The 57,671-nt window shown below is 60.2% G+C and carries 50 protein-coding genes (1 of these 50 running past the window's edge); 33 read left to right on the forward strand and 17 right to left on the reverse strand.

Going from position 1 to position 57,671, the window contains the following annotated elements; all coding sequences use genetic code 11:
* Window positions 1-293: 293 nt before the first annotated feature.
* The gene (clpA, locus tag M5G18_RS05870; protein WP_007951436.1) at window positions 294-2,564 is read right to left on the reverse strand and encodes an ATP-dependent Clp protease ATP-binding subunit ClpA; all 2,271 of its coding nucleotides are present in this window, start codon (window positions 2,562-2,564) and stop codon (window positions 294-296) included.
* A 30-nt stretch (window positions 2,565-2,594) separates the two neighbouring features.
* The gene (gene clpS / locus M5G18_RS05875) at window positions 2,595-2,978 is read right to left on the reverse strand and encodes an ATP-dependent Clp protease adapter ClpS (protein WP_011334948.1); all 384 of its coding nucleotides are present in this window, start codon (window positions 2,976-2,978) and stop codon (window positions 2,595-2,597) included.
* 224 nt (window positions 2,979-3,202) lie between these two features.
* Between clpS and M5G18_RS05880 the strand changes: the two genes are divergently transcribed.
* Window positions 3,203-3,484 (forward strand): cold shock domain-containing protein, encoded by a 282-nt coding sequence (locus M5G18_RS05880; protein ID WP_179694433.1) that lies wholly within the window; start codon window positions 3,203-3,205, stop codon window positions 3,482-3,484.
* Between the two features lie 79 nt (window positions 3,485-3,563).
* Here the strand turns inward: M5G18_RS05880 and icd are convergent, their stop codons facing one another.
* Entirely contained in the window at window positions 3,564-4,820 is a 1,257-nt protein-coding gene (gene icd, locus M5G18_RS05885) for an NADP-dependent isocitrate dehydrogenase (RefSeq protein ID WP_007951441.1), read from the reverse strand.
* A 481-nt stretch (window positions 4,821-5,301) separates the two neighbouring features.
* Between icd and M5G18_RS05890 the strand changes: the two genes are divergently transcribed.
* The 22 genes from M5G18_RS05890 (at window position 5,302) to nuoN (ending at window position 31,203) form a co-directional block, all read left to right on the forward strand.
* Window positions 5,302-7,527 (forward strand): NADP-dependent isocitrate dehydrogenase, encoded by a 2,226-nt coding sequence (locus M5G18_RS05890; protein WP_273899076.1) that lies wholly within the window; start codon window positions 5,302-5,304, stop codon window positions 7,525-7,527.
* Between the two features lie 78 nt (window positions 7,528-7,605).
* Window positions 7,606-8,052 carry an NUDIX hydrolase gene (locus M5G18_RS05895; protein ID WP_273899075.1) on the forward strand — a complete coding sequence of 149 codons (447 nt, stop codon included), beginning with the start codon at window positions 7,606-7,608 and terminating at the stop codon, window positions 8,050-8,052.
* Window positions 8,053-8,111: 59 nt separating this feature from the next.
* Window positions 8,112-9,236 carry a tRNA 2-thiouridine(34) synthase MnmA gene (mnmA, locus tag M5G18_RS05900; protein ID WP_074688946.1) on the forward strand — a complete coding sequence of 375 codons (1,125 nt, stop codon included), beginning with the start codon at window positions 8,112-8,114 and terminating at the stop codon, window positions 9,234-9,236.
* Window positions 9,233-9,856 carry a high frequency lysogenization protein HflD gene (gene hflD / locus M5G18_RS05905; protein WP_273899072.1) on the forward strand — a complete coding sequence of 208 codons (624 nt, stop codon included), beginning with the start codon at window positions 9,233-9,235 and terminating at the stop codon, window positions 9,854-9,856. The genes mnmA and hflD overlap by 4 nt, the downstream gene beginning before the upstream one ends.
* Window positions 9,857-9,983: 127 nt before the next feature.
* On the forward strand, window positions 9,984-11,354 hold the full coding sequence (purB, locus tag M5G18_RS05910) for an adenylosuccinate lyase (protein WP_039767413.1): 1,371 nt from the start codon (window positions 9,984-9,986) through the stop codon (window positions 11,352-11,354).
* Between the two features lie 86 nt (window positions 11,355-11,440).
* Window positions 11,441-12,616 (forward strand): ribosomal protein uL16 3-hydroxylase, encoded by a 1,176-nt coding sequence (locus tag M5G18_RS05915; protein ID WP_007951451.1) that lies wholly within the window; start codon window positions 11,441-11,443, stop codon window positions 12,614-12,616.
* A complete protein-coding gene (locus M5G18_RS05920) occupies window positions 12,609-13,034 on the forward strand; it encodes a GNAT family N-acetyltransferase (RefSeq protein WP_007951452.1) in 426 nt (141 codons plus the stop codon). Before M5G18_RS05915 ends, M5G18_RS05920 begins: the two co-directional genes overlap by 8 nt.
* Window positions 13,035-13,166: 132 nt before the next feature.
* Window positions 13,167-13,919 carry a secretin N-terminal domain-containing protein gene (locus M5G18_RS05925; RefSeq protein ID WP_273899071.1) on the forward strand — a complete coding sequence of 251 codons (753 nt, stop codon included), beginning with the start codon at window positions 13,167-13,169 and terminating at the stop codon, window positions 13,917-13,919.
* 476 nt (window positions 13,920-14,395) lie between these two features.
* A complete protein-coding gene (gene aceA / locus M5G18_RS05930) occupies window positions 14,396-15,721 on the forward strand; it encodes an isocitrate lyase (protein WP_127798722.1) in 1,326 nt (441 codons plus the stop codon).
* Between the two features lie 546 nt (window positions 15,722-16,267).
* On the forward strand, window positions 16,268-16,681 hold the full coding sequence (locus tag M5G18_RS05935) for an NADH-quinone oxidoreductase subunit A (RefSeq protein ID WP_003223812.1): 414 nt from the start codon (window positions 16,268-16,270) through the stop codon (window positions 16,679-16,681).
* Window positions 16,682-16,691: 10 nt separating this feature from the next.
* Window positions 16,692-17,366 (forward strand): NuoB/complex I 20 kDa subunit family protein, encoded by a 675-nt coding sequence (locus M5G18_RS05940; RefSeq protein ID WP_007951456.1) that lies wholly within the window; start codon window positions 16,692-16,694, stop codon window positions 17,364-17,366.
* Between the two features lie 69 nt (window positions 17,367-17,435).
* A complete protein-coding gene (nuoC, locus tag M5G18_RS05945; protein ID WP_179694430.1) occupies window positions 17,436-19,220 on the forward strand; it encodes an NADH-quinone oxidoreductase subunit C/D in 1,785 nt (594 codons plus the stop codon).
* 2 nt (window positions 19,221-19,222) lie between these two features.
* Window positions 19,223-19,720, forward strand: coding sequence for an NADH-quinone oxidoreductase subunit NuoE (gene nuoE, locus M5G18_RS05950; RefSeq protein WP_003223804.1), 498 nt, complete (start codon window positions 19,223-19,225; stop codon window positions 19,718-19,720).
* Window positions 19,717-21,072, forward strand: a complete 1,356-nt coding sequence (gene nuoF, locus M5G18_RS05955; RefSeq protein WP_007951458.1) for an NADH-quinone oxidoreductase subunit NuoF — start codon at window positions 19,717-19,719, stop codon at window positions 21,070-21,072. Before nuoE ends, nuoF begins: the two co-directional genes overlap by 4 nt.
* A gap of 137 nt (window positions 21,073-21,209) precedes the next feature.
* Window positions 21,210-23,924, forward strand: coding sequence for an NADH-quinone oxidoreductase subunit NuoG (nuoG, locus tag M5G18_RS05960; protein ID WP_273899070.1), 2,715 nt, complete (start codon window positions 21,210-21,212; stop codon window positions 23,922-23,924).
* Window positions 23,921-24,928: an NADH-quinone oxidoreductase subunit NuoH gene (gene nuoH / locus M5G18_RS05965; RefSeq protein ID WP_007951460.1), complete on the forward strand. Its 1,008-nt coding sequence runs from the start codon at window positions 23,921-23,923 to the stop codon at window positions 24,926-24,928. The genes nuoG and nuoH overlap by 4 nt, the downstream gene beginning before the upstream one ends.
* 11 nt (window positions 24,929-24,939) lie before the next feature.
* Window positions 24,940-25,488, forward strand: a complete 549-nt coding sequence (gene nuoI, locus M5G18_RS05970; protein WP_007951461.1) for an NADH-quinone oxidoreductase subunit NuoI — start codon at window positions 24,940-24,942, stop codon at window positions 25,486-25,488.
* A 9-nt stretch (window positions 25,489-25,497) separates the two neighbouring features.
* Entirely contained in the window at window positions 25,498-25,998 is a 501-nt protein-coding gene (nuoJ, locus tag M5G18_RS05975) for an NADH-quinone oxidoreductase subunit J (protein ID WP_007951462.1), read from the forward strand.
* Window positions 25,999-26,001: 3 nt separating this feature from the next.
* The gene (gene nuoK / locus M5G18_RS05980) at window positions 26,002-26,310 is read left to right on the forward strand and encodes an NADH-quinone oxidoreductase subunit NuoK (protein ID WP_003180046.1); all 309 of its coding nucleotides are present in this window, start codon (window positions 26,002-26,004) and stop codon (window positions 26,308-26,310) included.
* Window positions 26,307-28,160, forward strand: coding sequence for an NADH-quinone oxidoreductase subunit L (nuoL, locus tag M5G18_RS05985; protein ID WP_007951463.1), 1,854 nt, complete (start codon window positions 26,307-26,309; stop codon window positions 28,158-28,160). Before nuoK ends, nuoL begins: the two co-directional genes overlap by 4 nt.
* Before the next feature lie 39 nt (window positions 28,161-28,199).
* Complete coding sequence (gene nuoM, locus M5G18_RS05990) at window positions 28,200-29,732, forward strand: NADH-quinone oxidoreductase subunit M (RefSeq protein WP_007951464.1); 1,533 nt, start codon at window positions 28,200-28,202, stop codon at window positions 29,730-29,732.
* Window positions 29,733-29,739: 7 nt separating this feature from the next.
* Window positions 29,740-31,203 carry an NADH-quinone oxidoreductase subunit NuoN gene (nuoN, locus tag M5G18_RS05995; RefSeq protein WP_007951465.1) on the forward strand — a complete coding sequence of 488 codons (1,464 nt, stop codon included), beginning with the start codon at window positions 29,740-29,742 and terminating at the stop codon, window positions 31,201-31,203.
* Between the two features lie 58 nt (window positions 31,204-31,261).
* Here the strand turns inward: nuoN and M5G18_RS06000 are convergent, their stop codons facing one another.
* Complete coding sequence (locus M5G18_RS06000) at window positions 31,262-31,735, reverse strand: GNAT family N-acetyltransferase (protein WP_273899063.1); 474 nt, start codon at window positions 31,733-31,735, stop codon at window positions 31,262-31,264.
* Between the two features lie 369 nt (window positions 31,736-32,104).
* On the opposite strand from M5G18_RS06000, the gene M5G18_RS06005 reads away from it, so the two are divergent.
* The 3 genes from M5G18_RS06005 to M5G18_RS06015 all read left to right on the forward strand — a co-directional run bounded on the left by M5G18_RS06005 (window position 32,105) and on the right by M5G18_RS06015 (window position 34,246).
* On the forward strand, window positions 32,105-32,449 hold the full coding sequence (locus M5G18_RS06005; protein ID WP_096822369.1) for a toxin: 345 nt from the start codon (window positions 32,105-32,107) through the stop codon (window positions 32,447-32,449).
* The gene (locus M5G18_RS06010) at window positions 32,446-32,760 is read left to right on the forward strand and encodes a helix-turn-helix domain-containing protein (RefSeq protein WP_007951468.1); all 315 of its coding nucleotides are present in this window, start codon (window positions 32,446-32,448) and stop codon (window positions 32,758-32,760) included. The genes M5G18_RS06005 and M5G18_RS06010 overlap by 4 nt, the downstream gene beginning before the upstream one ends.
* A 160-nt stretch (window positions 32,761-32,920) precedes the next feature.
* Window positions 32,921-34,246 (forward strand): OprD family porin, encoded by a 1,326-nt coding sequence (locus M5G18_RS06015; RefSeq protein WP_273899062.1) that lies wholly within the window; start codon window positions 32,921-32,923, stop codon window positions 34,244-34,246.
* A gap of 149 nt (window positions 34,247-34,395) precedes the next feature.
* Here the strand turns inward: M5G18_RS06015 and M5G18_RS06020 are convergent, their stop codons facing one another.
* The 5 genes from M5G18_RS06020 to M5G18_RS06040 all read right to left on the reverse strand — a co-directional run bounded on the left by M5G18_RS06020 (window position 34,396) and on the right by M5G18_RS06040 (window position 40,801).
* Window positions 34,396-34,728, reverse strand: coding sequence for a DUF2790 domain-containing protein (locus tag M5G18_RS06020; protein ID WP_273899061.1), 333 nt, complete (start codon window positions 34,726-34,728; stop codon window positions 34,396-34,398).
* Between the two features lie 79 nt (window positions 34,729-34,807).
* The gene (locus M5G18_RS06025; protein ID WP_273899060.1) at window positions 34,808-35,008 is read right to left on the reverse strand and encodes a co-regulatory protein PtrA N-terminal domain-containing protein; all 201 of its coding nucleotides are present in this window, start codon (window positions 35,006-35,008) and stop codon (window positions 34,808-34,810) included.
* A 134-nt stretch (window positions 35,009-35,142) separates the two neighbouring features.
* Window positions 35,143-38,295 carry a CusA/CzcA family heavy metal efflux RND transporter gene (locus M5G18_RS06030; protein ID WP_273899059.1) on the reverse strand — a complete coding sequence of 1,051 codons (3,153 nt, stop codon included), beginning with the start codon at window positions 38,293-38,295 and terminating at the stop codon, window positions 35,143-35,145.
* Window positions 38,296-38,310: 15 nt separating this feature from the next.
* Window positions 38,311-39,504 (reverse strand): efflux RND transporter periplasmic adaptor subunit, encoded by a 1,194-nt coding sequence (locus tag M5G18_RS06035; protein ID WP_273899058.1) that lies wholly within the window; start codon window positions 39,502-39,504, stop codon window positions 38,311-38,313.
* A gap of 49 nt (window positions 39,505-39,553) precedes the next feature.
* A complete protein-coding gene (locus M5G18_RS06040; RefSeq protein WP_273899057.1) occupies window positions 39,554-40,801 on the reverse strand; it encodes a TolC family protein in 1,248 nt (415 codons plus the stop codon).
* A gap of 408 nt (window positions 40,802-41,209) precedes the next feature.
* Here M5G18_RS06040 and M5G18_RS06045 point away from each other — a divergent pair, with 408 nt between their 5' ends.
* The 6 genes from M5G18_RS06045 (at window position 41,210) to M5G18_RS06070 (ending at window position 46,888) form a co-directional block, all read left to right on the forward strand.
* The gene (locus M5G18_RS06045) at window positions 41,210-41,884 is read left to right on the forward strand and encodes a heavy metal response regulator transcription factor (protein WP_007951475.1); all 675 of its coding nucleotides are present in this window, start codon (window positions 41,210-41,212) and stop codon (window positions 41,882-41,884) included.
* Window positions 41,881-43,290: a heavy metal sensor histidine kinase gene (locus M5G18_RS06050; protein ID WP_273899056.1), complete on the forward strand. Its 1,410-nt coding sequence runs from the start codon at window positions 41,881-41,883 to the stop codon at window positions 43,288-43,290. Before M5G18_RS06045 ends, M5G18_RS06050 begins: the two co-directional genes overlap by 4 nt.
* 373 nt (window positions 43,291-43,663) lie before the next feature.
* Window positions 43,664-43,792, forward strand: a complete 129-nt coding sequence (locus M5G18_RS06055; protein ID WP_007951477.1) for a hypothetical protein — start codon at window positions 43,664-43,666, stop codon at window positions 43,790-43,792.
* A gap of 50 nt (window positions 43,793-43,842) precedes the next feature.
* Window positions 43,843-45,066 carry a YcaO-like family protein gene (locus tag M5G18_RS06060; RefSeq protein WP_273899055.1) on the forward strand — a complete coding sequence of 408 codons (1,224 nt, stop codon included), beginning with the start codon at window positions 43,843-43,845 and terminating at the stop codon, window positions 45,064-45,066.
* Window positions 45,063-46,013, forward strand: coding sequence for a class I SAM-dependent methyltransferase (locus tag M5G18_RS06065; RefSeq protein ID WP_273899054.1), 951 nt, complete (start codon window positions 45,063-45,065; stop codon window positions 46,011-46,013). The genes M5G18_RS06060 and M5G18_RS06065 overlap by 4 nt, the downstream gene beginning before the upstream one ends.
* A complete protein-coding gene (locus M5G18_RS06070; protein WP_273899052.1) occupies window positions 46,010-46,888 on the forward strand; it encodes an alpha/beta fold hydrolase in 879 nt (292 codons plus the stop codon). Before M5G18_RS06065 ends, M5G18_RS06070 begins: the two co-directional genes overlap by 4 nt.
* A 43-nt stretch (window positions 46,889-46,931) precedes the next feature.
* On the opposite strand, the gene M5G18_RS06075 is transcribed toward M5G18_RS06070, so the two are convergent.
* Genes M5G18_RS06075 through M5G18_RS06100 form a run of 6 tightly spaced genes read right to left on the reverse strand, consistent with a single transcriptional unit; the run spans window position 46,932 to window position 52,884 of the window.
* Window positions 46,932-48,674 (reverse strand): ABC transporter substrate-binding protein, encoded by a 1,743-nt coding sequence (locus M5G18_RS06075; protein ID WP_007951484.1) that lies wholly within the window; start codon window positions 48,672-48,674, stop codon window positions 46,932-46,934.
* A gap of 47 nt (window positions 48,675-48,721) precedes the next feature.
* Window positions 48,722-48,994 carry a DUF2160 domain-containing protein gene (locus M5G18_RS06080; protein ID WP_039767461.1) on the reverse strand — a complete coding sequence of 91 codons (273 nt, stop codon included), beginning with the start codon at window positions 48,992-48,994 and terminating at the stop codon, window positions 48,722-48,724.
* 10 nt (window positions 48,995-49,004) lie between these two features.
* Entirely contained in the window at window positions 49,005-49,805 is an 801-nt protein-coding gene (locus M5G18_RS06085) for a carbohydrate ABC transporter permease (RefSeq protein ID WP_064380730.1), read from the reverse strand.
* Between the two features lie 9 nt (window positions 49,806-49,814).
* Window positions 49,815-50,681, reverse strand: a complete 867-nt coding sequence (locus M5G18_RS06090) for a carbohydrate ABC transporter permease (protein WP_007951487.1) — start codon at window positions 50,679-50,681, stop codon at window positions 49,815-49,817.
* Window positions 50,678-51,790 (reverse strand): ABC transporter ATP-binding protein, encoded by a 1,113-nt coding sequence (locus M5G18_RS06095; RefSeq protein ID WP_085699085.1) that lies wholly within the window; start codon window positions 51,788-51,790, stop codon window positions 50,678-50,680. The genes M5G18_RS06090 and M5G18_RS06095 overlap by 4 nt, the downstream gene beginning before the upstream one ends.
* Window positions 51,790-52,884, reverse strand: a complete 1,095-nt coding sequence (locus tag M5G18_RS06100) for an ABC transporter ATP-binding protein (protein ID WP_273899046.1) — start codon at window positions 52,882-52,884, stop codon at window positions 51,790-51,792. Before M5G18_RS06100 ends, M5G18_RS06095 begins: the two co-directional genes overlap by 1 nt.
* A 270-nt stretch (window positions 52,885-53,154) precedes the next feature.
* On the opposite strand from M5G18_RS06100, the gene M5G18_RS06105 reads away from it, so the two are divergent.
* Complete coding sequence (locus M5G18_RS06105) at window positions 53,155-55,005, forward strand: sigma-54-dependent Fis family transcriptional regulator (RefSeq protein WP_273899044.1); 1,851 nt, start codon at window positions 53,155-53,157, stop codon at window positions 55,003-55,005.
* A gap of 173 nt (window positions 55,006-55,178) precedes the next feature.
* Here the strand turns inward: M5G18_RS06105 and M5G18_RS06110 are convergent, their stop codons facing one another.
* Together M5G18_RS06110 and cysS are read right to left on the reverse strand one after the other, a co-directional pair.
* Window positions 55,179-56,396, reverse strand: a complete 1,218-nt coding sequence (locus tag M5G18_RS06110; protein ID WP_273899042.1) for an MFS transporter — start codon at window positions 56,394-56,396, stop codon at window positions 55,179-55,181.
* A 343-nt stretch (window positions 56,397-56,739) separates the two neighbouring features.
* Window positions 56,740-57,671, reverse strand: partial view of a cysteine--tRNA ligase gene (gene cysS / locus M5G18_RS06115; RefSeq protein ID WP_085690018.1) — the 3' portion only. 451 nt of this gene lie beyond the right edge of the window; only the last 932 of its 1,383 coding nucleotides appear in the window; the start codon falls outside the window, past its right edge; it ends in the stop codon at window positions 56,740-56,742.

Raw genomic sequence — 57,671 nt, forward strand, 5'->3', positions numbered from 1 at the left:
ATCCGGGGGTGGGAGCGCAGCGACCGTGCGGCGCAGCCGCATGCATCGAGAGGAGGTGCAGCGAAGCAAACCGTAGGCGATGCCCCCGGATCAATCCCGGAGCGAAGGAACCCGAGCCACAGCGAGGGCCGTACGTCAGGGCACAGACCTTTTGGTTACTTTTGGGGCGTTTGCCAAAAGTGACCCGCCGTAAGGGCGGAACCCTAAGAAGCCGTTACCGCAACAACGGATATTCACACCAAACAAACAGACAATGAAAAGGCGCCCGAAGGCGCCTTTTCACTTACCAGCCATCAAGCCATTTCTGCAGTGGTCTCGAAGTCAAACGTCAACTCACCATCCTTGATGTCGATGTGAACCACACCGCCATGCTCGGCCAGCTCGCCAAACAGAATCTCCTCCGCCAGCGGACGCTTGATCTTGTCCTGGATCAGACGCGCCATCGGACGAGCGCCCATGGCCGAATCGTAACCACCGGCCGCCAGCCAGCTGCGCGCCGCATCGGTAACTTCCAGCAGCACACGCTTGTCTTCCAGCTGCGCCTGAAGTTCGGTGAGGAACTTGTCCACCACGCTTTTGATGACCTCATGACTGAGGCGACCAAACTGAATGATGGTATCCAGACGGTTGCGGAATTCCGGCGTGAAGCTCTTCTTGATCACTTCCATCGCATCGGACGAGTGGTCCTGATGGGTGAAACCGATCGAAGCACGCGCCGCCGTTTCAGCACCGGCGTTGGTGGTCATGATCACGATCACGTTGCGGAAGTCCGCCTTGCGCCCGTTGTTGTCGGTCAGCGTGCCGTGGTCCATCACCTGCAGCAGCAGGTTGAAGACTTCCGGATGCGCCTTCTCGATTTCATCGAGCAGCAATACGCAATGCGGTTGCTTGGTGATCGCTTCGGTCAGCAGACCGCCCTGGTCGAAACCGACATAACCCGGAGGCGCACCGATCAGACGCGATACGGTGTGGCGCTCCATGTACTCGGACATGTCGAAGCGCACCAGTTCGATCCCCAACGCCTTGGCCAATTGACGCGCGGCTTCGGTTTTACCGACACCAGTTGGCCCTGCGAACAGGAACGAACCGACAGGCTTGTCAGGCGACTTGAGACCGGCACGGGACAGTTTGATCGCAGTCGACAGCGAGTCGATCGCCGCATCCTGACCGAACACCGTCAGCTTCAGGTCACGCTCGAGGTTGCGCAGCAGTTCCTTGTCGGAGCTGGTGACGTGCTTCGGCGGAATCCGCGCGATTTTCGCAACGATGTCCTCGACCTCAGGCACTTCGATGCGTTTCACACGTTTCTCGACCGGTTGCAGACGCTGGTAGGCGCCCGCCTCGTCGATCACATCGATGGCCTTGTCCGGCATGTGCCGGTCATTGATGTAGCGCGAAGCCAGTTCCGCAGCGGCGCGCAGCGACTCATCGCTGTATTCGATGTTGTGGTGCTGTTCGAAGCGCCCTTTCAGGCCACGCAGGATACCGATGGTGTCTTCCACCGACGGCTCGACGACATCGACCTTCTGGAAGCGGCGCGCCAGGGCACGGTCTTTTTCGAAGATGCCACGGAATTCCTGGAACGTGGTCGAGCCGATGCAGCGAATGTCGCCAGACGACAGCAGCGGTTTGAGCAGGTTCGAAGCATCCATCACGCCACCAGACGCAGCACCCGCACCGATGATGGTGTGGATCTCGTCGATGAACAGGATCGCCTGCGGACGTTTTTTCAGTTCGTTGAGCAGCGCCTTGAAGCGCTTCTCGAAATCACCACGATACTTGGTGCCCGCAAGCAGAGCGCCCAGATCGAGGGAGTAAACGACGCTGTTGGCCAGCAGGTCCGGCACCTGGTTGTCGACAATACGCTTGGCCAGGCCTTCGGCAATCGCGGTTTTACCCACGCCCGCCTCGCCTACCAGCAGCGGGTTGTTTTTGCGACGGCGCGCGAGAATCTGCGCGACACGCTCGACTTCCGTTTCACGCCCGACCAGCGGATCGATCCGGCCCTGGCGTGCGAGTTCGTTGAGGTTGCTGGCATAAGCGTCCAGCGGATTGCCTGAAGAAGAAGACTCACCGCCCTCGTCGTCCTGCATATCTTGTTCACCTTCAGAGTGATCGCCATGCCCCGGCACTTTGGAAATGCCGTGGGCGATATAGTTGACGACATCAATGCGTGCAACGCTCTGCTGTTTCAGCAGGAACACCGCCTGACTCTCTTGCTCACTGAAGATTGCAACCAGCACGTTGGCGCCGGTCACTTCGCGTTTGCCCGAGCTCTGCACATGAAAGACAGCACGTTGCAGCACACGCTGGAAGCCCAGGGTTGGCTGGGTTTCGCGATCCTCGTCATGGACAGGGATCAGCGGCGTGGTGGAGTCGATGAACTCCTGCAGGTCGTGCTTGAGTTTGTCGAGGTTTGCGCCGCAGGCACGCAATACGGTGGCGGCAGCCTCATTGTCCAATAGGGCCAGCAGCAGGTGTTCGACGGTCATGAATTCATGACGTTTCGAACGTGCCTCCTTGAAGGCAAGATTGAGGGTGACTTCGAGCTCGCGGTTTAACATAGCTTCACCTCATACCCAAGTGGTCGGCGATTAACCGTCCTTCTCGATTTCACAGAGTAGCGGATGCTGGCTTTCCCTGGCGTACTGGTTGACCTGCATGGCCTTTGTCTCGGCGATGTCGCGGGTAAACACTCCACATACTGCCCGCCCTTCTGTATGGACGGCCAGCATGACCTTGGTCGCCAGCTCGCGATTCAGGTTAAAAAACACCTCGAGCACTTCGACGACGAAATCCATCGGTGTGTAGTCATCATTGAACAAAACCACCTTGTACATCGGCGGCGCCTGTAACGCAGGCTTTGCTTCCTGAACAGCAACGCCTGCCGAATCGTCGTCGTGCTCCTGTGGAAGATCCTTTTGGAGAAGCGGGCGATCCTGATTGAATGTTAGTCGAATCTGGCTGATTGCATGCATGGAAAGAAAGGTTCGTCAGTTGTGCAAATACAGTGGTGGGGGCGGCTTGACACGTTTTCAACTCCGACTGCCCGGTCACCTTGACTATCGGGAAAACGGTGTTACAACCAATAGAACCCACAGTGGGGAAAAAAGATCCGCGGAGTCAATCTTTTTAACGGATTCGACTGCGGATGAATTGGATGATACTCCAGCGATGGAGACTGTTGCAGAGGGATTTGAGCATGGCTGTCGGCAAGGTGAAATGGTTCAACAATGCCAAGGGGTTCGGTTTCATAAACACCGACTCCCGCGAGGGGAAGGACGAGGACGGCAAGGAGATCGATTTCTTTGCCCACTATTCCGCCATTGAAATGGACGGATACAAAACCCTCAAAGCCGGGCAAATCGTCAAATTCGAGATCGTGCAAGGGCCCAAAGGCCTGCATGCCACAAAAATTCAGAATGTCGAAGCCGCAAAAGATGCCGCCTCGGCAGCCGCTCAGCACCAGTCGGTGACCAGCTGAAGCAACCCGAACACCTGCCAGAAAACAAACCGCCCGGCTCGATCACTCGAGCCGGGCGGTTTTATTGCAGCTGCCGTTCTTACATGTGCTTGATCAACGCTTCACCGAAGCCCGAAGAAGACACCAGCGTAGCGCCCTCCATCAGACGTTCGAAGTCGTAGGTCACGGTCTTGGCCTTGATGGCGCCATTGGTGCCCTTGATGATCAGGTCGGCCGCCTCGGTCCAGCCCAGGTGGCGCAGCATCATTTCCGCCGACAGGATCACCGAACCCGGGTTGACCTGGTCCTTGCCGGCATATTTCGGCGCAGTACCGTGGGTCGCCTCGAACATGGCCACGGTGTCGGACAGGTTGGCACCCGGCGCGATACCGATACCGCCCACTTCCGCCGCCAGGGCGTCGGACAGGTAGTCACCGTTGAGGTTGAGGGTGGCGATCACATCGTATTCGGCCGGACGCAGCAGGATCTGCTGGAGCATGGCGTCGGCGATGGCGTCCTTGACGACGACTTCGCGGCCGGTTTTCGGGTTCTTGAATTTCATCCACGGGCCGCCATCGAGCAGCTCGGCGCCGAACTCTTCCTTCGCCACCTCGTAGCCCCAGTCCTTGAAGGCACCTTCGGTGAATTTCATGATGTTGCCCTTGTGCACGATGGTCAGCGACTTGCGGTCGTTGTCCACCACGTATTGCAGGGCCTTGCGCACCAGACGCTTGGTGCCTTCTTTCGAAACCGGCTTGATGCCGATGCCGCAGTCCTGGTCGAAACGGATCTTGGTGACGCCCATTTCTTCTTTCAGGAATTTGATGACCTTGGTGGCCTCAGGGGAGCCGGCCTTCCATTCGATACCGGCATAGATGTCTTCGGAGTTCTCGCGGAAGATCACCATGTCGACGTCGCCAGGCTTTTTCACCGGGCTCGGCACGCCTTCGAACCACACCACAGGGCGCAGGCAGACATAGAGATCGAGCTGTTGACGCAGGGCAACGTTGAGGGAACGGATGCCGCCACCGACCGGGGTGGTCAGCGGGCCTTTGATGGAAACCACGTAATCCTTGACCGCGTCCAGGGTTTCCTGGGGCAGCCAGGTGTCCTGGTCATAAACCTGAGTTGCTTTTTCGCCAGCATAAACCTCCATCCAGGAAATCTTGCGCTTGCCCCCGTAGGCTTTTTCTACGGCAGCATCAACCACTTTGATCATCACAGGGCTGACGTCGACGCCAATGCCGTCACCTTCGATGAAGGGAATGATCGGGTTATCAGGGACATTGAGAGAATGGTCTGCATTGACGGTGATTTTGTCGCCGACGGCTGGAACCTGAATCTTCTTGTAACCCATGCTGAACTCCATTGTTTGGATTGAACATCTGGCTTGGTTCGAGCGTAACCCAGTTGAATCAACACGCAAACCCTCTGTTCCGGGCGCGACCACATCTCGTTTCGTACAAGCCTGAAAGCAAAGGGAAAAGCGCCAATCTCAAGCATTCACGGCGACTCTACGCCCCACCCCGCCCTGCGACCTTTAGACCAATGGACGAGAATCGTTGCATATGAACCATCGGCAGATTGCCAGCTACCTATGTATAATGCCGCCCGCTGACCAAAGGGTCACGACGGCTGGCCTCTCTAGCACGAGACTTTCCGCCTGATTGGTCGGGTTGTTACCGCAGTCCGACTGCTTGACGCTCTACTGATGCACCCAACATCACCGCGAAGATTCTCGACATTCGGTTCATGGATGACTTTGAACGAACGCGCTTACCCGGCGCCCCTCGAGTTTCTGCGCACGCTTTAGCAAAGAAGAGAGAGTTAATCCGAATATGCCCACCCGCTCGAAGATCATCTATACCTTCACCGACGAAGCTCCAGCCCTCGCCACCTATTCCCTGCTGCCGATCATCGAGGCTTACACCGCCTCGGCCGATATCGCCGTGGAAACCCGCGATATCTCTCTTGCAGCACGTATTCTGGCCAGCTTCCCCGAGCAACTGGGCGACAAAGCCGTAGCCGACCACCTCGCCGAACTGGGCGACCTGGCCGTTACGCCTGAAGCCAACATCATCAAGCTGCCGAACATCAGCGCCTCGGTTCCGCAACTGCAAGCCGCGATCAAAGAACTGCAAGCCCAGGGCTACAACCTGCCGGACTACCCGGAAACCGTGACCAGCGACGCCGACAAAGATGCCAAGGCGCGCTACGACAAGGTCAAGGGCAGCGCCGTGAACCCGGTTCTGCGTGAAGGCAACTCCGACCGTCGCGCTCCGCTGTCGGTCAAGAACTACGCTCGCAAGCACCCGCACAAAATGGGCGCCTGGGCCAAGGACTCCAAGTCCCACGTCGCTCACATGAGCACCGGCGATTTCTACGGCAGCGAAAAAGCTGCCCTGATCGACGCCGCTGACGCCGTGAAGATCGAGCTGATCGCCAAAGACGGCACCGCTACCGTCCTGAAAGAAAAAACCACTGTTCAGGCGGGCGAGATTCTCGACTGCTCCGTGATGAGCAAAAAGGCCCTGCGCGCGTTCATCGCCGCTGAAATCGACAGCGCCAAGCAACAAGGCGTGCTGCTGTCGGTTCACCTGAAAGCCACCATGATGAAGGTCTCCGACCCGATCATGTTCGGCCAGATCGTTGCCGAGTTCTATAAAGACGCCCTGACCAAGCACGCCGACGTGCTGGCCGAGATCGGCTTCAACCTGAACAACGGCATCGGCGACCTGTACGCCCGCATCAAAGCCCTGCCGGCCGAACAGCAAGCCCAGATCGAAGCTGACGTGCAGGCGGTCTACGCCGTTCGTCCGTCGCTGGCGATGGTCAACTCCGACAAAGGCATCACCAACCTGCACGTGCCGAGCGACGTCATCGTCGACGCCTCGATGCCGGCCATGATCCGTGACTCCGGCAAGATGTGGGGCACCGACGGCCAGTTGCACGACACCAAGGCTGTGATCCCGGACCGCTGCTACGCCACCATCTACCAGGCCGTGATCGAAGATTGCAAAGCCAATGGCGCTTTCGATCCGACCACCATGGGCAGCGTGCCAAACGTTGGCCTGATGGCTAAAAAGGCTGAAGAATACGGCTCCCACGACAAGACCTTCCAGATCAAGGCCGACGGCGTGGTTCGCGTGACCGACAGCAAAGGCATCCTGCTGATGGAACAGGCTGTTGAAGCCGGCGACATCTTCCGCATGTGCCAGACCAAAGACGCGCCGATCCAGGACTGGGTCAAACTGGCTGTCAACCGTGCTCGTGCAAGCGCAACTCCAGCCATTTTCTGGCTGGACCCGATGCGCGCCCACGACGGCGTGGTGATCGAGAAGGTTCAGGCTTACCTGAAGGATCACGACACCGCCGGTCTGGACATCCAGATCATGGCGCCGGTCGACGCAATGAAGTACACCCTGCAGCGCACCCGCGAAGGCAAGGACACCATTTCGGTGACCGGCAACGTATTGCGCGACTACCTGACCGACCTGTTCCCGATCATGGAACTGGGCACCAGCGCCAAGATGCTGTCGATCGTGCCGCTGATGAACGGCGGTGGCCTGTTCGAAACCGGCGCCGGCGGTTCGGCTCCGAAGCACGTGCAGCAACTGGTCGAAGAGAACTTCCTGCGCTGGGATTCGCTGGGTGAATTCCTGGCCCTGGCCGCTTCTCTCGAGCACCTGGGTGTGAACTACAACAACCCGAAAGCGCTGGTTCTGTCCAAGACCCTGGATCAGGCCACCGGCCAGTTCCTCGACAACAACAAGTCGCCATCGCGCAAAGTCGGCAACATCGACAACCGCGGCAGCCACTTCTACCTGGCGATGTACTGGGCACAAGCCCTGGCCGCCCAGACTGAAGACGCTGCACTGCAAGCGCAGTTCGCAACTCTGGCCAAGACCCTGACCGAGAACGAAGCGACCATCGTCGCCGAGCTCAACGCCGTTCAAGGCAAGCCAGTGGACATCGGCGGTTACTACCACGCCAATGCCGAGCTGATCAGCAAGGCCATGCGCCCAAGCGCAACCCTCAACGCGGCCATCGCTGCGCTGGTATAAGGTTGTAAAGGGAACATCACAAACCCCGGCCATGCGCCGGGGTTTGTGTTTCTGCCTTTCGCCCAGGAGATTCAATCAATGCAATGGCTCCCCCACATCACCGTCGCCACCATCGTCGAGGACAACGGTCGTTTCCTGATGGTCGAGGAACACAAGGCCGGGCGTAACGTGCTCAATCAGCCCGCCGGTCATCTGGAACCCGACGAAACCCTGATCGAAGCCGCCGTGCGCGAAACCCTCGAAGAAACCGGCTGGGACGTCGAGCCCACTGCCGTGGTCGGCATTTATCTGTACACCGCCCCGAGCAACGGCGTGACTTACCAGCGCGTGTGCTTCAGCGCCAAAGCCGTGAAACATCACCCGGATTACCAACTGGACGACGGCATCGTCGGCGCCAAGTGGCTGACCCGCGAGGAATTAATCGAGCAGCGCGAGCACTGGCGCAGCGAGCTGATCATCCGTTGCATCGATGATTATCTGGCCGGCAATCGCTTCGGCCTCGAACTGATCCGCCCTTCCCTTTAGCCTTGAGGCCGTGAGCCTGATAGAATCGCGTCCTTTTTCAAGACACTCATTGAATCCCTATGCGTGATCCAGCCCCTTCTGACACATCCAAGAAGCGCGTCATTGTCGGCATGTCCGGCGGCGTGGACTCTTCCGTTTCCGCTCTCCTGCTGATCGAGCAGGGCTATGAAGTGGAAGGCCTGTTCATGAAGAACTGGGAAGAAGACGACGGAACGGAATACTGCACCGCCATGGACGACCTGGCGGATGCTCAGGCCGTGTGCGACAAGATCGGTATCAAGCTGCACACCGCCAACTTCGCCGCCGAGTACTGGGATAACGTGTTCGAGCACTTCCTGGCCGAATACAAGGCCGGCCGCACGCCGAACCCGGACATCCTGTGCAACCGCGAGATCAAGTTCAAGGCGTTCCTCGACTACGCCATGATGCTCGGCGCCGACCTGATCGCAACCGGTCACTATGTGCGTCGCCGCGACATCGATGGCCGCACCGAGCTGCTCAAGGGCCTGGATCCGAACAAGGATCAGAGCTACTTCCTGCACGCCGTCGGCGGCGAACAGATCGCCAAGACCCTGTTCCCGGTCGGCGAACTGGAAAAGCCGGAAGTCCGCGCAATTGCCGAGAAATACGAGCTGGCCACCGCCAAGAAGAAGGATTCCACCGGGATCTGCTTCATCGGCGAGCGTCGTTTCAGCGATTTCCTCAAGCAATACCTGCCAGCCCAACCGGGCGAGATCAAGACCACCGAAGGTGAAGTCATCGGCCGTCACCACGGCTTGATGTACCACACCATCGGCCAGCGTCAGGGCCTGGGCATCGGCGGTCTGAAAGACGCCGGCGATGAGCCGTGGTACGTGCTGCGCAAGGATCTGGACACCAACGAGCTGATCGTCGGCCAGGGCAATAACCATCCGTGGCTGTTCTCCAGCGCCCTGCTCGCTTCGGAAATCTATTGGGTCAACCCGATCGATCTGAGCCAGCCGCTGCGCCTGACTGCCAAGGTTCGTTATCGCCAGAGCGACCAGGCCTGCACCCTGGAAAAAACCGAGACCGGCTATCGCGCCGTGTTCGACGAGCCGCAACGCGCGGTCACGCCGGGCCAGTCGGTGGTGTTCTATGACGGTGAAATCTGCCTCGGCGGCGGCGTGATCGAAGTCGCCGAGCCGTGGAGCGGCCAGGCATGAGCCCGACTCAGGAGCAATTGACCGCTCTGGGCGGCGTGTTTCTCGCCGCCGTGCTGGTCGACCGGATCGCCAAGACCGGCCAGACCAACGAGGCCGGCCTGAGCTGCATGCTCGGCAGCCTGCTGGTTCGCGACCCGAAAGACACCCTGGATGTGTACGGCGGCGACGATATCAACCTGCGCGAGGGCTACCGCGCGCTGATCGGCGCCCTCGAGCGCGACCCGAGCACCTTGCAGCGCGAGCCGTTGCGCTACGCATTGTCGATGCTTGGCCTTGAGCGGCAACTGGCCAAACGCAACGACATGCTCGACGTGATCGGCAAACGCTTGCCGCAGATCCAGTCGCAGGTCGAGCATTTCGGCCCGGCTCACGAAAACGTGATTGCGGCTTGCGGCGCGCTGTATCAGGACACCCTGAGCACGCTGCGCCAACGCATTCAGGTGCATGGCGACATGCGCAATCTGCAGCAGCCGAGCAATGCCTCGAAGATCCGCGCCCTGCTGCTCGCCGGCATTCGTTCGGCACGCCTGTGGCGCCAGCTCGGCGGTCATCGCTGGCAGTTGGTCGTGAGCCGACGCAGATTGCTCAAAGAGCTGTATCCGTTGATGCGCAGCGAGTAAATCGTCGCGCAATAAAAGCTTTGTAGTCTGTAACGCGTAATACGCCGGTCAGTTGGCGACGGACCGGCGGATTTTTTCATGTATGATACGCGCCCCATTTCGTTGCCCGACTGTCCGAGAACACCCCATGCAGCTCTCTTCGCTCACTGCGGTTTCCCCTGTTGACGGCCGCTACGCCGGCAAAACCCAGGCCCTGCGCCCAATTTTCAGCGAGTACGGTCTGATCCGTGCCCGCGTTCTGGTTGAAGTGCGCTGGCTCCAGCGACTGGCCGCTCACGCCGGCATCCCGGAAGTGCCAGCCTTCTCCGCCGAAGCCAACGCCGTTCTGAACGAACTGGCCGAAAACTTCTCGCTGGAGCACGCCGAGCGCGTGAAAGAGATCGAGCGCACCACCAACCACGACGTAAAAGCGATCGAATACCTGCTCAAAGAGCAAGCGGCCAAGCTGCCGGAGCTGGCCAAGGTCAGCGAATTCATCCACTTCGCCTGCACCAGCGAGGACATCAACAACCTGTCCCACGCCCTGATGCTGCGCGAAGGCCGTGACGACGTGATGCTGCCGCTGATGCGCCAGACTGCCAACGCCATCCGCGAACTGGCCATCCGCTTCGCCGACGTGCCGATGCTGTCGCGCACCCACGGTCAGCCGGCTTCGCCGACCACTCTGGGTAAAGAGCTGGCGAACGTGGTTTACCGTCTCGAGCGTCAGATCGCTCAGGTCGCTGCCGTTCCGCTGCTGGGCAAGATCAACGGCGCTGTCGGCAACTACAACGCTCACCTGTCGGCCTACCCGCAGATCGACTGGGAAGCCAACGCCCGCGCCTTCATCGAAGACGAGCTGGGCCTGGGCTTCAACCCGTACACCACGCAGATCGAGCCGCACGACTACATCGCCGAGCTGTTCGACGCCATTGCGCGCTTCAACACCATCCTGATCGACTTCGACCGTGACATCTGGGGCTACATCTCCCTGGGTTACTTCAAGCAGCGCACCATCGCCGGCGAAATCGGTTCGTCGACCATGCCGCACAAGGTCAACCCGATCGACTTCGAAAACTCCGAAGGCAACCTGGGCATCGCCAACGCGCTGTTCCAGCACCTGGCGAGCAAACTGCCAATCTCCCGCTGGCAGCGCGACCTGACCGACTCCACCGTTCTGCGTAACCTCGGTGTCGGCTTCGCCCACAGCGTGATCGCGTACGAAGCGAGCCTCAAAGGCATCAGCAAGCTCGAGCTGAACGCTGACAAGATCGCTGCCGATCTGGACGCTTGCTGGGAAGTCCTGGCCGAGCCGATCCAGACCGTGATGCGCCGCTACAACATCGAAAACCCGTACGAGAAGCTGAAAGAACTGACTCGCGGCAAGGGCATCAGCCCTGAAGCGCTGCAGACTTTCATCGATGGCCTGGACATGCCGGCCGCTGCGAAAGCCGAGCTCAAGCAACTGACCCCGGCCAACTACATCGGCAACGCTGTAGCGCAAGCCAAACGCATCTGATCGACTGCTTGACCCGTTTGAGACGCCCGGCCGCGCCGGGCGTTTTTATTCCCGTCTGAAAAATGCTTTTTTTCAATAGGTTACATATGAATCCCGATATTCCTCTTCAACTTCTGGGTGGTCTTACGGCGCGCGAATTCATGCGCGATTACTGGCAGAAAAAACCACTGCTGATCCGTCAGGCGATTCCTGATTTCGAAAGCCCGATCGACGCCGACGAACTCGCCGGCCTGGCCCTGGAAGAAGAAGTTGAATCGCGCCTGGTGATCGAGCACGGCGAGCGCCCATGGGAACTGCGTCGCGGCCCGTTCGCCGAAGACGAATTCAGCAAGCTGCCGGAACGCGAGTGGACCCTGCTGGTGCAGGCGGTCGATCAGTTCGTGCCGGAAGTCAGCGAGCTGCTGGAAAACTTCCGCTTTCTGCCGAGCTGGCGCGTCGACGACGTGATGATCAGCTTCGCCGCCCCAGGTGGCAGCGTCGGCCCGCACTTCGACAACTACGACGTGTTCCTGCTGCAAGGCCACGGCAAGCGCAACTGGAAAATCGGCCAGATGTGCGACTCCGAAAGCCCGCTGCTGCAACACGCGGACCTGCGCATCCTCGCCGAATTCCACGAGACCGAAGAGTGGGTTCTGGAACCGGGCGACATGCTTTACCTGCCGCCACGCCTGGCTCACTGCGGCGTTGCCGTCGATGACTGCATGACCTACTCGGTCGGCTTCCGCGCACCAAGCGCCGCTGAAGTGCTGACCCACTTCACCGACTTCCTCAGCCAGTTCCTGACTGACGAAGAGCGCTACACCGACGCCGACGCCAAACCGGTCAGCGATGATCCACATCAGATCCAGCACGACGCCCTCGGCCGCCTGAAAGCGCTGCTCGCCGAGCACATGAGCGACGAACGCCTGCTGCTGACCTGGTTCGGCCAGTACATGACTGAGCCGCGTTACCCGGAACTGGTGGTCGGCCCGGAAGAAGTCGAGGAAGAAGACCTCCTCGGCGCGCTCGAAGACGGCGCCATCCTGATCCGCAACCCGAGCGCGCGCCTGGCGTGGTCGGACGTCGATGACGATCTGCTGCTGTTCGCCAGCGGCCAGAGCCGTTACCTGCCGGGCAAGCTGCGCGAACTGCTGAAGCTGATCTGCTCCGCCGACGCCCTGCACACCGACAACCTCGGTGACTGGCTGAGCGACGAAGACGGTCGCGGCCTGCTGTGCGAACTGGTCAAACAGGGAAGCCTGGGGTTCGCCGACGATGAATAAGATTCGCGTACGTGTTGCAGACTGGCAAAAGGACAACGCCGAGATCCGCCGCATTCGCGAAACGGTGTTCATTGCCGAACAATCGGTTCCACCCGAGCTTGAGTGGGACGCCGATGACGCCACGGCGGTGCATTTCCTGGCTTTCGAAGGCGACTTTCCGATCGGTACCGCCCGCCTCTTGCCCGACGGGCATGTCGGCCGGGTTTCGGTGCTGAAGGACTGGCGCGGCCTGAAAGTCGGCGATGCGCTGATGCAAGCGGTGATTGCCGAAGCGGAAGCACGCGGCCTGAAGCAGCAGATGCTCAGCGCCCAGGTACAGGCCACGGCGTTCTATGAGCGCCTAGGTTTCAACCTGGTCAGCGAGGAATTTCTGGAAGCAGGGATTCCGCATGTGGACATGGTTCGTCATTCGGCATAACGCTTGATGTGCACCTCAAAACGCCCCGCCATCTCATGATGCCGGGGCGTTTTGCTGTCTACGATTCAACTTGCCCCACCCCGGGCCGACAAACTGGCAATATCAAGCCTTTCGAAAGCGGAGATAACGGACATGTCCCTACGCACCCTGCTCACCACCCTGCTGCTCGGCTGCAGTTTTTCGGTGATGGCAGCCACAGAAATCGTGCCCCTCAAGTACCACACCAGCGCCGATATGCTGCCGGTGGCTCAAGACTTCATCGGCAAGGACGGCCAGGTCAGCGCCTATGGCAATCAACTGATCGTCAAGGCCGAGCCCGGCAAGATCGAAGAACTCAAGGACCTGCTCTCGCAGCTCGACATCGCGCCCAAGCGCCTGCTGATCACGGTCGACACCAACGAAAACAACGGTCGCGGCGATGAAGGCTATTCGGTCAACGGCGCGCAAACCCGCATTATCAGTCGCAGCACCGCCAGCCGCGACGGCGGGATTCAGCAGATCCAGGCCAGCGAAGGCGCACCGGCGCTGATCCAGGTCGGCCAAAGCGTTCCGATCACCAGCAGCCAGACCAACTCCTACGGCGATTACAGCAGCCAGACTCAATATCGCAACGTCACCCAAGGGTTTTACGTCACCGCCAGCGTCACCGGCGAAACCGTTCACCTGGCCATCAGTACCAACCGTGACCGCATGAGCCAGGAACGTCCCGATGTAGTGAACGTGCAAAGCACCGACACAACTGTCACCGGGCGACTGGGCGAGTGGATCACCCTCGCCGGCGTGAATCGCCAGACCCAGGCCGACAAACAGGGCCTGGCCCGCAGCTACTCGACTCAAGGCCGGGATGACATGACGTTGCGGGTGAAAGTCGACACGCTGGACTAAAGCACCAAAAACTGACTGATTAGTCGTATTAGACGAAAGATGTAGTGCTTGAAAAAAAGCACTACAAAACGTTTGACGAGCCAAAAAAGCGAAGGCATGATGGCCTCGCTCCCGCTAATCAGAGGCCCTGGCAAGGGCCTTCGAAGCGATGCTCGCAACCATCCCCGCGAGCCGTTTCGTGTCTGTACCGCCCACAAGGTGTGTTTGACGAGGTTGCCGACTGGAACGAAGTTGTCCCGAGGGACGGAAGCGTAATTAGGTAACCCGGCTTTACACTGTAGTTCGTATAAAGGCCCACGACGCCCGAATGCGCCCGCCAGTTCGCCTTTACCTGCTCACTTCCCCTCGAGCCCATCGTTCATCCCGTCGCCTGCCCCGCCGAACCCGACCTGACCACCTAAGCTTCTGGTCAGCGAGCGCAAGGAATTTTCCACCGCAGAACAACTTTTCATAAAGACGCGACGAGGTTTATCTCCATGGCACTGACACGCGAACAGCAAATTGCAGCCCTTGAAAAAGACTGGGCTGAAAACCCGCGCTGGAAAGGCGTGACTCGCAATTACTCCGCTGCTGACGTCGTCCGTCTGCGTGGCTCGGTTCAACCAGAGCACACCTTTGCAAAAATGGGCGCCGAAAAACTGTGGAACCTGGTCACCCAGGGTGCCAAGCCGTCCTTCCGCCCAGAGAAAGATTTCGTCAACTGCATGGGCGCCCTGACCGGCGGCCAGGCTGTGCAGCAGGTCAAAGCCGGTATCCAGGCGATCTACCTGTCGGGCTGGCAAGTCGCTGCGGACAACAACTCCGCCGAATCGATGTACCCGGACCAGTCGCTGTACCCGGTGGACTCGGTTCCAACCGTGGTCAAGCGCATCAACAACTCGTTCCGTCGTGCCGACCAGATCCAGTGGAAAGCCGGCAAGAACCCGGGCGACGATGGCTACATCGACTACTTCGCGCCAATCGTGGCTGACGCCGAAGCCGGTTTCGGCGGCGTACTGAACGCCTACGAGCTGATGAAGAGCATGATCGAAGCAGGCGCCGCCGGCGTTCACTTCGAAGACCAGCTGGCTTCCGTGAAGAAATGCGGCCACATGGGCGGCAAGGTTCTGGTTCCAACCCAGGAAGCCGTACAGAAGCTGACCGCTGCTCGTCTGGCTGCCGACGTTGCCGGTGTACCGACCATCATTCTGGCCCGTACCGACGCCAACGCTGCCGACCTGCTGACTTCCGACTGCGACCCGTATGACAAGCCGTTCGTAACCGGCGATCGCACTCAGGAAGGTTTCTACAAGGTTCGTGCAGGTCTGGACCAGGCAATCGCCCGTGGCCTGGCCTACGCGCCGTACGCCGACCTGATCTGGTGCGAAACCGCTAAACCAGACCTGGACGAGGCCCGTCGTTTCGCCGAAGCGATCAAGAAGGAATACCCGGACCAGATCCTGTCGTACAACTGCTCGCCTTCCTTCAACTGGAAGAAAAACCTGGACGACGCGACCATCGCCAAGTTCCAGCGCGAACTGTCCGCCATGGGTTACAAACACCAGTTCATCACCCTGGCCGGCATTCACAACATGTGGCACAGCATGTTCAACCTGGCGCACGACTACGCCCGCAACGACATGACTGCCTACGTGAAACTGCAAGAGCAGGAATTCGCTGACGCCGCCAAGGGCTACACCTTCGTGGCTCACCAGCAGGAAGTGGGCACTGGCTACTTCGACGACATGACCACCGTGATCCAGGGCGGCACGTCCTCGGTGACCGCGCTGACCGGTTCGACCGAAGAAGAACAGTTCCACTGATCGACTTCGCCTGAGCGAACGGCCTTTGCGGACCGTATAGAAAGCTAACCGCACTGCCGAAAAACTGACGCCCCGACTGGTTCGGGGCGTTTTTTTGCCTGCGCTTTTCCGGGCGCCTCAGAAAATGGCACAGCCTGTCAGGCAAAACATTGATCCAGAGCGGTATCCGCATCGCGAAAATCGGCTAAAACGGGCGCCGCCGCTACTTGCAGTAACGCGCATATAAGACAACTTCCCAACTACTGACCCGATAAACAGTTACGAAACCACTCCAAACGATATTAATTATCATTTAGCGGCAACTATGTTCGTTACATTTCCTACAAAACATAATTCGTGAAATCCCGGCTAATGCCCGCAACGCATGGGCTGCGGGCCCTTCGAGGTGCGCTATGTCCTTATTCCAATAAATAATTTCGCTATAGGAATTTTACTTGCCGGGTGTTTAGCCATAAAATCAGCGCGATTGATTGCTGCGACATATCGTCACTGCCTTATTTCTTTATCAAGCTCAGAGACCTTTGCTCTCTGTTAAGGATTTCCAGCATGCCCGAAGCGACAGGACTCATGGCCCACAACTGGGGCTTTGCCATTTTCCTTCTGGGTGTAGTCGGCCTGTGTGCCTTCATGCTCGGCGTCTCCAGCCTCCTCGGGTCAAAAGCCTGGGGCCGCAGCAAAAACGAACCGTTCGAGTCCGGCATGCTACCTACCGGTGGCGCCCGCTTGCGGCTCTCAGCCAAATTCTATCTGGTCGCGATGCTGTTCGTGATCTTCGATATCGAAGCCCTCTTTCTCTTTGCATGGTCTGTGTCCGTCCGCGAAAGCGGCTGGACCGGATTCGTCGAAGCTCTCGTTTTCATAGCAATTCTGTTGGCAGGTCTTGTCTACCTGTTCCGAGTGGGCGCCCTTGACTGGGCTCCGGAAGCTCGTCGCAAGCGGCAGGCGAAGCTGAAACAATGAGGCTTTGGCAATGCAATACAATCTCACCAGAATCGACCCCGATGCTCCTAACGAGCAGTATCCGATCGGCCAGCGGGAAACCGTTTCCGATCCGTTAGAAGATCAAGTCCACAAAAACATTTTCATGGGCAAGCTGGAAGACGTGCTGAGTGGCGCGGTCAACTGGGGACGTAAGAACTCCCTGTGGCCGTACAACTTCGGTCTTTCGTGCTGCTACGTGGAAATGACCACCGCCTTCACGGCGCCCCACGACATCGCGCGCTTCGGCGCCGAAGTTATCCGGGCATCACCGCGTCAGGCCGACTTCATGGTTATCGCCGGGACCTGCTTCATCAAGATGGCGCCGATCATTCAGCGCCTGTACGAGCAGATGCTCGAGCCCAAGTGGGTGATCTCGATGGGTTCGTGCGCCAACTCCGGCGGCATGTACGACATCTACTCCGTGGTTCAGGGGGTGGACAAGTTCCTGCCCGTTGACGTCTACGTACCTGGCTGCCCGCCCCGTCCAGAAGCATTTCTGCAAGGCTTGATGCTGTTGCAGGAATCCATTGGCCAGGAGCGTCGCCCACTTTCCTGGGTCGTTGGCGATCAAGGCGTTTATCGCGCCGACATGCCTTCGCAGAAGGAACAGCGCCGCGAACAGCGAATCGCAGTCACCAACCTGCGCAGCCCTGACGAAGTCTGATCCAGTCTGTTTCAAAGAAACGAGAAGCTGGCTTCATTCTTTACGTTGACCGAAAGCGAAAAAATAACCATGACTACAGGCAGTGCTCTGTACATCCCGCCTTATAAGGCAGACGACCAGGATGTGGTCGTCGAACTGAACAACCGTTTTGGCGCCGAAGCGTTCACCGCTCAGCCGACCCGCACCGGCATGCCGGTGCTGTGGGTGGCTCGCGCCAGACTCGTCGAAGTCCTGACCTTCCTGCGCAACCTGCCCAAGCCGTACGTCATGCTCTATGACCTGCACGGCGTGGACGAGCGTCTGCGCACCAAGCGTCAAGGGCTGCCGAGCGGTGCCGATTTCACCGTGTTCTATCACCTCATGTCGCTGGAACGTAATAGTGACGTGATGATCAAGGTCGCCTTGTCCGAGAGCGACCTCAGCTTGCCGACCGTCACCAGCATCTGGCCCAACGCCAACTGGTACGAGCGTGAAGTCTGGGACATGTACGGCATCGACTTCAAAGGTCACCCGCACCTGTCGCGCATCATGATGCCGCCGACCTGGGAAGGTCACCCGCTGCGCAAGGACTTCCCGGCGCGCGCCACCGAATTCGATCCGTTCAGCCTGAACCTGGCCAAGCAACAGCTTGAGGAAGAAGCCGCGCGCTTCCGTCCTGAAGACTGGGGCATGAAGCGTTCCGGGGCGAATGAGGACTACATGTTCCTCAACCTGGGTCCGAACCACCCTTCGGCTCACGGTGCGTTCCGCATCATCCTGCAACTGGACGGTGAAGAGATCGTCGACTGCGTTCCGGACATCGGTTACCACCACCGTGGCGCCGAGAAGATGGCGGAGCGTCAGTCCTGGCACAGCTTCATTCCGTACACCGACCGTATCGACTACCTCGGCGGCGTGATGAACAACCTGCCGTACGTGCTCTCGGTCGAGAAGCTGGCCGGCATCAAGGTGCCAGAGAAGGTCGACGTCATCCGCATCATGATGGCCGAGTTCTTCCGGATCACCAGCCACCTGCTGTTCCTGGGTACTTACATCCAGGACGTCGGCGCCATGACTCCGGTGTTCTTCACATTCACCGACCGTCAGAAGGCGTACACGGTGATCGAAGCCATCACCGGTTTCCGTCTGCACCCGGCCTGGTACCGCATCGGTGGCGTCGCCCACGACCTGCCGCGCGGCTGGGAAAAACTGGTGAAAGACTTCGTTGAATGGCTGCCAAAGCGCCTCGACGAATACACCAAGGCCGCCCTGCAGAACAGCATCCTCAAGGGTCGTACCATCGGCGTTGCCCAGTACAACACCAAAGAAGCCCTGGAATGGGGCGTCACCGGTGCCGGCCTGCGTTCCACCGGTTGCGACTTCGACCTGCGTAAAGCGCGTCCGTACTCCGGCTACGAGAACTTCGAGTTCGAAGTGCCGCTGGCCGCCAACGGCGATGCCTACGACCGCTGCATGGTTCGCGTCGAAGAGATGCGCCAGAGCGTCAAGATCATCGACCAGTGCCTGCGCAACATGCCGGAAGGCCCGTACAAGGCGGATCACCCGCTGACCACGCCGCCGCCGAAAGAGCGCACGCTGCAGCACATCGAAACCTTGATCACGCACTTCCTGCAGGTTTCGTGGGGCCCGGTCATGCCGGCCAACGAATCCTTCCAGATGATCGAAGCGACCAAGGGCATCAACAGTTATTACCTGACGAGCGACGGCGGCACCATGAGCTACCGTACCCGGATCCGCACTCCGAGCTTCCCGCACCTGCAACAGATCCCTTCGGTGATCAAAGGCAGCATGGTCGCGGACCTGATTGCGTACCTGGGTAGTATCGATTTCGTTATGGCCGACGTGGACCGCTAAGCATGAACAGCACGCTTATCCAGACAGACCGTTTCACCCTGAGTGAAACCGAGCGCTCGGCCATCGAGCACGAGCTGCATCACTACGAAGACCCGCGCGCGGCGTCGATCGAAGCCCTGAAGATCGTTCAGAAGGAACGCGGCTGGGTGCCGGACGGCGCTCTGTACGCCATCGGCGAGATCCTCGGCATCCCGGCCAGCGACGTTGAAGGCGTGGCCACGTTCTACAGCCAGATCTTCCGTCAGCCGGTCGGCCGTCACATCATTCGCGTCTGCGACAGCATGGTCTGCTACATCGGCGGCCACGAGTCGGTAGTCAGCGAAATTCAGAACAACCTGGGTATCGGCCTGGGTCAGACCACTGCCGACGGTCGTTTCACCCTGCTGCCGGTCTGCTGCCTCGGCAACTGCGACAAGGCACCGGCGCTGATGATCGATGACGACACCTTTGGCGATGTCCAGCCTGCCGGCGTCGCCAAACTGCTCGAGGGCTACGTATGACCCTGACCTCTTTCGGTCCTGCCAACCGCATCCAGCGTTCGGCCGAGACTCACCCGCTGACCTGGCGCCTGCGTGACGACGGCGAAGCCGTATGGCTCGACGAGTACCAGGCCAAGAACGGTTACGCCGCTGCGCGCAAAGCCTTCGCCGACATGGATCAGGACGCCATCGTCCAGACCGTGAAAGACGCCGGCCTCAAAGGTCGCGGCGGTGCAGGCTTCCCCACTGGCGTGAAGTGGGGCCTGATGCCAAAGGACGAATCCATCAACATCCGCTACCTGCTGTGCAACGCGGATGAGATGGAGCCGAACACCTGGAAAGACCGCATGCTGATGGAGCAACTGCCCCATCTGCTGATCGAAGGCATGCTGATCAGTGCCCGCGCGCTGAAAACCTACCGTGGCTACATCTTCCTGCGTGGCGAGTACACCACCGCCGCCAAGCACCTGAACCGTGCCGTGGAAGAAGCCAAGGCAGCGGGCCTGCTGGGCAAGAACATCCTGGGCAGCGGCTTCGATTTCGAGCTGTTCGTCCACACCGGCGCCGGGCGTTACATCTGCGGTGAAGAAACCGCACTGATCAACTCCCTCGAAGGCCGCCGCGCCAACCCGCGCTCCAAGCCGCCCTTCCCTGCCGCCGTTGGCGTGTGGGGCAAGCCGACCTGCGTGAACAACGTTGAAACCCTGTGCAACGTGCCGGCGATCATCGCCGACGGCGTGGACTGGTACAAATCGTTGGCCCGCGACGGCAGCGAAGACATGGGCACCAAGCTCATGGGCTTCTCCGGCAAGGTCAAGAACCCTGGCCTGTGGGAACTGCCATTCGGCGTGACCGGTCGCGAGCTGTTCGAAGACTACGCCGGCGGCATGCGCGACGGCTTCAAGCTTAAAGCCTGGCAGCCAGGCGGCGCTGGTACCGGTTTCCTGTTGCCTGAACACCTCGACGCACAAATGTACGCCGGCGGCATCGCCAAAGTGGGCACCCGTATGGGTACCGGCCTGGCCATGGCGGTGGACGACAGCGTCAACATGGTGTCCCTGCTGCGCAACATGGAGCAGTTCTTCGCCCGCGAATCCTGCGGTTTCTGCACCCCTTGCCGTGATGGTTTGCCATGGAGCGTCAAGCTGCTGATGGCCATCGAACAAGGCCGCGGCCAGCCAGGCGACATCGAGACCCTGCTGGGTCTGGTCAACTTCCTCGGCCCGGGCAAGACCTTCTGTGCTCACGCACCGGGTGCCGTGGAGCCGTTGGGCAGTGCCATCAAATACTTCCGCCCAGAGTTCGAAGCCGGTATCGCGCCTGCAAGCGCCGCCGTCCCGCCTCTGGCGAAGCCGATCGTAGTCGGCGCGTAAACGCTTAAAAAAGGCGAAGGGTCCGTGCCCTTCGCCTTTCGTCCGATGACGCCTTTCGGGGCTGACTGGATTCGGACGGATAACAAGATTCCATTAGCCACGCCCGCTGACACCGGGCCAACGAAGACCTTTGAACCATGGCCACTATCCACGTAGACGGCAAAGCGCTCGAAGTCGACGGGGCAGACAACCTGTTACAGGCATGTCTGTCGCTGGGCCTCGACATCCCTTATTTCTGCTGGCACCCCGCGCTAGGTAGCGTCGGGGCCTGCCGCCAGTGCGCGGTCAAGCAGTACACCGACGAGAACGACACCCGTGGTCGCATCGTCATGTCCTGCATGACCCCTGCCACCGACAACACCTGGATCTCCATCGACGATGAAGAATCCAAGGCGTTCCGCGCCAGTGTCGTTGAATGGCTGATGACCAACCACCCGCACGACTGCCCTGTGTGCGAGGAAGGCGGTCACTGCCACCTGCAAGACATGACCGTGATGACCGGCCACAACGAGCGCCGTTATCGCTTCACCAAGCGCACCCACCAGAACCAGCAACTGGGCCCGTTCATTTCCCACGAAATGAACCGCTGCATCGCTTGCTACCGCTGCGTGCGTTTCTACAAGGACTACGCCGGCGGCACCGACCTCGGTGTATTCGGTGCCCACGACAACGTGTACTTCGGTCGCGTTGAAGACGGCACCCTCGAAAGCGAGTTCTCCGGCAACCTCACCGAGGTCTGCCCGACCGGTGTGTTCACCGACAAAACTCACTCCGAGCGCTACAACCGCAAGTGGGACATGCAGTTCTCGCCGAGCATCTGCCATGGTTGCTCGAGCGGTTGCAACATCTCCCCGGGCGAACGTTACGGCGAACTGCGTCGCATCGAAAACCGTTACAACGGTTCGGTGAACCAGTACTTCCTGTGCGACCGTGGCCGTTTCGGTTATGGCTACGTCAACCGCACTGACCGTCCACGTCAGCCACTGCTGGCCGACGGCACCAAGCTGAGCCTGGACGACGCGCTGGATAAAGCCGCCGACCTGCTGCGCGGTCGCAACATCGTCGGTATCGGTTCGCCGCGTGCCAGCCTCGAAAGCAACTACGCGTTGCGTGAACTGGTGGGCGCCGAGCACTTCTACTCCGGTATCGAGGCCTCCGAGCTGGAGCGCATCCGTCTGGTCCTGCAAGTGCTGAAAGACAGCCCGCTGCCAGTGCCGAACATGCGCGACATCGAAGACCACGACGCCGTGTTCGTCCTCGGTGAAGACCTGACCCAGACCGCCGCCCGTATGGCCCTGGCCCTGCGTCAGTCGGTAAAAGGCAAGGCCGAAGACATGGCCGAAGCCATGCGCGTTCAGCCTTGGCTCGACGCTGCGGTGAAAAACATCGGTCAGCACGAGCTGAACCCGCTGTTCATCGCCAGCCTGGCTGAAACCAAGCTCGACGACATCGCCGAAGAGTGCGTACACGCCGCTCCAGACGATCTGGCGCGCATCGGTTTCGCCGTGGCTCACGCCCTGGACGCCAGCGCACCGGCCGTTGAAGGTCTGGACGCCGAAGCCCTGGAACTGGCCAAGCGCATCGCCGACGCACTGCTCGCGGCCAAGCGTCCGCTGATCATCGCTGGTACTTCGCTGGGCTCCAAAGCCTTGATCGAAGCTGCTGCGAACATCGCCAAGGCCCTGAAGCTGCGCGAGAAGAACGGTTCGATCAGCCTGATCGTGCCGGAAGCCAACAGCCTCGGTCTGGCAATGCTCGGTGGCGAATCGGTTGATGCCGCGCTGCAAGCGGTCATCGATGGCAAGGCCGACGCTATCGTCGTGCTGGAAAACGATCTGTACACCCGCACCGCCAGGGCCAAGGTCGATGCGGCACTGAACGCTGCGAAAGTAGTGATCGTTGCCGACCATCAGAAAACCGCCACCAGCGACCGTGCGCATCTGGTTCTGCCAGCCGCCAGCTTCGCTGAAGGCGACGGTACGCTGGTCAGCCAGGAAGGTCGCGCCCAGCGCTTCTTCCAGGTTTTCGACCCGCAATACATGGACGCGAGCATTCTGGTCCACGAAGGCTGGCGCTGGCTGCACGCCCTGCGCGCCACCCTGCTGAACCAGCCGATCGACTGGACGCAACTCGACCACGTGACCGCTGCCGTTGCTTCGAGCACCACGCAACTGGCCCGTATCGTCGATGCCGCACCGTCCGCCTCGTTCCGCATCAAGGGTCTGAAACTGGCCCGTGAGCCGCTGCGTTATTCCGGTCGCACCGCGATGCGCGCCGACATCAGCGTTCACGAACCACGTACCCCGCAAGACAAGGACACCGCGTTCGCCTTCTCGATGGAAGGTTACTCCGGCTCCGCCGAACCGCGTCAGCAAGTGCCGTTCGCCTGGTCGCCGGGCTGGAACTCGCCGCAAGCCTGGAACAAGTTCCAGGACGAAGTCGGTGGTCACCTGCGCGCTGGCGATCCGGGCACCCGCCTGATCGAAAGCACCGGTGATTCGCTGAACTGGTTCGCCAGTGTTCCGCGCGCGTTCAACCCGGCCCAGGGCACCTGGCAAGCCGTGCCGTTCTATCACCTGTTCGGCAGCGACGAGAACTCGTCGAAAGCCGCTCCGGTCCAGGAACGCATCCCGGCCGCCTACGTTGCACTGGCCAAGTCCGAAGCGGATCGCCTGGGCGTCAACGACGGCGCACTGCTGAGCCTCAATGTTGCCGGCCAGACCCTGCGTCTGCCGCTGCGCATCAATGAAGAGCTGGGCGCTGGCCTGGTTGCACTGCCGGCCGGTCTGGCAGGCATTCCGCCGGCGATTTTCGGCCAAACCGTTGATGGTCTGCAGGAGGCAGCGCAATGACCTGGTTCACCCCTGAAGTGATCGATGTGATCCTGACGGTCATCAAGGCCATCGTGATCCTGCTGGCCGTGGTGGTCGCAGGCGCGTTGCTCAGCTTTGTCGAGCGTCGCCTGCTGGGCTGGTGGCAGGACCGTTACGGTCCGAACCGCGTTGGCCCGTTCGGCATGTTCCAGATCGCGGCCGACATGCTGAAGATGTTCTTCAAGGAAGACTGGACCCCGCCGTTTGCCGACAAGGTGATCTTCACCCTGGCACCGGTGGTGGCCATGTCCGCCCTGCTGATCGCCTTCGCGATCATCCCGATCACCCCGACCTGGGGCGTGGCGGATCTGAACATCGGCCTGCTGTTCTTCTTCGCCATGGCCGGTCTTTCGGTCTACGCGGTGCTGTTCGCCGGCTGGTCGAGTAACAACAAGTTCGCCCTGCTGGGCAGCTTGCGTGCCTCGGCGCAGACCGTGTCCTACGAAGTGTTCATGGGCCTGGCCCTGATGGGCATCGTGGTGCAGGTCGGCTCGTTCAACATGCGCGACATCGTCGAGTACCAGGCGCAGAACCTGTGGTTCATCATTCCGCAGTTCTTCGGCTTCTGTACGTTCTTCATCGCTGGCGTGGCCGTGACTCACCGTCACCCGTTCGACCAGCCGGAAGCGGAACAGGAACTGGCCGACGGTTACCACATTGAATACGCCGGTATGAAATGGGGCATGTTCTTCGTCGGTGAATACATCGGCATCATCCTGATCTCGGCGCTGCTGGTCACCCTGTTCTTCGGTGGCTGGCACGGTCCGTTCGGCATCCTGCCGCAACTGTCCTTCGTCTGGTTCGCACTGAAGACCGCGTTCTTCATCATGCTGTTCATCCTGCTGCGCGCTTCCATCCCGCGTCCGCGTTATGACCAGGTGATGGATTTCAGCTGGAAATTCTGCCTGCCACTGACCCTGATCAATTTGCTGGTGACCGCTGCAATCGTGTTGTGGAACACGCCTGCGGTTGCGGTTCAGTGAGGATTTGACCCATGTTCAAATATATTGGCGACATCGTTAAGGGTACCGGTACCCAGTTGCGCAGCCTGGTCATGGTCTTCGGCCATGGTTTTCGCAAGCGCGACACCCTGCAATACCCGGAAGAGCCGGTCTACCTGCCACCACGCTACCGTGGCCGCATCGTCCTGACCCGCGACCCCGACGGCGAAGAACGCTGCGTAGCCTGCAACCTGTGCGCCGTGGCCTGCCCGGTGGGTTGCATCTCGCTGCAGAAAGCTGAAACCGAAGACGGTCGCTGGTACCCGGACTTCTTCCGTATCAACTTCTCGCGCTGCATTTTCTGCGGTCTCTGCGAGGAAGCCTGCCCGACCACCGCGATCCAGCTGACCCCGGATTTCGAGATGGCCGAGTTCAAACGTCAGGACCTGGTGTACGAGAAAGAAGATCTTTTGATCTCCGGCCCCGGCAAAAACCCTGATTACAACTTCTATCGTGTTGCAGGTATGGCCGTTGCGGGCAAGCCGAAAGGCGCCGCACAAAACGAAGCCGAGCCGATCAACGTGAAGAGCTTGCTGCCTTAAGGAAGAACGATGGAATTCGCTTTCTATTTCGCATCGGGTATCGCTGTTGTGTCCACACTGCGTGTGGTCACCAACACCAATCCTGTGCACGCCCTGCTCTACCTGATCATTTCGTTGATCGCCGTGGCCATGACCTTCTTCGCACTCGGCGCTCCGTTCGCCGGCGTGCTGGAAGTGATCGCCTACGCTGGCGCCATCATGGTGCTGTTCGTGTTCGTGGTGATGATGCTGAACCTCGGTCCCGCCTCGGTTCAGCAGGAACGCACCTGGCTCAAGCCCGGGATCTGGGCGGGGCCGGTGATTCTCGCCGCCCTGCTGCTGGCCGAACTGCTGTATGTGCTGTTCGCTCACCAGAGCGGTCAGGCCATCGGCCACACCACCGTCGATGCAAAAGCCGTGGGCATCAGCCTGTTCGGTCCGTATCTGCTGGTGGTCGAACTCGCCTCGATGCTGCTGCTCGCTGCAGCCGTCACGGCGTTCCATTTGGGCCGTAACGAGGCGAAGGAGTAAGACATGCCTGCTATCCCTCTCGAACATGGTTTAGCCGTCGCCGGCATCCTGTTCTGCCTTGGTCTGGTCGGCCTGATGGTCCGCCGCAACATTTTGTTCGTGTTGATGAGTCTGGAAGTGATGATGAACGCCTCTGCACTGGCCTTCATCGTCGCGGGCGCCCGCTGGGCGCAACCGGATGGACAGATCATGTTCATCCTGGTGATCAGCCTTGCAGCCGCCGAAGCCAGTATTGGCCTGGCGATCCTGCTGCAACTGTATCGCCGCTTCCACACGCTCGATATCGACGCTGCCAGTGAGATGCGCGGATGAACCTACTCTTTCTGACTTTCGTATTCCCTCTGATCGGGTTCCTGTTGCTGTCGTTCTCGCGCGGCCGCTTCTCGGAAAACCTGTCGGCGCTGATCGGTGTCGGCTCCATCGGCCTGTCTGCCATCGTCGCGGCCTACGTGATCTGGCAATTCAACGTCGCGCCACCGGAAGGTGGCGTCTACACCCAGGTGCTGTGGCGCTGGATGTCGGTGGAAGGTTTCCAGCCTAACTTCGCGCTGTACCTGGATGGTCTGTCCGTGACCATGCTCGGTGTGGTCGTCGGTGTCGGCTTCCTGATCCACCTGTTTGCATCGTGGTACATGCGTGGCGAAGACGGTTACTCGCGCTTCTTCTCGTACACCAACCTGTTTATCGCCAGCATGCTGTTCCTGATCCTGGGCGATAACCTGCTGTTCATCTACTTCGGTTGGGAAGGCGTGGGCCTGTGCTCGTACCTGTTGATCGGTTTCTACTACAGCAACCGCAACAACGGTAACGCCGCACTCAAAGCCTTCATCGTCACCCGTATCGGCGACGTGTTCATGGCAATCGGCCTGTTCATCCTGTTCCAGCAACTGGGCACGCTGAACGTCCAGGAGCTGCTGGTGAAAGCGCCTGAGCACTTCAAGGTCGGCGATTTCTGGATCGTGCTGGCGACCCTGATGCTGCTGGGTGGTGCGGTCGGTAAATCGGCGCAACTGCCGCTGCAAACCTGGCTGGCGGACGCGATGGCCGGCCCTACCCCGGTTTCGGCACTGATCCACGCCGCAACCATGGTGACTGCCGGTGTCTACCTGATCGCCCGTACCCACGGTCTGTTCGCCCTGGCGCCGGACATCCTGCACCTGGTCGGCATCGTCGGTGGTGTGACCCTGGTACTGGCCGGTTTCGCCGCACTGGTGCAAACCGACATCAAACGTATCCTCGCCTACTCGACCATGAGCCAGATCGGCTACATGTTTCTGGCGCTGGGCGTTGGCGCCTGGGAAGGCGCGATCTTCCACCTGATGACCCACGCCTTCTTCAAGGCCCTGCTGTTCCTTGCTTCCGGTGCGGTGATCGTTGCCTGCCACCACGAGCAGAACATCTTCAAGATGGGCGGCCTGTGGAAGAAACTGCCGCTGGCCTACGCCAGCTTCATCGTCGGTGGTGCCGCTCTGGCCGCCCTGCCGCTGGTGACCGCAGGTTTCTACTCCAAGGACGAGATCCTTTGGGAAGCGTTCGCCAGCGGCAACCACGGTCTGCTTTACGCAGGTCTGGTCGGCGCATTCATGACGTCGCTGTACACCTTCCGCCTGATCTTCATCGCGTTCCACGGTGAAGCCAAGACCGAAGCTCACGCCGGCCATGGCATCGCTCACTGGCTGCCGCTGTCGGTGCTGATCGTGCTGTCGACCTTCGTCGGCGCCATGATCGTTCCACCGCTGCACGGCGTACTGCCGGAAAGCGTTGGTCATGCCGGTGGCGAAGCCAAGCACAGTCTGGAAATCGCCTCGGGCGCCATCGCCCTGGCCGGTATCCTGCTGGCGGCCCTGCTGTTCCTTGGCAAGCGTCGCTTCGTGACTGCGATCGCCAACAGCGGCATCGGCCGTCTGCTTTCGGCCTGGTGGTTCGCTGCCTGGGGCTTCGACTGGATCTACGACAAACTGTTCGTGAAGCCGTACCTTGCGATCAGCCACATGCTGCGCAAAGACCCGCTCGACCAGACCATCGGTCTGATCCCGCGCATGGCCAAGGGTGGTCACACTGCCCTGAGCCGTACCGAAACCGGTCAACTGCGTTGGTACGCTGCTTCGATGGCTGCTGGTGCCGTGTTGGTCATCGGCGCTGTCGTGCTGGTAGCGGTCTGATATGAACCTTGCGAATTTGCGAAAGGAAACGAGCCCGTCATGATTCTGCCTTGGCTAATCCTGATCCCCTTCATCGGCGGCCTGCTGTGCTGGATGGGTGAGCGCTTCGGCGCTACCCTCCCCCGCTGGATTGCGCTGTTGACCATGACCCTGGAACTCGCCCTCGGCCTCTGGCTGTGGGCCCACGGTGACTATTCATTTGCTCCGGCGCCTGGCGCCGATCCGACCTGGGCGCTTGAGTTCAAGCACGTCTGGATCCAGCGCTTCGGCATCAACGTGCACCTGGCCCTCGACGGCCTGTCGCTGCTGATGATCCTGCTGACCGGTCTGCTGGGTATCCTGTCGGTACTCTGCTCGTGGAAAGAGATTCAACGTCACGTTGGCTTCTTCCACCTGAACCTGATGTGGATCCTGGGCGGCGTTGTCGGCGTGTTCCTCGCCCTCGACCTGTTCATGTTCTTCTTCTTCTGGGAAATGATGCTGGTGCCGATGTACTTCCTCATCGCGCTCTGGGGTCACAGTTCTTCGGACGGCAAGAAAACCCGGATCTACGCGGCGACCAAGTTCTTCATCTTCACTCAGGCTTCCGGCCTGATCATGCTGGTGGCGATCCTGGGTCTGGTCCTGGTCAACTACAACAGCACCGGCGTGATCACCTTCAACTACGCCGATCTGTTGAAGACCAAGATGTCGATGACCACCGAGTACATTCTGATGCTCGGCTTCTTCATCGCCTTCGCGGTCAAGCTGCCAGTGGTTCCGTTCCACTCCTGGCTGCCTGACGCTCACGCCCAGGCGCCGACTGCAGGTTCCGTCGACCTCGCCGGTATCTTGCTGAAAACCGCGGCCTACGGTCTGCTGCGTTTCGCCCTGCCGCTGTTCCCGAACGCATCGGCCGAATTCGCGCCGATCGCCATGACCCTCGGTCTGATCGGGATCTTCTACGGTGCGTTCCTCGCTTTCGCGCAAACCGACATCAAGCGTCTGATCGCCTTCTCGTCCGTTTCCCACATGGGCTTCGTACTGATCGGCATCTACTCCGGCAGCCAACTGGCACTGCAAGGTGCCGTGATCCAGATGCTGGCGCACGGTCTGTCGGCAGCCGCACTGTTTATCCTCAGCGGTCAGCTGTACGAGCGTCTGCACACTCGTGACATGCGTGAGATGGGCGGTCTGTGGTCGCGTATCGCTTACCTGCCGGCGATCAGCCTGTTCTTCGCAGCCGCCTCCCTGGGTCTGCCGGGCACCGGTAACTTCGTCGGCGAGTTCCTGATCCTGATCGGTACGTTCGCCAGTGCTCCATGGATCACCGCGATTGCCACCTCCGGTCTGGTGTTCGGTTCGGTCTACTCGCTGATCATGATCCACCGCGCTTACTTCGGTCCGTCCAAATCGGATTCGATCCTGCACGGCATGGACGGTCGCGAACTGATCATGGTGCTGGGCCTTGCGGTACTGCTGATTTACCTCGGCGTCTACCCGCAACCGTTCCTCGACACTTCCGCCGCCACGATGCATGGCGTGCAGCAGTGGCTCGGCACCGCCTTCACTCAACTCGCTTCGGCCCGGTAAGAGCGCTATGGAATTCACGATTCAACACTTTATTGCGCTTGCGCCACTGTTGATCACCAGCCTCACCATTATCGTGGTGATGCTGGCAATCGCCTGGCGCCGCAACCACTCGCAGACCTTCCTGATTTCGGTGGCGGGTCTGAACCTGGCCTTGCTGTCGATCCTGCCAGCGCTGAAAGTCGCGCCTCTGGCCGTGACTCCATTGCTGCAGATCGACACCTTTGCCTGCCTGTACATGGCGCTGATCCTGGTAGCCACCCTCGCTTGCGTCACCCTCGCCCACGCCTACCTCGGCGATGGCGGTTCGGGTTACCCGGGCAACCGTGAAGAACTGTACCTGCTGATCCTGATGGCCGCCGCCGGTGGCCTGGTTCTGGTCAGCGCGCAGCACCTGGCCGGCTTGTTCATCGGTCTGGAACTGCTGTCGGTGCCGGTCTACGGTCTGGTGGCCTACGCCTTCTTCAACAAGCGTTCGCTGGAAGCCGGCATCAAATACATGGTGCTGTCGGCCGCCGGCTCCGCGTTCCTGCTGTTCGGTATGGCGCTGCTGTACGCCGACTCGGGTTCGCTGAGCTTCGTCGGCATCGGTCAGGCACTGGCCGCGACCGGCCTGCCAAGCTCGCTGGCGCAACTGGGCCTGGGCATGATGCTGATCGGTCTGGCGTTCAAACTGTCGCTGGTACCGTTCCACCTGTGGACGCCGGACGTGTACGAAGGTGCTCCGGCACCGGTGGCTGCGTTCCTCGCCACCGCGTCGAAAGTGGCCGTGTTCGCGGTAATGGTTCGTCTGTTCCAGATCTCCCCTGCCGCAAGCAGTGGCGTGCTGAGCAACGTGCTGACCATCATCGCCATCGCCTCGATCCTGTTCGGTAACCTGCTGGCCCTGACCCAGAGCAACCTCAAGCGTCTGCTCGGTTACTCCTCCATCGCGCACTTCGGCTACCTGCTGATCGCACTGGTGGCGAGCAAGGGTCTGGCGGTGGAAGCCATCGGCGTGTACCTGGTCACCTACGTGATCACCAGCCTCGGCGCCTTCGGCGTGATCACCCTGATGTCCTCGCCGTACAACGGCCGTGACGCAGACGCGCTGTACGAGTACCGCGGCCTGTTCTGGCGCCGTCCGTACCTGACCGCCGTACTGACCGTGATGATGCTGTCCCTGGCCGGTATCCCGCTGACCGCTGGCTTCATCGGCAAGTTCTACATCATCGCCACCGGTGTCGAGTCGCACCAATGGTGGCTGGTAGGTTCCTTGGTACTGGGCAGCGCCATCGGCGTGTTCTACTACCTGCGCGTGATGGTCACCCTGTACCTGATCGAACCGAACCTGCGCCGCCACGACGCCCAACTGCACTGGGAACAGAAAGCAGGCGGCGTGATGCTGCTGGCGATCGCCCTGGTGGCGTTCTTCCTCGGCGTCTACCCACAACCGCTGCTGACCCTGGTTCAGCAATCGGGCCTGGCGGGCTGATCGCTCAGCGATAGTTGGCTACAAACAGAAACGGCACCTTCGGGTGCCGTTTTTGCGTCTAAACCGTCTTGAGTTTTTTCACCATTGGCACGCAAGCCAGTTGCAGACCTGAAGGCGATTGGTAGATCGCACTCCCCTCCCCGACGTAACCGCAGCGCCGATAAAAATCAGCGGCATTCAACGTCGCATCCAGACAAACCTCTGTCAGTCCCAGATCCTGTGCCAGCGCTTCCAGAAAGTGCAGCACACGCTTACCCAGACCGCGCTGCATGAAATCCGGATGGATGAAGATTGCGCCGATTTCGCGGTGCTCCAGATCGAGCATGCCGGTTGCCACGGGCTCCCCCTCAACGCAACCCAGATAGAAATGCTTTTGCATGAGCGTGTCATAACCGTCTGCCGCCGAGCCTTTTGTCCAGTCGAGCATTTGCTGCTCGCTGTAGGGACCGATGCATTGATGCCGGATCGCCAGTCGCCGAATCTCGAACGCTATCCCGGCATCGACCGGGGTGGCTCTTTTGATTTCGAACATTTCTCCCTCCTTGAGCCATGTGCGGACAGGCAATGAAAAAGCCCCGTCCATTTCTGGCGGGGCTTTGGGTAACACGTCATTGACCAGACATGCATGACCTTATGGCCCGCCGGAAGCGGTCATAGAGAAGCACATCATGGTCATTCGGTGTTGGGCAGTCATGGCTGGATAGTGCTGCGGATTGTTCCGACGAGTCAATCGCAAGGCTCTTCCCTAAACAGTCGAACGCTCCCACCACACTGCCCGACTCGTCCTACAAGTGTTTTTACGATCGGTGACTACCGTTGAAAAGGGGGCGAAAAGGATGGCCTGGAGGCCTTGACCAATTCGATCATCGGGACAAAACTATACGCAGGTAACGTACAGAACATGGATGCTCTTTTTATCGAATTACCCGCGTTCCAGAAGCACCGGGACGATTACCTGGATGATGACCTGTTTCGCAGCTTTCAGTTGGAGCTGCTGAAAAATCCTGAAGCGGGCGACCTCATCGAAGGCACGGGCGGGCTACGTAAAATTCGCTTCTGCGACCAACGACGCGGTAAGGGCAAGCGCAGCGGATTACGAGTGATTTATTACTGGTGGTCTGGTTTCGACCAATTCTGGCTGTTCACCGTGTACAGCAAAAACGAGCAAGACGATCTGTTGCCTTCCCAGAAAAGAGTCTTCAAACAGGCGCTGGATACAGAAATCAACACGAGAACCCAAATATGAAACGTGACATTTTTTCCGAACTGATGGAGGGCCTTGAGGCTTTGGCCGACGAGCGCCAAGGCAAGGTCACCCTTCGCACCCACAAAGTCCAGTTACCCAAACTATTGCCGATCACTGCCGAGGAAGTTGTTGCGATCCGCCAGCAACTCAACCTCTCCCGGTCAGTTTTCGCCATGTACCTGCGAACCAACACTCGAACCCTCGAAAACTGGGAACAAGGTCGAGCAACGCCAAATGCCCAAGCGACGACACTCATTCGACTAGTCGAGCGTTTTCCACAAACGATCGACCACCTTGCGGCTCTGACCTGACTTCCGGGATCTAACAAAATTGTAATTCCCCAATCACCTCCCCGTTATCCGCAGCCTGCAACGATGTCACCCGGCGACTCTCCCGGCGGGCCCTTGTCCGTCGAACAATAAAACCCACGCCGAAGCTCGTTCCCGTTCTGCCGAACCCAAGGAGTGATTGATGGTTAACAACACAAAAATGTCGATGGCCGCTCTAGCAGTGGTTGTCGGCGCCGGGCCGTCCACGGTGTTTGCAGAAGAAAACCCCGAAGGGTTTATCGAAGGCAGCAGCCTGACGGTGCTCAACCGTAACCTCTATTTCAACCGTGACCACCGCAACGGCCAGTCCAGTCCGACGGGCAATGGTTATTCCGAAGCCTGGGCCCACGGCATCATCGGCAAGTTCGAATCCGGTTTCACCCAGGGCACCGTCGGGGTCGGGGTGGATGCATTTGCGATGATCGGCCTGAAGCTCGACACCGGTGACGGCCGCAACGGTGGCCGCAGTTCGTTCGACGTGTTGCCGGTCAACAGTAACGGTGAGGCGCGGGACGAATACACCAAGGTCGGCGGCGCCGCCAAAGTGCGGGCCTTCGATACGGTGGTGAAAGTCGGTGATGTGTTCCCGGCCAACCCGGTGGTCGCGGCAGGCGATTCGCGGTTGCTGCCGGAAAGCTTTCGCGGTGTGACCGCGACCAACACCAGCATCGAAGGTCTGTCGATCCAGGGCGGCCGGCTGCATGCGATGAGCCAACCGGTGTCCAGCGACCTGCGCGAAAACTTCGCGACCTTCTATGCCGGGCCGGTCAACTCGCCGTGGATCGCTTACGGTGGCGGTGATTATGCGCTGAATAAAAACCTCAGTTTCAGCCTGTATTCCAGTCGCCTGAAAGACGCCTGGAACCAGTACTACGCCGGCACCGCCTGGACGTATCCACTGTCGGATGACCTGTCGCTGTTCGGCGGCCTGAATTACTACAAGGCCGTCGACGAGGGCAAACAGTTGCTCGGCGAGTTCGACAACAACATCTGGAGCGGCCGCGTCGGCGTGAAACTCGGCGCCCACTCCGTCGCCCTCTCCCACCAGCGCAACAACGGCAACGACGACTTCGATTACCTGCGTCAGTCCGACTCGATCTTCCTCGATAACTCCATCCAGTACAGCGACTTCAACTCACCGAAAGAGCGTTCGTGGATGGTGCGCTATGACCTCGACATGACCACCTATGGCGTGCCGGGTCTGTCGTTCATGACCCGTTATGCGCGCGGCAGCGACGCCGATTACTCCAACGCCAACGCCGTGTACATGCGCCGCGATGCCGAGGGCAATCCGCTGACCGACCAGAAGCGCTGGGAACGTGACATCGAAGTCAAATACGTGGTGCAGAGCGGTTCGATGAAAGATCTGTCGCTGCGTCTGCGCCAGGCCACCACCCGCGCCACCGCATTCGAGTCGGATCTGGATGAAGTGCGGGTGATCGTCGAATACCCGCTGGCGATTCTCTGAGTTTCACGAGCAATGCCCATTCACCTTTAGAAGCTCCTGGCTCCTTTGGTAAGAGGTGAATCTTTGGCGTCCTTCGGGGCGCCTTTTTTATGCCCGAAAAAAAGCCCGACTCACTGAACATGAACCGGGCGTTTCAGCGGGAATTAACGTTAACCACCCTGCTGACGGCAATTCCCCATCACGTTGTAAGTGACCGTATTGAGCTGCCCCTTGGAGTCCTCGTAAGTCATCGCAGCCGGCACGACCGCGCATTCATTTTTCGGCCGGACAACGCTCACCACCTTCTTCACATCCAGCTTCATTCCGTACTCGTATTCCTTGACCACCGGCGCCGCTTTGCCCTGATTGGCCGCGTACTGCTCCATGGCTTTGGTGTTGGCGCTGAGCGCCCGGTCGAACGTTCTGTCGCCACCGCCTTCTGCCAACGCATTCAAGGACATCGCCATGACAGCGGTAAACGCCAACAGCTTTAGAGTTTTCATATTCGTTTCCTTCAAAACACGACTCATAAAAAAGCCCACCATCGATGCGCGATGACGGGCTCATTCACTGGCAGCACGCTTACAGGTCTTGGGTCTTGTCGTCCTTCTTGTCGTTCACGACGACCGGATCACGGGCCTTTTCCTTCGCAGCAAACACCTCCATCGAGCGCTCATTGGCGGCCATCATTCGGTCGAAAGTGCGGTCGCCGCCACCTTCGGCCAACACCAGGGAAGACATCATCAGAGCCACGGCAAACGCGCCAATCTGTGCAAGTTTCATCATTGATTCCTCATTCAAGTCACTGACGGGATCAAGGTAACAATCCGAACCTTTCGTGACGGTGGCGCCGAAATTACATATCCGTTATGTAGAAAGGCCCGCAATCGCGGGCCTGTTGTTGAGGCAAAAAGTGACTAAACCGCAGTAGGCGCTTCCTCGTCCCGACGATGCGCCAGCTGATACAACGCCGGCAGGATCAGCAGCGTGAGAATGGTCGAGGACAGGATTCCGCCAATCACCACCGTCGCCAGCGGTCGCTGCACCTCGGCCCCGGTGCCGGTCGCAAGAGCCATCGGAATGAAGCCCAAAGACGCCACCAGCGCCGTCATCAGCACCGGACGCAATCGCGTCAGCGCGCCTTCGTGAATCGCCTCGGAGAGCGAGCGCCCCTCCTCCCGCAAGTTTCGGATAAACGCGATCATCACCAACCCATTCAGCACCGCCACGCCGGACAGCGCGATAAACCCGACACCCGCCGAGATCGACAGTGGAATGTCCCGCAGCCACAGCGCCATGACCCCGCCGGTCAGCGCAAACGGAATCCCGGTGAACACCAGCAAGCCGTCCTTGAGGTTGTTGAACATCATGAACAGCAACCCGAACACCAGCAGCAACGCCACCGGCACCACGATCTGCAAGCGCTTGGCCGCCGATTGCAGTTGCTCGAACTGCCCGCCCCAGGTGGTCCAGTAACCCGCCGGCACCTGCACGTCGCGCTCGATCACTTCGCCCGCTTCGGCAACGAAAGAACCGATGTCGCGCCCACGCACGTTGGCGCTGACGATCACCAGGCGCTTGCCATTCTCGCGGCTGACCTGATTCGGCCCCAGCACCAGATCGAGGCTGGCAACGTCCTTCAGCGCGATGAAACCGATCTGACTGGAAGCGTCACCGCCAGCTGCAGGCACCGGAATCAGCAGCGCCGACAACCCGTCGATGTCCTTGCGCATGGCGTCGGACAAGCGCACCACCATGTCGAATCGGCGGTCACCTTCATACAGCGTCCCGGCCTTCTGCCCGCCGACGGCCACCGCAATGGTGTCCTGCACATCGCCAACGTTGAGGCCGTAACGCGCGGCCTTGTCGCGGTCGATGTTGATGGTCAGCACCGGCAGACCGGTGGTTTGCTCGACCTTGACCTCGGACGCACCGTCGACCTTCTGCATCGCGGCGGCAATCTTCGCCGCCGTGGCGTTGAGCACGTCCATGTCATCACCGAACACCTTGACCGCCACGTCGCTGCGCACGCCGGAGATCAGCTCGTTGAAGCGCAACTGGATCGGCTGCGACAGTTCATAGTTGCTGCCCGGCAGTGTTGCCGCGGCCTGTTGCAGTTCGGCCATCAGGGTTTCGCGGGACTTGCTCGGGTCCGGCCATTGCTCTTTCGGCTTGAGCATCACGTAGCTGTCGGAGATGTTCGGCGGCATCGGGTCGGAGGCGATTTCCGCAGTGCCAGTGCGGGCGAATACACGCTCGACTTCCGGCACTTTATTGAGGATCAACGTTTCCAGCCGCTGCTGCATGTCCACCGATTGCGTCAGGCTGGTGCCCGGCACGCGCAGTGCCTGCAAGGCAAAATCGCCCTCACTGAGACTCGGCACAAACTCGCTGCCCATGCGGCTGGTGACCACACCGCTGAGCACAATCACACCCAGCGCCGCGCCGACCGCCATCGTCCGATGGGACATGACCCAGTCCAGCGCCGGTGCATAAACGCGACGGGCGCCGCGCATCACCACGCCCTCTTCTTCCTTGACCTTGCCGGTCACGAACAGCGCAATCGCCGCCGGCACAAAGGTCACGGACAAGAGCATGGCGCCAAGCAATGCGATGACCACGGTGAATGCCATCGGGTGGAACATTTTCCCTTCGACGCCGCTCAGGGCGAAAATTGGCAGGTACACCACCATGATGATCAACTGACCGAAAATCAGCGGGCGCCGCGCTTCTTTTGCCGCCGCAAACACTTCATGGAAACGCTCGGATCGCGTCAGCAGTCGCCCGTGATGCTGCTGCGCATGGGCCAGCCGGCGCAGGGTGTTTTCGACGATCACCACCGCGCCGTCGACAATGATGCCGAAGTCCAGCGCGCCGAGGCTCATCAGGTTGGCGCTGACCTTGTTGCTGAACATGCCGGTGAAGGTGAACAGCATCGACAGCGGAATCACCATCGCCGTGATCAGCGCGGCGCGGATATTGCCGAGGAACAGAAACAGGATAGCGATGACCAGAATCGCGCCTTCGACGAGGTTTTTCTTCACCGTGGCGATGGCCTTGTCGACCAGATGCGTACGGTCGTACACCGGCACCGCGATCACGCCGGCGGGCAACGACTTGTTGATCTGTTCGAGCTTGGCGGCGACTGCCTGGGAGACCGTGCGGCTGTTTTCACCGATCAACATGAACACCGTGCCGAGCACCACTTCCCGGCCATTTTCCGTGGCGGCGCCGCTGCGCAGTTCGCGGCCGATGTCCACGGTGGCGACGTTCTTTATCCGTATCGGCGTGCCGTCGACGTTGGCCATGACGATGTTGGCGATGTCCTCGGTGCTCGCCACTTGCCCCGGCGCGCGAATCAGCAATTGCTCGCCGCTGCGCTCGATGTAGCCGGCGCCGACGTTGGCGTTGTTGCGCTCCAGCGCCGTCACCAGATCGGTGAGGGTCAGCTTGTAGGCCGCGAGTTTTTTCGGATCGGGCGCGATCTGATACTCCTTGGCAAAACCGCCGATGGTGTTGATCTCGGCCACGCCTGGGACATTGCGCAGTTGCGGCTTGATGATCCAGTCCTGAATCACCCGCAAGTCGGTCGGCGTGTAGGGCGTGCCGTCCTCTTTCAGCGCGCCTTCCTTCGTTTCGACCGTCCACAAAAAGATCTCGCCGAGACCGGTGGAAATCGGCCCCATGACCGCTTCTACGCCCTCGGGCAATTGCTCCTTGGCCGACTGCAACCGCTCGTTGACCAATTGCCGGGCAAAGAACAGATCGGTGCCGTCCTTGAAGATCACCGTGACCTGGGACAACCCCGAACGCGACAGCGAGCGCGTCTGCTCCAGCGCCGGCAGGCCGGCCATCGCGGTTTCAATAGGGAAAGTGATGCGCTGCTCGGTTTCCAGCGGCGAGAACCCGGCCGCGCCGGTGTTGATCTGCACCTGGACGTTGGTGATATCGGGCACGGCGTCGATCGGCAGTTTCTGATAACTGGCGATGCCGAGGCCGGCCATGAGCAGAACGGCGAGCAGCACGATGATGCGCTGCTCGATGGCAAACTGGATCAGGCGTTCGAACATGGGAGTCTTCCGCGATTAATGACTGTGCTCGGCCGAGGCTTTGCCCAGCTCCGATTTGAGGACGAAGCTGCCGGCGCTCGCGACTTGCACGCCAGGCTCCAGTCCGGCGATGACTTCCACCTGACCCGCCGCGCGACTGCCCAGCTCCACCGCTTGCGCCTTGAAGCCGTCGTCGGTGCGCACGAATACCGTGGGTTTGTCCTCGACGGTCTGGATTGCGGTTTCCGGTACGGCGACTTTGGCCTGACGGCTGTCGGTGGCGACCAGCGCGGTGACAAACAGGCCGGGACGCCATGAGCCTTGCGGGTTTTCCAGGGTGACGCGCACGGTCGCGGTGCGGGTCTGTTCGCCAAGCAGGCTGCCGACGTAGGCCACGGTGCCGCTGACTTCGGCGTTCAACTCCGCCGCGCTGACGGTGACGGATTTACCCACTTGCACCTTGTTCAGATCCTTGGGTGAAACGCCGAACGTGACCCACACCCGCGACAGATCCGAGAGCGTGAACGCCGCCGTGGTTTCGTCGACCACCTCGCCCGGCGTCAGGTGTTTTTCCACTACCACACCGTCGAACGGCGCCCGCAGTTCATAGCGATTGCCACCGGTGGCGACCACGCTACCACTGAGCACGCTAATCTTTTGCCGGGCATTGCTCACGGCGATTTCGGCTTCTTCCAGGGCCTGACGTGCCTGGAGGAAATCCTGTTCGGCGGAGATCTTGTCCTGCCACAGTTTCTTCTCGCGCTCGAACGTCGTGCGGGCCAAAGCCAGACGACGTTGCGCGGCTGCCTGCTCACTGCGTTGATCGGAAATCTGCTGACTGGCGATCACGGCCAGCAACTGGCCTTTCTTTACCGACTGCCCGAGATTGACCGACACCGACTCGACCACGCCCGGCACACGCGGTACGACGTGTGCGGTACGGTCCTCGTCGAAGCGCACTTCGCCGGGGAATGACAGACCGAGGTTGAAGTTCTGCGCCTGGGCGGCGGCCAGATGAATCCCCGCCGCCGCGATCTGCTCGGCCGTCAATTCGATGTGCCCTTCTTCGGCGTGCTCGCCGTCAGCAGCGGCGCCTTCTTCGGCGTGATCGGCGTGTTCCGCCGCTTCATCGGCATGCGCATCGATAGACGCATTGCCGCTCCACATCGAGCCGAGGCCAATGCCCAGCGCCAAGGTCGCCGCAGCGACCACGATCAGTTTTTTGTCCATGGAAACTCCTCTGCGCCAAACCATCGCGCAGTGATCAGAAAGTTGAAATTCAAGGGTTGGCGCTGAGGTCGCCGAAGATGCGTTCGATGCGGACCCGGGCGTCGGTCGCCTCGCTCACCGCCTGGATGTATTGGCTGCGAGCGGCGATCAATGTGCGCTGGGCGTCGAGCACGTCGAGGAAGCCGAACTTGCCCATTTCGAAACCGCGAGTGGCGCTGTCGACCGCACTTTGCGCGGCGGGCAGGATGGTCCGGTCGAACGCCTGGATTTCGCCATTGGCGGTTTGCCATTGCGCCAGCGTGGTCTGGATTTCCGTGCGCAAGCGCAGTTCGGTGGCGTTGCGCAGGTCCCGCGCCTGATCGGTACGCCGCGCCGCCGCCAGCACGTTGCCCTGATTGCGGTTGAACAGCGGAATCGGCATCGACAGCCCCACCATATTGACCCGCTCGCGCTCGGTTTCGCTGTACTGGCTGCCGATGCTGACGGTGAGATCGGGAATCCGCTGGGACTTTTCCAGCTCCAGCGACGCCTCGCGCTGGTCGATCTGCAACCTGGCCAGGCGCAGCTCCGCCGTCTCGTTCAGGCGCTCAAGCAAACGGGTGGGCGGCGGTACGCTGGGCAGGCTTTGAGTCGGGCTCTGCACCGTGGTCGACGTCGGCAACGGTGCGCCCATGACCTGCGCCAGTTGCTGGTACGCATTGGCCTGATCGCGCTCGGCGCGGCTCAATTCCAGGCGCACTTCCGAGAGCTGTACTTGCGCCCGCGTGCCTTCCACCGGCGACGACTTGCCCGCCTCGATCCGCCCCTGCGCCACACGCAAACCGTGCTCGGCGAGTTGCAGCGACTGCCTGGCCAGTTGCAAGCGTTGCTGCGCGGTCTGTGCGCCGTTGAACGCTTGAAGCACGTCGGCGCGCAGTGCGTTGCGCTTGCGCTCCAGCTCGATGCCGGCGGCATCCTGCGCACGACTCGCCACATCAATCCGCGCGCCACGCTTGCCGCCCAACTCGATTGGCTGGCTGAGCATCACCGTGGTGGTGCGCGATTCGCGCCGGGTGTCTTCGGCTTCCCACGACACCTCAGGGTTGGGGATCAGCCCGGCCTGCTTGCGGTCGCCCTCGGCAATGCCGATTTCCCACTGTGCGGCGGCCAGATCCGGGTTGCCGGCGAACGCGGTTTGCAGCGCCTGATCCAGCGTCAGAGTCGATGCACTGGCAAGACTGGTACAGGCCAGCAACAAGAGGCCGCTGGCGGTTTTTTTCAGGCGTGATCGCGCCGTCAGTTCAATTAAACCGGGCAATGGAAGGCTTCCTTCAATCAAGAATCGTTGATGGCGCCACGGTAGGGTTTTGAACTTATCGACAAGGTGACGTGAACATTACAAATCCGTTATCCACGGTTTATCGAAGTTGTTTTGATCTAGGATTCGAAGTTCGAATGGCTTTGCTGCAATAGATAGAAACAAATGCGCGTTAGTTATCCGCCGAACAGTACTTGCCGAAATGGAAGTCATGAAAAACCAACCATTTCGCTGCGACAGGCTGTCGCGGATGGCCGATTTAAAGGCCTCAGGCGTTGACTCTGTAGCCACTACAGCCTTTACCGTGCACGCCACTCAGTTCCAAAGTCCGTCAGGAAGTCCCTGCAAAAACTGCAACTTCCAGACTCACTTGTTTAAATACCCATTCATTAAAAGTGGTGAAACATCATGCGAATCCTTGTCGTCGAGGACGAGCTTAAAGCTGCCGAATACTTGCATCAGGGCCTGACCGAAAGTGGTTATATCGTGGATCACGCGGTCAATGGCGCGGATGGTTTGCACCTGGCGCAACAACAGGTTTATGACCTGATCATTCTCGATGTGAACCTGCCGGAACTCGACGGCTGGAGCGTGCTGGAACAACTGCGTCGCACCCACTCCACCCGGGTGATGATGCTCACCGCACGCGGGCGGCTGGCGGACAAGATCCGCGGTCTGGATCTGGGCGCTGATGATTATCTGGTCAAGCCATTCGAGTTCCCGGAGTTGCTGGCGCGAGTGCGCACATTGATGCGGCGCAGTGAAAACATTCCGGTGCCGCAGGTGCTCAAGGTCGCCGATCTGGAACTCGATCCGGGCCGTCACCGGGCCTTTCGTGGCACCCAGCGCATCGACCTGACCACCAAGGAATTCGCCCTGCTGCACCTGCTGATGCGCCAGTCCGGCGAGGTGCTGACCCGCACCCAGATCATCTCGCTGGTGTGGGACATGAATTTCGACTGCGACACCAACGTGGTCGAAGTCTCGATCCGCCGCTTGCGAGCGAAGATCGACGACCCGTTCGACAGCAAACTGATCCACACCCTGCGCGGTGTCGGCTATGTGCTGGAGGCGCGGGAATGAAGCCGGCCAGCCTGTCGCTGCGGCTGGGTCTGACGGTCAGCATTCTGGGTGCATTGCTGGTGGTGTTCCTGGCGATCCTCGCGTATTTCGCCCTGACCCATGAGCTGAATGCGTTGTCCCGGGACAGTCTGGAAAAGAAGATGGAACAGGTCGAGCACAGCCTGACGCTGTACTTCGACACCGGCGAGATCAGTGCCAAGCCGCACATTCTGCTCGATCAGGTCATGGGGCATGACAACCTGACGCTGACCATTTATGACCTGAACTACCTGCGCACCCCGCTGCTCAAGTCCGGTTCGGGCCTGACCGATCCGCGGGTTGAACTGAAAGCGGTACGGGCGACGACCGATCAGTTGACCCACACTGACAGCGCCGATGCCGAAGGCGCGAAGTTTCTCACCGTCTCCAAGCTGATTCGCCTCAAGGACGGCAGCAACGTACCGGTGCTGCTGTCGATGGATAACGCCCACGATCAGGCCTTGCTCAGTGCTTATTTGCGCTCGACATTGATGGCTTTGCCGTTGCTGTTGGTATTCATCGGCCTGACCGCATGGGGCGCCGTGCAGCGAGGGCTGGCACCGCTGCGCGAGTTTCGCAAAGTGGCGGCGCGAGTGACGACGCAGGATCTCGATCATCGCCTGTCGGTGCTGAACATGCCCCAGGAACTCAGCGAACTGGCGCAGGGCATCAACGTCATGCTCGATCGCCTGGACAGCGGCGTGCAACAGTTGTCGCAGTTCTCCGATGACCTGGCCCACGAACTGCGCACGCCGATCAACAACCTGATGGGCAAGGCCCAGGTGACGCTGTCGCGGGAGCGCTCGGTCGAGGAATACACCAATGTTCTGGTGTCCTGCACCGAAGAGCTGGAGCGCGTCGCGCGGATTGTCTCGGACATGCTGTTCCTGGCCCAGGCCAGCCAGCCTGCGGCGCACGCCTCGTTCGAGCCGATTGCGCTGGAGCAAGAGGCGTCCAAGGTGGCGGATCTGTTTTCTCTGACGGCGCAAGACAAACAGATCGATCTGAAGGTCATCGGTAGCGCTCAGGTGTCGGGCGACCGGCTGATGATTCAGCGAGCGATTTCCAATCTGCTGTCCAATGCCCTGCGCCACTGCCCGTCCGGCAAGACCGTTTCGCTGTTCATCGAACAGGCGCCGAACGAGGTGTCGTTGCGGGTGAGCAATCCCGGCACAGGCATCGAAGCGCAGCACCTGCCGTATCTGTTCGACCGTTTTTACCGGGTCGACAGCAGCCGCACCCGTTCACAGGGCAGTACCGGTCTGGGGCTGGCCATCGTGCATTCGATCATGACCTTGCATCAGGGCAGCGCGCAGGTTCAAAGCCGTCCGGGGGCGATGACGGTATTCAGTCTGGTGTTTCCTGTCATGCACCGGGTACGGCACTAAACCTTCAAGCCGATTTGTGCGGTGTTTTCTCAAACCTCATAGGAAAAATCACCGCACAAGTGCTGCATCCTTCCCCGTAAATCCTTCAGTACGAATTTGCGTCTTCCCCGCGCTGAAACGTCTGACAACGACAACAGACAGAACGCCTCAAACCGCTGATTCCTTTCGCTTGGTTCGCCCGTTGCTACGCAGTGCTGCCCCCCCAGAAACACGTCCGCCCGGCGTCAATTCACGTTTTATCAGTACGTATTTCGACACCGCTGAAACCCGCGCCTGGAAACGTCTGGACATTTTTGACCCCGCCCTCACCGCCCTTCTAGATTCGGCCCGTGCTTGCAACAGCACTCCCAAACAACAACCAAGGAGCAACATCATGGGCTACATGGGCAGCTTGAACGCAAACCCTATCGATGAACTGGAAGAGCAGGAAGCCCCCTCGCCAGAGCAGATCGAAGCGCTGCAACTGACCGAGGAAGAACAGGCGGAACTCAACGCCGAGTGACAGAACCCGCGGGGGCCTTGCGCCCTCGCGGGCTTTCCAGGAAGGGAATCATGGACAAGACAACGTTGGCCGAGCGTGAGCTCACGGCCGATCAGGCAGAACGGCGTATTCACACCGAACTTTCACGCCTGGGCCTCACACCGCACACCCGCACCCTCGGCAGCAAAGTGGTTGCCGTTCAGGCGAGTCTTCATGGCGGCGACAACCGTCATGCCCGTGGCTCCGGCAAGGGCTATGCGGATCAGGCACGGCTGGGCGCGCTCTATGAAGCGCTCGAGCACTACTGGACGGATGAGCTCTGTACCTACGATGTTCACCACGAAACGGAAGACTATTTCAAAGACACGCCGATGTTTGCCGATGACTCGCTTCTGCACAGGCTGACCTGCCAGCAAAACGTGCGCATCACCTGCCGGACCTATGTCTGTCCGCCGTGGCATGACCGGTTTTCCTATTCGGTGGCGCTGACTTCGCCGAACGGCTCACGTTCGCCCTCGTCACCGGGCATGGCGGACTACCGCGCCGTGCAGCGCTACGCCAGCAACAGCGGCACCGCGATAGGCGCCACTTACAACGAAGCGATGCTGCACGCCGCCAACGAATGCATCGAGCGCGACGCCGTGTCGTTGTTTCTGCTCAACCATTTTTACTACGAGAATCATCCACCACTGCGACGGGTGGCGCGTCTCACTGAAAGCGACGAACTCGGTCGTCTGTGGGCCGATACCGAACAGGAAATCGATGGCGAAATCGTGCTGGTGGATATCAGCACCGAGTTCATGACCCGGACCTTTCTGGCGTTCACGACGAAGCCGGGGCCTCATCCACAGGTATTCGGCAGTGGCAGCTCCCTCGACCCGCGCCACGCAGCGTGGCGGGCGCTCACTGAACTGGTGCAATTGCAGCTCAGCGCCGCCGAACCCGAATACCGACAGACGCTTAACAATGCGCTGCGCAACCTGCAGCCCTTCCCGCGCCTGCTGCGCTGTGCGCAGTTCGATCCGCAGACGCTGCTGCATCGCTGCGTTCAACACGAGGTGAGACTGGCGGGTTCCGGTAAAGACCTGTCGGTGGACAATCAACTGCACCTGCTGACTCAAGACCTGCGGATTCATGGCCGTACTCTCGGTGCTGCCGTCCTGCAGCGAACCGGGCTCGGCACGACCCTGCTCAATGTGGTGATCCCCGGACTGGAACGCTTCTTCGTGGTTTCCAGCGGCAATGTCGTCATCCCGCAAGCCCGGGGCCGTACTTTGGAGAGGCCAGCCCCATGAACCGACTCGATCGCACCCGGGAACTGACATTGGCCCGAACCATGCGCCTTTACCTCAACGAGAACGGCGCTGTTGGCCACTACCTCGAACCGCGAGGCAGCGGACTGCATCACGTTTTTTTCCTGCGGGTGAACGATGAGCTCTGGGTCGGCCGCAAGCTCCTGCAGCGTGACCAGCATTTCCGGTGGCAGGCCGGCAGCGCGCTCAAACCCGGCATGTTGTTTGGCCCGCATCTCCACTCATTGTGGGGTGATGACGGGTTGTCGATCGGCTATCGAACAGCCTCCCCCGCGGACAAAGCGCAGTTCTTCGAGCACGCCTTGCATCAGGCTGACAGCGAGATCCTGTTTCCCTTTCCACTGCTGGATGAGACGGGCCGGGAAACGGTCTGCCCGGCAGACTTCTGGCAATGCAATGAATCACTGGCCGAACAGCTGAACACTGACGAGCAGCATTTGCGCGAATACTGCGCCGGGCTGCTCCAGGCCATCACTGAAAAAGGCGCGCTGATTTACGACCCGGCCTGTTCGACCGGCGCGTTCATCGCCCACCTCGCCCGCGCCCTGCCCGACTGTCTGTGCCTGGGCAGTGACCGTTCGGCCTCGATGATCGAACATGCCAGGCGCTGCCACAGCGGGACATCCGTCGAGTTCGACGTGCTGGAGGCGAGTGAGGCTTCCGATGCCGGGATTCGCTGCGATGTCTTGATCCTGCGTTTCCTCAACGCCGAAGTCTTGACCCGCCGTGAGGCCCAGGCCGCATTCGAATCGCTGATCCGCTGCGTAAAACCCGGTGGCACGATCCTCGTCTTTGGTCACACGCCGGTGCTGATCCCGGTCACCTGGCTCGCCTCCATCCACAACCTGAAACTTGAATCCAGCGTCGCGGCGCGGCCTGGGCAGGTCGAGCTGTTCCAGTTCTATCGTCTGACGGTTTCGGCGCCATGAGTTTTTCCCTGCACAGCCGAGGTTATTACCCTACCGGCGACGGCCATCAACTCTATTGGGAACGCCATGGTGCTCCGGGACACGAACCTGTGTTTTTTCTCCATGGTGGTCCCGGCGGACGTATCAGCCGCCACCATCTGCAGTTCTTCGACCCAGGCCAGTTCGACATCATCCTGTTTGATCAACGGGGTTGCGGGCGCTCGACGCCCTACGGCGAACTGCGGGATAACACTACCGGGCTGTGTGTCGAAGACATCGATGCCCTGCGCCAGCATTTCGGCTTCGAAAAAATCGGCGTGCTGGGCGTGTCATGGGGTAGCTGGCTGGCGATTCAGTACCAGCAGCGTTACCCGCAGCACCTGCTGAAAACCACGTTGGTCTCGGTATTCGTGCCGTTTGCCGACAATGTCCGGGCCTACGATCAGGCGCTCAATGACGGGCTGGCACAATCGCCTCAAACGTCGTCAGGCCATCGCGCGAAGGACATCTACCGGATCCTCGGCGAAGGCTGCCCATTGGAACAACACCGCGCCGCCATCGAATGGTTGAACGCTGTTCTACGTCGCACAGGGCAGACGATCTGCCCCGACACACTGGAGCGTTTCGTCGATCAGGAAGCGGTGCTCGCGATCCGTCTGGAACTGCATTACCACCTGCAGAACTACTGCTTCACGCCAAAGGATGAAAACCTGACCCTCGACGACAACACCCTGCTGATCCAGGGCATCCGCGACACCCATGGCATGGCCAGCGTGCGCTGGCTCAGGCAACGCATGAACATCCACTGCCGGCTGCTGCACGCCGGGCACAACGCCTTTGAAAACGCCCTCCTCAAAGCGGTGCGTCGGGCGGTGAAACGTGAAATCGAGGGCTAAAAAAAACGGCACCCGAAGGTGCCGTCCCGTCCCGCAAAAGCGCTTACTTGCGTGCCGCCTCCCACGACTTGAGCAGTTCGTTGTAGCTCACGGTTTCGCCTTTCGGTTTCTCGTTGGCCAATTTCGGTTTTGGTGCGCCCGGCTGGTCGAACCAGTATTGCGCGTCGCGCTCGGGGTTCATTTTCGGTGCGCACACCGCTTGGGCCTTGGAGCGTTCCAGGCGGGTCATGATCGCGTCCTGATCCTTGGCCAGACCGTCGAGGGCCTGTTGCGGGGTCTTCTCGCCGCTGGCGGCTTCGGCGATGTGGCTCCACCACAGTTGCGCCAGACGTGGATAGTCCGGCACGTTGGTGCCGGTCGGCGTCCATTGCACACGGGCCGGGCTGCGGTAGAACTCGACCAGACCACCGAGTTTCGGCGCCAGATCGGTCATCGCTTGCGAGTTGATGTCCGACTCGCGAATCGGCGTCAGGCCGACGATGGTTTTCTTCAGCGACACGGTTTTCGAGGTCACGAACTGCGCGTACAGCCAGGCCGCGAGTTTCTGTTTCTCAGGCGTGGATTTCATGAAGGTCCAGGAACCCACGTCCTGATAACCCAGCTTCATGCCCTCTTCCCAGTACGGCCCGCGCGGCGACGGTGCCATGCGCCATTTCGGCGTGCCGTCGGCGTTGACGACCGGCAGACCCGGTTTGGTCATGTCGGCGGTGAAGGCCGTGTACCAGAAGATCTGCTGGGCGATGTTGCCCTGGGATGGTACCGGGCCGGATTCGGAGAAGGTCATGCCCGCCGCTTCCGGTGGCGCGTACTTCTTCAGCCAGTCGACGTATTTGGTGGTGGCGAATACCGCCGCCGGGCCGTTGGTGTCGCCGCCGCGGGTCACACTGGAACCGACCGGGTGGCAATCCTCGACGCGAATCCCCCACTCGTCCACCGGCAAGCCGTTGGGAATGCCCTTGTCGCCGCCACCGGCCATGGAGAACCAGGCATCGGTGAAGCGCCAGCCCAGCGACGGGTCTTTCTTGCCGTAGTCCATGTGCCCGTAAATGCGCTTGCCGTCGATTTCCTTGACGTCTTCGCTGAAGAATTTGGCGATGTCTTCATAGGCCGACCAGTTCACCGGCACGCCCAGTTCATAGCCGTACTTTTCCTTGAACTTGGCTTTCAGGTCGGCGCGTTCGAACCAGTCGGCGCGAAACCAGTACAGGTTGGCGAACTGCTGGTCGGGCAATTGATAGATCTTGCCGTCCGGCGCGGTGGTGAAGGAGATGCCGATGAAGTCCTTGATGTCGAGGGTCGGCGAAGTGAAGTTCTTGCCTTCGTTCGCCATCAGGTCGGTGATCGATTCGGTCTTGCCGTAGCGAAAGTGCGTACCGATCAGGTCCGAGTCGTTGACCCAGCCGTCGTAGATGTTCTTGTCCGACTGCATCACGGTCTGCATTTTTTCCACGACGTCGCCTTCCTGCAGCAGGTCGTGGGTCAGCTTGATGCCGGTGATTTCACTGAAGGCCTTGGCCAGCACTTTGGATTCATATTCGTGGGTGGTCAGGGTTTCCGAGACGACCTTGATGTCCATCCCGCGAAACGGCTCGGCCGCCTTGATGAACCACTTCAGTTCTTCCAGTTGCTGCTCGGCCGTCAGGGTCGACGGCTTGAACTCGCTGCCGATCCATTTTTTTGCGGCATCTTCGTAGGCGTCGGCCCAGGCGGACGCGCTCAAACCGCTGAGTGCCAGCATGGCTGCCAATGAAATGCTATGTCGCAGCTTATTTTTCTTATCGAACATAGAGACCTCCTGTTAGGTTTTCGGAGCAAGATTGCCGAGCGATTCGACTAGCCCCAACGCATCACAGCCAACAGCCACACCAGGGACAACGCGGACGCTACCCAGATGCTCCAGTCGGTCACGCCGATTACCAGCAGATGCAGGTAGGCGCTGCCGAGAAGACCGATGAACAAGCGATCGCCACGGGTGGTGGCAATCGGCAGAAACCCTCGCCGCAAGATGCTCGGCGAGCGCAATTCCCAGGTGGTCATGCCCACCAGGATCAACCCGATCACGATGAAAAACGCCGCCGTCGGGACGGTCCAGCTCATCCATTCCATCATCAGTTCCTCAGACCCGGCCCAGGGCAAAGCCCTTGGCCACGTGGTTGCGAACGAACCAGATCACCAACATGCCGGGGAGAATAGTCAACACCCCCGCCGCCGCCAGTACGCCCCAGTCAATGCCGGATGCCGACACCGTGCGCGTCATCACCGCCGCGATCGGTTTGGCGTTCACCGAGGTCAGCGTGCGCGCCAGCAGCAGTTCGACCCAGGAAAACATGAAGCAGAAAAACGCCGTCACACCGATGCCGGAGCCGATCAGCGGAATGAAGATCTTCACGAAGAACTTGGGAAAGCTGTAGCCGTCGATGTAGGCGGTTTCGTCGATTTCCTTCGGCACCCCGGACATGAAACCTTCGAGAATCCACACCGCCAGCGGCACGTTGAACAGGCAGTGCGCCAGTGCCACGGCGATGTGGGTGTCGAACAGACCGATCGACGAATACAGCTGGAAGAACGGCAGCAGGAACACCGCCGGTGGCGCCATGCGGTTGGTCAGCAGCCAGAAGAACAGGTGCTTGTCACCAAGAAAGCGGTAGCGCGAAAACGCGTAGGCCGCCGGCAGCGCCACGCTCAGGGAAATCACCGTGTTCAGACTGACGTAGTACAGCGAGTTGATATACCCGGTGTACCAACTCGGGTCGGTGAAGATCACCTTGTAGTTCGCCAGCGTGAAATCCTGTGGGAAAAGAGTCAGTCCGCCGAGGATTTCGGTGTTGCTCTTGAACGACATGTTCAGCAGCCAGTAGATCGGCACCAGCAGGAACAGGATGTAGAGCAGCAGGGGAATCAGCTTTCTTTTGCTCATGGCCGGGCCTCAGCGGTTGGCATCGTTGTGGGTCATGGCGGTGTAGAACAGCCAGGACACCAGCAGGATGATCAGGAAGTAAACCAGCGAGAATGCCGCCGCCGGCCCCAGGTCGAATTGGCCTACGGCCATCTGGGTCAGGGTCTGACTCAGGAAGGTCGTCGAGTTACCCGGCCCGCCGCCGGTGAGCACGAACGGCTCGGTGTAAATCATGAAGCTGTCCATGAAGCGCAGCATCACCGCGATCAACAGCACGCTCTTCAACTTGGGCAACTGAATGTGGCGGAACACGGCCCAGGCCGAGGCCCGGTCAATGCGCGCGGCCTGGTAATACACATCGGGAATCGCCCGCAACCCGGAGAAACACAACAGCGCCACCAGCGAAGTCCAGTGCCAGACGTCCATCACCAGCACGGTGACCCAGGCGTCCATGGTGTTGGCCGCGTAGTTGTAACTGATGCCCATGGCGTTGAGGCTCGAACCCAGCAGGCCGATGTCGGCGCGGCCGAAAATCTGCCAGATGGTGCCGACCACGTTCCATGGAATCAGCAGCGGAATCGCTAGCACGATCAGCACCACCGACGACCAGCGACCCTTGGTCGGCATGGTCAGCGCGATGGCGATGCCGAGGGGGATTTCGATCAGCAGCACACACGCCGAGTAGATGAACTGACGCAACAACGAATCATGCAAACGCGGATCGAGCAGCACCTGCTTGTACCAGTCGGCACCGACGAAGTAGCGGCTGGACTGGTCGAAGATGTCCTGCACCGAATAGTTGACCACGGTCATCATCGGGATCACCGCACTGAATGCCACCAGCAGGAACACCGGCAACACCAACCACCAGGCCTTGTTGTTCTGCACCTTGTTCATGGCTGTACCTCGCTGTCGGTGGCATCCAGCAGAAATTCGTCGGCATAGACCATCAGCCACTGCGCCGGAAAACTGATGTAGGCCGTGCCCTGCGGCACCGGTTTGTCCTCGGCCAGACGCACTTTCAGCGGCGCGCCGTCCAGATCCAGAGTCATGATCTTGTAGGTGCCGAGGTCCTCGACGTGTACGACCCGTGCCTGCATCGCGTCATCGAACGGCTCGTCCCACACATGGATGAACTCGGGGCGGATGCCGACCTTCAGATTTTTCCACTGACCGTGCTCGATATGGCGCTGCAAGGCGTCGGACAGCGGCAGGTGGGTCGAGTTGAAGCCGACACCGCCCGGTTGCGGCTGCACTTCGATCAGGTTCATCCCCGGACTGCCGATGAAGTAGCCGACAAAAGTGTGGCTCGGCCGCTCGAACAATTCCCGTGGGGTGCCGAACTGGACGATCTGGCCGCCGTACATCACCGCGATCTTGTCGGCGAAGGTCGAGGCCTCCAGCTGATCGTGGGTGACGTAGACCATGGTGATGTTGAACTGCTCGTGGATCTGCTTGAGCTTGCGCCGCAGTTTCCATTTCAGGTGCGGGTCGATCACCGTCAGCGGCTCGTCGAACAGGATCGCCGACACGTCATCGCGCACCAGGCCACGGCCCATGGAGACTTTCTGTTTTTCGTCGGCGGTGAGGTTGCGCGCCTTTTTACTCAACAGGTTTTGCAGGTCGAGGACTTCGGCGATTTCCTGCACCTTGCTGTGCACTTTCGCCTCGGCCAGGCCCTGATTGCGCAGGGGAAAGGCCAGGTTGTCGAACACGGTCATGGTGTCGTAGACCACCGGGAACTGGAACACCTGAGCGATGTTGCGCTTCTCCGGGGTCAGGTCGTTGACCGCTTTGCCGTCGAACAGCACATGACCCTGGGACGGGCTGAGCAGACCGGAAATGATGTTGAGCAACGTCGATTTTCCGCAACCCGAAGGGCCGAGCAAGGCATAGGCGCCGCCCTGCTCCCAGATGTGGTCCATCTCGCGGATCGCGTAATCCTCGGGCCCGCTCGGGGTTTTGCTGTAGCTGTGGGCGAGGTGCTGCAAACGGATTTCGGCCATCAGGCAACCCTCGCGACGCGCCGGCCCGGTGCCTGCACCAGACGGCCCTGCGCATCGAACACAAACAGTTTATGGGTCGGGATATAGATGCGGATCGGCGCATCGACGTCGTATTCGTGAACCCCCGGCAAGTGCAGCACCAGCAGGAAATGCTCGTTGCGCACGTGGAGGAAGGTTTCCGAACCGCTGATTTCCGCCACCTCGACGGTCACCGCCAGTTCCAGGTCGTCGTCGTTGCTCGGCACCAGCGAGATGTGGCTCGGACGCACGCCAAAACGGAACTCGCCCTCGCCCACCGGCCGCAGATCGACATTCAACGGGAAGTGCACGAAGTTGGCGAAACTCACTTCGTTGCCGGCGATGCGCCCCGGCATCAGGTTGATCGGCGGCTCGGAAAACAATTCGGCGGCCAGCACCGTTTGCGGCTGGTGATAGACCTCGGTCGACGGGCCGCTCTGGATCACCCGACCCTCGTGCAGAATGGTCGTGGTGCCGCTCAGCGCCAGCGCTTCGTTGGGTTCGGTGGTGGCGTAGATGGCGATGGTGTGGCGGGCCTTGAACAGCTCGCGCATTTCCTGGCGCAGTTCTTCGCGCAGTTTGTAGTCGAGATTGACCAGCGGCTCGTCGAACAGGATCAGCTCGGCATCCTTGACCAGCGCCCGGGCCATGGCCGTGCGCTGTTGCTGGCCGCCGGACAGTTCCAGCGGATAGCGCTTCAGAAACTTCTCGATGCGCAGCATCTTCGCGGTTTCCTGCACCTTGCTCTGGATCTGCTCGTTGGAGATCCCGGCCTGGCGCAGCGGCGAGGCGATGTTCTCGAACACCGTCATGGTCGGGTAATTGATGAACTGCTGATAGACCATCGACACGTTGCGCAGACGCACCGGGCGCTGGGTGACGTCGACGCCGTTCATCAGTATGCGGCCGCTGTCGGGCTTGTCCAGACCGGCCATCAGGCGCATCAGACTGGTCTTGCCGGACAGCGTGCGCCCGAGCAAAACGTTGAAGGATCCAGGTTCGAATTTCAGGCTCGCATCGTCGATCCAGGTCTGGCCCTCGACGGTGCGGCTGACGTGCTCCAGGGTGAGTGACATGGCTCGGCCTTTTTATTATTGGAGTCAAGCGACCTGTCCTGTAGAGCGACATTCGTGCCAGAAACGGCAAGCTGTTGATTTGCCGTCGAATTCGCTGAAAGCCACGCAAACCGTGGTTCGTAGCTGAACACAAGTGAACAGTCGCGACTGAACAATTGAACAGTCGGGCGATTGACAATGAACAATAGTGAACAACACTCTATGGATGCTTTTTGCTCGTCGAACGAGCCATAACAAAAACAACAAAGCACCCTTCAGAGACTGCCAATCATGGCCGCACCTGCCCCGCCGCTTTCCCACGACGCCATCGTCCAGGACTCCTGGTCCCGTTGCCGTGCCTTCGGTCTCAATCACCAAAGCGCCCCGGCCTTCGATCAGTTGCCCGCCGCCGGCATCGCGCAGTTGCTTGACCGCCATCATTCGCTGGTGCAGACCACCCACCAGGAAGTGCTGCCGTATTACGAGAACATCCTGAGCAACTCCAACTGCCTGATCATGCTGGCCGACAATCAGGGCCAGGTGCTGACGTCCTGGGGCACCCAGCGCTTTATCGAGCCGAACCTGGCGCGCGGTTTTCAGGCCGGCGCCAGTTGGGTCGAGCGCGCCAGCGGCACCAACGCCATCGGCACGGCGCTGGCCTGCGAGCAGGCGGTGCACATTGAACACGATGAACACTTTCTCAAGGCCAACCGCTTCATGACCGGTTCCGCCGCGCCGATTTTCGATGCCGAGCGCAAGGTCATCGCCGTGCTCGATGTGTCCAGCGACAGCTATCTGCCGCCATCGCACACCCTCGGCATGGTCAAGATGATGAGCCAGACCGTGGAGAACCGGCTGATCCTCAACCTGTTCCATGGCCAGCACTTTCAACTGACCTTCAACACCGGGCTGAACAACCTCGACAGCCAGTGGGCCGGGCTGTTGATCTTTGATGAGAGCGGTCAGGTGCTGTCGGCCAACCGTCGGGCCGACAATCTGTTGGGCGTGCGGTTGTCGCGGGTCAGCGTTGAAAGCCTGTTCAAGGTGTCGGTGCTGGAGTTGATCAATCAGCCTGACGGTTTGCCGTTTGCCTTGCAGACCTCCGGGCGCAATCGTTTCCAGTGTTTGTTGAAACGGCCTAAACAGGCGCCTATACAGGCGCGGGTCTTTGCTGAAACCAGAACCGCTGAACCGAAAGTCGCCGTACCGACGGCCATCAGTCTGAGCACATTGCACTTCGGCGACAGTCGCGTGGAAAAAGCCGTGCGCCAGGCCGAACGCCTGCTGGAAAAGGACATTCCGCTGCTGATTCACGGGGAAACCGGGGTCGGCAAGGAAGTCTTCGTCAAGGCTCTGCATCAGGCCAGCTCTCGCAGCAAACAGGCGTTCATCGCCGTCAACTGCGCGGCGATCCCCGCCGAACTGGTGGAGTCCGAGCTGTTCGGCTACGAGAAAGGCGCGTTCACCGGCGCCAACCAGAAAGGCAGCATCGGGCTGATCCGCAAGGCCGACAAGGGCACGCTGTTCCTCGATGAAATCGGCGACATGCCGCTGCCGACTCAGGCTCGCCTGTTGCGCGTGTTGCAGGAGCGCTGCGTGCAACCGGTGGGCAGCAGCGAGCTGTTTCCGGTGGATCTGCGGATCATCTCCGCCACCAACCGTTCGCTCAGGGAACAGGTGCAACTGGGGCGTTTTCGCGAGGACTTGTACTACCGCATCGGCGGCTTGACCCTCGAACTGCCACCGCTTCGCGAGCGCAGTGACAAGCAGGCGCTGTTCAAACGGTTGTGGGAGCAACATCGCGAGCCGTCGCAGTGGGCAGGATTGAGTCGCGAGGTGCTGGACTTGTTTGAACGGCACCCGTGGCCGGGCAATCTGCGTCAGGTCAGCAGCGTGATGCAGGTGGCGCTGGCGATGGCCGAGGAACAACCGATTCGGCCCGAGCATTTGCCGGACGACTTTTTTGTCGATCTGGAAATGGAGCCAGTGGAAGTGGCCGAGCCGCTGGGCATCGACTTGAACGATGCCGAGGCGTTGAACCGGGAGTTGCAGTTGGCCGGGGGCAACATTTCCCATCTGGCGCGACGGTTGGGGGTGAGCCGCAATACCCTCTACAAGCGGTTGCGACAACTTGAAGGTTGAGTAAACCCCTGCCCCTCACCCCAGCCCTCTCCTGCGGGAGTGGAAGCCAACCGAGGTGTCTTGCGTTTTAGATCGACCTGAAAAACCAGTCGATTATGGATTCGGCGCAAATCGTTCAAGTCGGTGTACCTCTCGAACATCCCCCAATCGCTACCCTCTCCTGGGGGAGAGGGCTAGGGTGAGGGTGAAAAGGCTTGCTCAACAGGCGCAGCCGATGCGGCCGCCAACGTCCGCAGCCCCATCAGCACCACAACCATCATCATCAGACCTGCGGCTATCGCAACGCCGAACCCTGCCCGCGCGCCGTAAGCATCAATCACCAGCCCCGCCAGCATGCCGCCGAGCGCCACGCCGATGCTGATCCCGGTGGTCATCCACGTCAGCCCTTCGGTCATTCTCGCCGCCGGGATGATGATCGTCCCCAGCTTCATGACCACCACCATGGTCGGCGCAAACGAGATGCCGGCGATAAACAACATCGCGGACAGGACATAAACGTCCGGTGAGAACACCGGCAATACGCCGGTGACTGCCGTGACCAATATTCCGATAAAGAACTGTTTTTCAATCGCCAGCGAAACCCGCAACGCGCCGAAGGTCAAGCCTGCCACCAGCGAGCCGAATGCATAGGCGGCGAGGATGAAGGTGGCAGCCGATGGCCAGCCTTGCGCATTGGCGAAGGCCACAACGGCGACATCGATCGACCCGCCAATGGCCCCCATCGCCAGCAGCGCGAGGACAATGGTGCGAACGCCGGGAATCAGCAGGGTTGAACCGCTGTTTTTCCGGTTGCCCGCCACCACTTTCGGTTCGGTCTGACGCTGCATGAGAAACGCCGTCACGCCGACGGCCAGCAGCCCTACCGCCACCAGCGGCCCGGCTTCCGCAAAGAAACTCACGCTCAAACCGATCGCCAGTGGGGGGCCGACGATGTAAGCCAGTTCGGTGAGGACCGTGTCCAGCGAGAACGCGGTGTGCAGCTGCGGTTTGCCACGAAATAGCTGCGTCCAGCGTGCGCGGATCATTGACGGCATGCTCGGCATCGTTCCCGCCAGTGCCGCCAGCACAAAAAACAACGCGGCGGGCGCCCTCAGGTGCACGGCCACAATCAGCGCCAGCAACATGACGATGCTGAAAACCGTGACGATGGGCAGCACGCGGCTCTGGCCATGCTGATCAACCTGTTTCGAGATGCGCGGGCCGAGCAGCGCGTTGGCCAGGGTAAACGTGCCGGCGACTGCGCCGGCCAGCCAGTAAACGCTGGTCTGCTGCACCAGCATGGTGATGATGCCGATGCCGATCATTGCCTGGGGCAGCCGGGCGATGGAGCTCGCGAGCACCAACCCGGTTGCGCCGGGGGTTGTCAGGAGTTCGCGATAGTGGTTTGCCATGATGTCTCCGTTGTTGGATTCGCCGCTGATGAGCTTCCTGCTGCGTGCGACATCAGGACCTACGCGAACGTCAAAAGCAACCCCTCACCCCAGCCCTCTCCCGGAGGGAGAGGGAGTCGACCGAGATGTCTGACGCTATCCATCGACCTGAAAGACCGAGTCGATTATGGATTCACAGCACGCATTTCAGGTCAGCGAAACTCCCGTGCATCCCTCAATCAGTCCCCTCTCCTGGGGGAGAGGGTTAGGGTGAGGGCGTAATCTCGGAACGGCACAAATCTCCCAGCCAGCAGAAAAACAAAAACCCGCACAAGGCGGGTTTTGTTTGTAACAGGCGCAGCAATCAGTCAGCCAGACGCCAGGTCGTGCCGCCCTTGCCGTCTTCCAGCACCACGCCCATGGCGGTGAGCTGGTCGCGGATGCGGTCGGATTCGGCCCAGTCCTTGCCGGCACGAGCCGCCAGACGCGCAGCGATCAGCGCCTCGACTTCGGCTGCATCGACACGCCCTTCGGCGCCAGCCTGCAGGAAATCATCGGCTTCGAGCTGCAACACACCCAGCACGCTGGCCAGTTCTTTCAGGCGCGCTGCCAGACCGGCCGCCGCATCGAGATCGCTCTCGCGCAGACGGTTGATCTCACGCACCATCTCGAACAGCACCGCGCAGGCTTCAGGGGTGCCGAAGTCGTCGTTCATCACCGTGGTGAAACGCTCGACGAACGCTTCGCCACCAGCCGGCGCCACGTTCGGCAGGCCTTTCAACGCGTGGTAGAAACGCTCCAGTGCGCCCTTGGCGTCCTTGAGGTTGTCTTCCGAATAGTTGATCGCGCTGCGGTAGTGGCTCGACACCAGCAGGTAACGCACGACTTCCGGGTGGTACTTGTCGAGCACGTCGCGAATGGTGAAGAAGTTGTTCAAGGACTTGGACATCTTCTCGCCATTGATACGGATCATGCCGCAATGCATCCACGCGTTGGCGTAGGTCTTGCCGGTGGCCGCTTCGCTCTGGGCGATTTCGTTTTCATGGTGCGGGAACTCGAGGTCGCTGCCGCCGCCATGAATATCGAAGGTCTCACCCAGGCAGCAGGTGGACATCACCGAGCACTCGATGTGCCAGCCCGGACGCCCGGCGCCCCACGGCGATTCCCAGCTCGGCTCGCCCGGCTTGACGCCTTTCCAGAGCACGAAGTCCAGCGGATCTTCCTTGGCTTCGTCGACCTCGATCCGCGCACCGATGCGCAGGTCTTCGATCTTCTTGCGCGAGAGCTTGCCGTAGC

Origin of the sequence: Pseudomonas aphyarum (assembly GCF_028657055.1) — a bacterium.
Lineage (GTDB): Bacteria > Pseudomonadota > Gammaproteobacteria > Pseudomonadales > Pseudomonadaceae > Aquipseudomonas > Aquipseudomonas aphyarum.

Bases quoted from the DNA above. Each gene is read 5' to 3' on its own strand.
- clpA (WP_007951436.1), bottom strand. From the start codon at position 2,564: ATGTTAAACCGCGAGCTCGAAGTCACCCTCAATCTTGCCTTCAAGGAG.
- clpS (WP_011334948.1), bottom strand. From the start codon at position 2,978: ATGCATGCAATCAGCCAGATTCGACTAACATTCAATCAGGATCGCCCG.
- M5G18_RS05880 (WP_179694433.1), top strand. From the start codon at position 3,203: ATGGCTGTCGGCAAGGTGAAATGGTTCAACAATGCCAAGGGGTTCGGT.
- icd (WP_007951441.1), bottom strand. From the start codon at position 4,820: ATGGGTTACAAGAAGATTCAGGTTCCAGCCGTCGGCGACAAAATCACC.
- M5G18_RS05890 (WP_273899076.1), top strand. From the start codon at position 5,302: ATGCCCACCCGCTCGAAGATCATCTATACCTTCACCGACGAAGCTCCA.
- M5G18_RS05895 (WP_273899075.1), top strand. From the start codon at position 7,606: ATGCAATGGCTCCCCCACATCACCGTCGCCACCATCGTCGAGGACAAC.
- mnmA (WP_074688946.1), top strand. From the start codon at position 8,112: ATGCGTGATCCAGCCCCTTCTGACACATCCAAGAAGCGCGTCATTGTC.
- hflD (WP_273899072.1), top strand. From the start codon at position 9,233: ATGAGCCCGACTCAGGAGCAATTGACCGCTCTGGGCGGCGTGTTTCTC.
- purB (WP_039767413.1), top strand. From the start codon at position 9,984: ATGCAGCTCTCTTCGCTCACTGCGGTTTCCCCTGTTGACGGCCGCTAC.
- M5G18_RS05915 (WP_007951451.1), top strand. From the start codon at position 11,441: ATGAATCCCGATATTCCTCTTCAACTTCTGGGTGGTCTTACGGCGCGC.
- M5G18_RS05920 (WP_007951452.1), top strand. From the start codon at position 12,609: ATGAATAAGATTCGCGTACGTGTTGCAGACTGGCAAAAGGACAACGCC.
- M5G18_RS05925 (WP_273899071.1), top strand. From the start codon at position 13,167: ATGTCCCTACGCACCCTGCTCACCACCCTGCTGCTCGGCTGCAGTTTT.
- aceA (WP_127798722.1), top strand. From the start codon at position 14,396: ATGGCACTGACACGCGAACAGCAAATTGCAGCCCTTGAAAAAGACTGG.
- M5G18_RS05935 (WP_003223812.1), top strand. From the start codon at position 16,268: ATGCCCGAAGCGACAGGACTCATGGCCCACAACTGGGGCTTTGCCATT.
- M5G18_RS05940 (WP_007951456.1), top strand. From the start codon at position 16,692: ATGCAATACAATCTCACCAGAATCGACCCCGATGCTCCTAACGAGCAG.
- nuoC (WP_179694430.1), top strand. From the start codon at position 17,436: ATGACTACAGGCAGTGCTCTGTACATCCCGCCTTATAAGGCAGACGAC.
- nuoE (WP_003223804.1), top strand. From the start codon at position 19,223: ATGAACAGCACGCTTATCCAGACAGACCGTTTCACCCTGAGTGAAACC.
- nuoF (WP_007951458.1), top strand. From the start codon at position 19,717: ATGACCCTGACCTCTTTCGGTCCTGCCAACCGCATCCAGCGTTCGGCC.
- nuoG (WP_273899070.1), top strand. From the start codon at position 21,210: ATGGCCACTATCCACGTAGACGGCAAAGCGCTCGAAGTCGACGGGGCA.
- nuoH (WP_007951460.1), top strand. From the start codon at position 23,921: ATGACCTGGTTCACCCCTGAAGTGATCGATGTGATCCTGACGGTCATC.
- nuoI (WP_007951461.1), top strand. From the start codon at position 24,940: ATGTTCAAATATATTGGCGACATCGTTAAGGGTACCGGTACCCAGTTG.
- nuoJ (WP_007951462.1), top strand. From the start codon at position 25,498: ATGGAATTCGCTTTCTATTTCGCATCGGGTATCGCTGTTGTGTCCACA.
- nuoK (WP_003180046.1), top strand. From the start codon at position 26,002: ATGCCTGCTATCCCTCTCGAACATGGTTTAGCCGTCGCCGGCATCCTG.
- nuoL (WP_007951463.1), top strand. From the start codon at position 26,307: ATGAACCTACTCTTTCTGACTTTCGTATTCCCTCTGATCGGGTTCCTG.
- nuoM (WP_007951464.1), top strand. From the start codon at position 28,200: ATGATTCTGCCTTGGCTAATCCTGATCCCCTTCATCGGCGGCCTGCTG.
- nuoN (WP_007951465.1), top strand. From the start codon at position 29,740: ATGGAATTCACGATTCAACACTTTATTGCGCTTGCGCCACTGTTGATC.
- M5G18_RS06000 (WP_273899063.1), bottom strand. From the start codon at position 31,735: ATGTTCGAAATCAAAAGAGCCACCCCGGTCGATGCCGGGATAGCGTTC.
- M5G18_RS06005 (WP_096822369.1), top strand. From the start codon at position 32,105: ATGGATGCTCTTTTTATCGAATTACCCGCGTTCCAGAAGCACCGGGAC.
- M5G18_RS06010 (WP_007951468.1), top strand. From the start codon at position 32,446: ATGAAACGTGACATTTTTTCCGAACTGATGGAGGGCCTTGAGGCTTTG.
- M5G18_RS06015 (WP_273899062.1), top strand. From the start codon at position 32,921: ATGGTTAACAACACAAAAATGTCGATGGCCGCTCTAGCAGTGGTTGTC.
- M5G18_RS06020 (WP_273899061.1), bottom strand. From the start codon at position 34,728: ATGAAAACTCTAAAGCTGTTGGCGTTTACCGCTGTCATGGCGATGTCC.
- M5G18_RS06025 (WP_273899060.1), bottom strand. From the start codon at position 35,008: ATGAAACTTGCACAGATTGGCGCGTTTGCCGTGGCTCTGATGATGTCT.
- M5G18_RS06030 (WP_273899059.1), bottom strand. From the start codon at position 38,295: ATGTTCGAACGCCTGATCCAGTTTGCCATCGAGCAGCGCATCATCGTG.
- M5G18_RS06035 (WP_273899058.1), bottom strand. From the start codon at position 39,504: ATGGACAAAAAACTGATCGTGGTCGCTGCGGCGACCTTGGCGCTGGGC.
- M5G18_RS06045 (WP_007951475.1), top strand. From the start codon at position 41,210: ATGCGAATCCTTGTCGTCGAGGACGAGCTTAAAGCTGCCGAATACTTG.
- M5G18_RS06050 (WP_273899056.1), top strand. From the start codon at position 41,881: ATGAAGCCGGCCAGCCTGTCGCTGCGGCTGGGTCTGACGGTCAGCATT.
- M5G18_RS06055 (WP_007951477.1), top strand. From the start codon at position 43,664: ATGGGCTACATGGGCAGCTTGAACGCAAACCCTATCGATGAACTGGAA.
- M5G18_RS06060 (WP_273899055.1), top strand. From the start codon at position 43,843: ATGGACAAGACAACGTTGGCCGAGCGTGAGCTCACGGCCGATCAGGCA.
- M5G18_RS06065 (WP_273899054.1), top strand. From the start codon at position 45,063: ATGAACCGACTCGATCGCACCCGGGAACTGACATTGGCCCGAACCATG.
- M5G18_RS06070 (WP_273899052.1), top strand. From the start codon at position 46,010: ATGAGTTTTTCCCTGCACAGCCGAGGTTATTACCCTACCGGCGACGGC.
- M5G18_RS06075 (WP_007951484.1), bottom strand. From the start codon at position 48,674: ATGTTCGATAAGAAAAATAAGCTGCGACATAGCATTTCATTGGCAGCC.
- M5G18_RS06080 (WP_039767461.1), bottom strand. From the start codon at position 48,994: ATGGAATGGATGAGCTGGACCGTCCCGACGGCGGCGTTTTTCATCGTG.
- M5G18_RS06085 (WP_064380730.1), bottom strand. From the start codon at position 49,805: ATGAGCAAAAGAAAGCTGATTCCCCTGCTGCTCTACATCCTGTTCCTG.
- M5G18_RS06090 (WP_007951487.1), bottom strand. From the start codon at position 50,681: ATGAACAAGGTGCAGAACAACAAGGCCTGGTGGTTGGTGTTGCCGGTG.
- M5G18_RS06095 (WP_085699085.1), bottom strand. From the start codon at position 51,790: ATGGCCGAAATCCGTTTGCAGCACCTCGCCCACAGCTACAGCAAAACC.
- M5G18_RS06100 (WP_273899046.1), bottom strand. From the start codon at position 52,884: ATGTCACTCACCCTGGAGCACGTCAGCCGCACCGTCGAGGGCCAGACC.
- M5G18_RS06105 (WP_273899044.1), top strand. From the start codon at position 53,155: ATGGCCGCACCTGCCCCGCCGCTTTCCCACGACGCCATCGTCCAGGAC.
- M5G18_RS06110 (WP_273899042.1), bottom strand. From the start codon at position 56,396: ATGGCAAACCACTATCGCGAACTCCTGACAACCCCCGGCGCAACCGGG.